General features: G+C 52.5%; 39 protein-coding genes (1 of these 39 only partly in view). 27 read left to right on the top strand and 12 right to left on the bottom strand.

The window, feature by feature from the left end:
• From dgt to cdaR, 3 genes are all read left to right on the top strand, one after another.
• Nucleotides 1-1,063: the 3' portion of a dGTPase gene (dgt, locus tag FDX04_RS03695; protein WP_042312189.1), read on the top strand. Its footprint begins 455 nt before the window's first position; only the last 1,063 of its 1,518 coding nucleotides appear in the window; the start codon falls outside the window, past its left edge; it ends in the stop codon at nucleotides 1,061-1,063.
• A gap of 129 nt (nucleotides 1,064-1,192) precedes the next feature.
• On the top strand, nucleotides 1,193-2,626 hold the full coding sequence (degP, locus tag FDX04_RS03700) for a serine endoprotease DegP (RefSeq protein WP_005132129.1): 1,434 nt from the start codon (nucleotides 1,193-1,195) through the stop codon (nucleotides 2,624-2,626).
• Nucleotides 2,627-2,773: 147 nt separating this feature from the next.
• Nucleotides 2,774-3,931 carry a DNA-binding transcriptional regulator CdaR gene (gene cdaR / locus FDX04_RS03705; RefSeq protein WP_137360286.1) on the top strand — a complete coding sequence of 386 codons (1,158 nt, stop codon included), beginning with the start codon at nucleotides 2,774-2,776 and terminating at the stop codon, nucleotides 3,929-3,931.
• 62 nt (nucleotides 3,932-3,993) lie between these two features.
• Here cdaR and FDX04_RS03710 read toward each other — a convergent pair whose 3' ends face one another.
• The 4 genes from FDX04_RS03710 to map form a co-directional block, all read right to left on the bottom strand.
• Nucleotides 3,994-4,380 carry a DUF3461 family protein gene (locus FDX04_RS03710; RefSeq protein ID WP_003018562.1) on the bottom strand — a complete coding sequence of 129 codons (387 nt, stop codon included), beginning with the start codon at nucleotides 4,378-4,380 and terminating at the stop codon, nucleotides 3,994-3,996.
• Between the two features lie 109 nt (nucleotides 4,381-4,489).
• A complete protein-coding gene (gene dapD, locus FDX04_RS03715) occupies nucleotides 4,490-5,314 on the bottom strand; it encodes a 2,3,4,5-tetrahydropyridine-2,6-dicarboxylate N-succinyltransferase (RefSeq protein ID WP_006686779.1) in 825 nt (274 codons plus the stop codon).
• A gap of 31 nt (nucleotides 5,315-5,345) precedes the next feature.
• Nucleotides 5,346-8,018, bottom strand: coding sequence for a bifunctional uridylyltransferase/uridylyl-removing protein GlnD (gene glnD / locus FDX04_RS03720; protein WP_137360287.1), 2,673 nt, complete (start codon nucleotides 8,016-8,018; stop codon nucleotides 5,346-5,348).
• A 113-nt stretch (nucleotides 8,019-8,131) separates the two neighbouring features.
• Entirely contained in the window at nucleotides 8,132-8,926 is a 795-nt protein-coding gene (gene map / locus FDX04_RS03725) for a type I methionyl aminopeptidase (RefSeq protein ID WP_038637400.1), read from the bottom strand.
• A gap of 325 nt (nucleotides 8,927-9,251) precedes the next feature.
• Between map and rpsB the strand changes: the two genes are divergently transcribed.
• The 20 genes from rpsB (at nucleotide 9,252) to tilS (ending at nucleotide 32,711) form a co-directional block, all read left to right on the top strand.
• A complete protein-coding gene (rpsB, locus tag FDX04_RS03730) occupies nucleotides 9,252-9,977 on the top strand; it encodes a 30S ribosomal protein S2 (protein WP_003018553.1) in 726 nt (241 codons plus the stop codon).
• Nucleotides 9,978-10,113: 136 nt separating this feature from the next.
• A complete protein-coding gene (gene tsf / locus FDX04_RS03735; RefSeq protein WP_006686782.1) occupies nucleotides 10,114-10,965 on the top strand; it encodes a translation elongation factor Ts in 852 nt (283 codons plus the stop codon).
• 145 nt (nucleotides 10,966-11,110) lie between these two features.
• Nucleotides 11,111-11,836 carry a UMP kinase gene (gene pyrH / locus FDX04_RS03740; protein ID WP_003018549.1) on the top strand — a complete coding sequence of 242 codons (726 nt, stop codon included), beginning with the start codon at nucleotides 11,111-11,113 and terminating at the stop codon, nucleotides 11,834-11,836.
• Nucleotides 11,837-11,975: 139 nt separating this feature from the next.
• A complete protein-coding gene (gene frr, locus FDX04_RS03745) occupies nucleotides 11,976-12,533 on the top strand; it encodes a ribosome recycling factor (RefSeq protein ID WP_006686783.1) in 558 nt (185 codons plus the stop codon).
• A gap of 97 nt (nucleotides 12,534-12,630) precedes the next feature.
• The gene (gene ispC, locus FDX04_RS03750) at nucleotides 12,631-13,827 is read left to right on the top strand and encodes a 1-deoxy-D-xylulose-5-phosphate reductoisomerase (RefSeq protein WP_137370453.1); all 1,197 of its coding nucleotides are present in this window, start codon (nucleotides 12,631-12,633) and stop codon (nucleotides 13,825-13,827) included.
• A gap of 187 nt (nucleotides 13,828-14,014) precedes the next feature.
• Nucleotides 14,015-14,773: a (2E,6E)-farnesyl-diphosphate-specific ditrans,polycis-undecaprenyl-diphosphate synthase gene (ispU, locus tag FDX04_RS03755; protein WP_137348921.1), complete on the top strand. Its 759-nt coding sequence runs from the start codon at nucleotides 14,015-14,017 to the stop codon at nucleotides 14,771-14,773.
• Between the two features lie 12 nt (nucleotides 14,774-14,785).
• Nucleotides 14,786-15,643, top strand: coding sequence for a phosphatidate cytidylyltransferase (gene cdsA / locus FDX04_RS03760; RefSeq protein ID WP_038637406.1), 858 nt, complete (start codon nucleotides 14,786-14,788; stop codon nucleotides 15,641-15,643).
• An 11-nt stretch (nucleotides 15,644-15,654) separates the two neighbouring features.
• Entirely contained in the window at nucleotides 15,655-17,007 is a 1,353-nt protein-coding gene (gene rseP / locus FDX04_RS03765; protein WP_137360289.1) for a sigma E protease regulator RseP, read from the top strand.
• Between the two features lie 29 nt (nucleotides 17,008-17,036).
• Nucleotides 17,037-19,454, top strand: coding sequence for an outer membrane protein assembly factor BamA (gene bamA, locus FDX04_RS03770; RefSeq protein ID WP_137370454.1), 2,418 nt, complete (start codon nucleotides 17,037-17,039; stop codon nucleotides 19,452-19,454).
• Between the two features lie 122 nt (nucleotides 19,455-19,576).
• Nucleotides 19,577-20,062, top strand: coding sequence for a molecular chaperone Skp (skp, locus tag FDX04_RS03775; protein WP_016151765.1), 486 nt, complete (start codon nucleotides 19,577-19,579; stop codon nucleotides 20,060-20,062).
• A 3-nt stretch (nucleotides 20,063-20,065) separates the two neighbouring features.
• On the top strand, nucleotides 20,066-21,091 hold the full coding sequence (gene lpxD, locus FDX04_RS03780; RefSeq protein WP_137370455.1) for a UDP-3-O-(3-hydroxymyristoyl)glucosamine N-acyltransferase: 1,026 nt from the start codon (nucleotides 20,066-20,068) through the stop codon (nucleotides 21,089-21,091).
• Nucleotides 21,092-21,194: 103 nt separating this feature from the next.
• Nucleotides 21,195-21,650: a 3-hydroxyacyl-ACP dehydratase FabZ gene (fabZ, locus tag FDX04_RS03785; RefSeq protein WP_003018528.1), complete on the top strand. Its 456-nt coding sequence runs from the start codon at nucleotides 21,195-21,197 to the stop codon at nucleotides 21,648-21,650.
• A gap of 3 nt (nucleotides 21,651-21,653) precedes the next feature.
• Nucleotides 21,654-22,442, top strand: a complete 789-nt coding sequence (lpxA, locus tag FDX04_RS03790) for an acyl-ACP--UDP-N-acetylglucosamine O-acyltransferase (protein ID WP_003018525.1) — start codon at nucleotides 21,654-21,656, stop codon at nucleotides 22,440-22,442.
• On the top strand, nucleotides 22,442-23,590 hold the full coding sequence (lpxB, locus tag FDX04_RS03795) for a lipid-A-disaccharide synthase (RefSeq protein ID WP_137370456.1): 1,149 nt from the start codon (nucleotides 22,442-22,444) through the stop codon (nucleotides 23,588-23,590). Before lpxA ends, lpxB begins: the two co-directional genes overlap by 1 nt.
• Nucleotides 23,587-24,183 carry a ribonuclease HII gene (rnhB, locus tag FDX04_RS03800; RefSeq protein ID WP_038637421.1) on the top strand — a complete coding sequence of 199 codons (597 nt, stop codon included), beginning with the start codon at nucleotides 23,587-23,589 and terminating at the stop codon, nucleotides 24,181-24,183. The genes lpxB and rnhB overlap by 4 nt, the downstream gene beginning before the upstream one ends.
• Nucleotides 24,184-24,207: 24 nt before the next feature.
• Complete coding sequence (gene dnaE, locus FDX04_RS03805; protein WP_137370457.1) at nucleotides 24,208-27,690, top strand: DNA polymerase III subunit alpha; 3,483 nt, start codon at nucleotides 24,208-24,210, stop codon at nucleotides 27,688-27,690.
• Nucleotides 27,691-27,702: 12 nt separating this feature from the next.
• Nucleotides 27,703-28,662: an acetyl-CoA carboxylase carboxyl transferase subunit alpha gene (gene accA / locus FDX04_RS03810; protein WP_038637427.1), complete on the top strand. Its 960-nt coding sequence runs from the start codon at nucleotides 27,703-27,705 to the stop codon at nucleotides 28,660-28,662.
• A 99-nt stretch (nucleotides 28,663-28,761) separates the two neighbouring features.
• Nucleotides 28,762-30,900: a lysine decarboxylase LdcC gene (gene ldcC, locus FDX04_RS03815; RefSeq protein WP_042312156.1), complete on the top strand. Its 2,139-nt coding sequence runs from the start codon at nucleotides 28,762-28,764 to the stop codon at nucleotides 30,898-30,900.
• Between the two features lie 67 nt (nucleotides 30,901-30,967).
• Nucleotides 30,968-31,357, top strand: coding sequence for a VOC family protein (locus tag FDX04_RS03820; protein WP_137360293.1), 390 nt, complete (start codon nucleotides 30,968-30,970; stop codon nucleotides 31,355-31,357).
• A 61-nt stretch (nucleotides 31,358-31,418) separates the two neighbouring features.
• Nucleotides 31,419-32,711 carry a tRNA lysidine(34) synthetase TilS gene (gene tilS, locus FDX04_RS03825; protein ID WP_137360294.1) on the top strand — a complete coding sequence of 431 codons (1,293 nt, stop codon included), beginning with the start codon at nucleotides 31,419-31,421 and terminating at the stop codon, nucleotides 32,709-32,711.
• 83 nt (nucleotides 32,712-32,794) lie between these two features.
• Here tilS and rof read toward each other — a convergent pair whose 3' ends face one another.
• Together rof and FDX04_RS03835 are read right to left on the bottom strand one after the other, a co-directional pair.
• Nucleotides 32,795-33,055 carry a Rho-binding antiterminator gene (rof, locus tag FDX04_RS03830; RefSeq protein WP_032940409.1) on the bottom strand — a complete coding sequence of 87 codons (261 nt, stop codon included), beginning with the start codon at nucleotides 33,053-33,055 and terminating at the stop codon, nucleotides 32,795-32,797.
• Entirely contained in the window at nucleotides 33,042-33,242 is a 201-nt protein-coding gene (locus tag FDX04_RS03835) for a YaeP family protein (RefSeq protein WP_005132083.1), read from the bottom strand. The genes rof and FDX04_RS03835 overlap by 14 nt, the downstream gene beginning before the upstream one ends.
• Nucleotides 33,243-33,430: 188 nt before the next feature.
• Here FDX04_RS03835 and FDX04_RS03840 point away from each other — a divergent pair, with 188 nt between their 5' ends.
• Genes FDX04_RS03840 through nlpE form a run of 3 tightly spaced genes read left to right on the top strand, consistent with a single transcriptional unit; the run spans nucleotide 33,431 to nucleotide 35,124 of the window.
• The gene (locus FDX04_RS03840) at nucleotides 33,431-33,976 is read left to right on the top strand and encodes a YaeQ family protein (protein ID WP_042312149.1); all 546 of its coding nucleotides are present in this window, start codon (nucleotides 33,431-33,433) and stop codon (nucleotides 33,974-33,976) included.
• Nucleotides 33,973-34,395 (top strand): alternative ribosome rescue aminoacyl-tRNA hydrolase ArfB, encoded by a 423-nt coding sequence (gene arfB, locus FDX04_RS03845; protein ID WP_042312146.1) that lies wholly within the window; start codon nucleotides 33,973-33,975, stop codon nucleotides 34,393-34,395. Before FDX04_RS03840 ends, arfB begins: the two co-directional genes overlap by 4 nt.
• A 30-nt stretch (nucleotides 34,396-34,425) precedes the next feature.
• Nucleotides 34,426-35,124, top strand: coding sequence for an envelope stress response activation lipoprotein NlpE (gene nlpE, locus FDX04_RS03850; protein ID WP_094300986.1), 699 nt, complete (start codon nucleotides 34,426-34,428; stop codon nucleotides 35,122-35,124).
• A 41-nt stretch (nucleotides 35,125-35,165) separates the two neighbouring features.
• On the opposite strand, the gene proS is transcribed toward nlpE, so the two are convergent.
• From proS to metN, 6 genes are all read right to left on the bottom strand, one after another.
• Nucleotides 35,166-36,884 carry a proline--tRNA ligase gene (proS, locus tag FDX04_RS03855; protein ID WP_061380836.1) on the bottom strand — a complete coding sequence of 573 codons (1,719 nt, stop codon included), beginning with the start codon at nucleotides 36,882-36,884 and terminating at the stop codon, nucleotides 35,166-35,168.
• Between the two features lie 113 nt (nucleotides 36,885-36,997).
• Nucleotides 36,998-37,705 (bottom strand): tRNA (N6-threonylcarbamoyladenosine(37)-N6)-methyltransferase TrmO, encoded by a 708-nt coding sequence (gene tsaA / locus FDX04_RS03860; protein WP_137360295.1) that lies wholly within the window; start codon nucleotides 37,703-37,705, stop codon nucleotides 36,998-37,000.
• Nucleotides 37,702-38,106: an Rcs stress response system protein RcsF gene (rcsF, locus tag FDX04_RS03865; RefSeq protein ID WP_016151780.1), complete on the bottom strand. Its 405-nt coding sequence runs from the start codon at nucleotides 38,104-38,106 to the stop codon at nucleotides 37,702-37,704. The genes tsaA and rcsF overlap by 4 nt, the downstream gene beginning before the upstream one ends.
• 116 nt (nucleotides 38,107-38,222) lie before the next feature.
• Entirely contained in the window at nucleotides 38,223-39,038 is an 816-nt protein-coding gene (gene metQ, locus FDX04_RS03870) for a methionine ABC transporter substrate-binding lipoprotein MetQ (RefSeq protein WP_006686809.1), read from the bottom strand.
• Nucleotides 39,039-39,081: 43 nt separating this feature from the next.
• Nucleotides 39,082-39,735 carry a methionine ABC transporter permease MetI gene (locus FDX04_RS03875; RefSeq protein WP_006686810.1) on the bottom strand — a complete coding sequence of 218 codons (654 nt, stop codon included), beginning with the start codon at nucleotides 39,733-39,735 and terminating at the stop codon, nucleotides 39,082-39,084.
• Nucleotides 39,728-40,759, bottom strand: coding sequence for a methionine ABC transporter ATP-binding protein MetN (gene metN / locus FDX04_RS03880; protein ID WP_137360296.1), 1,032 nt, complete (start codon nucleotides 40,757-40,759; stop codon nucleotides 39,728-39,730). Before metN ends, FDX04_RS03875 begins: the two co-directional genes overlap by 8 nt.
• Before the next feature lie 189 nt (nucleotides 40,760-40,948).
• Between metN and gmhB the strand changes: the two genes are divergently transcribed.
• Complete coding sequence (gene gmhB, locus FDX04_RS03885) at nucleotides 40,949-41,515, top strand: D-glycero-beta-D-manno-heptose 1,7-bisphosphate 7-phosphatase (RefSeq protein ID WP_042312133.1); 567 nt, start codon at nucleotides 40,949-40,951, stop codon at nucleotides 41,513-41,515.
• The last annotated feature ends 94 nt before the right edge of the window (nucleotides 41,516-41,609 follow it).

Consider the following 41,609-nt stretch of genomic DNA (forward strand, 5'->3'; position numbering starts at 1 on the left):
TGACCGCTGTCTGGTGGCGGCATTACGTTTGCGCGAAGGCGAAGAGTCGCTGAATGATATTCGCCGTAAGGTGCGACAAGATTTGTGTCATTTTGAAGGTAATGCGCAAGGGATTCGTCTGGTACATACCCTGATGCGCATGAATCTTACCTGGGCGCAGGTTGGCGGTATTTTGAAATATACCCGTCCGGCGTGGTGGCGTGGTAATGCGCCCGCAACACACAACTATTTAATGAAGAAACCAGGCTATTATCTTTCTGAAGAACTGTATATTGAGAGGTTACGTAAAGAATTATCATTAGCGCCTTACAGTCGCTTTCCATTAACCTGGATTATGGAAGCTGCCGATGATATCTCTTATTGCGTGGCCGATCTGGAAGATGCCGTTGAGAAAAGAATCTTTAGCGTCGAGCAACTTTATCACCATCTGCATGAGGCGTGGGGACACCACGAAAAAGGTTCCCTGTTCAGTCTGGTGGTAGAGAACGCCTGGGAGAAATCACGTTCAAATACATTAAGCCGGAGTACCGAAGATCAGTTCTTTATGTATTTACGCGTTAATACATTGAATAAACTGGTGCCGTACGCTGCTCAGCGATTTATCGATAACTTGCCGCAGATTTTTGAGGGATGTTTTAATCACGCGCTGTTAGAAGATGCCAGTAGCTTCAGCCAGTTGCTGGGTGTCTATAAAAATGTGGCGATAAAACATGTGTTTAGCCACCCAGACGTTGAGCAACTGGAGTTACAGGGCTATCGGGTGATCAGCGGGCTGCTGGAAATCTATCAACCGTTATTAAAAATGACTCAGTCAGATTTTACTGAACTGGTCGAAAATGAAAGAGTAAAACGTTTTCCTATCGAGTCCCGGTTATTTCAGAAGCTGTCCACTCGCCATCGCCTTGCTTATGTTGAGGCGGTCAGTAAAATATCGGTTGGCTGCGCTGAGTTTTCTGTTCTGGAATATTATTATCGCTGTCGTTTGATTCAGGATTATATCAGCGGGATGACAGATTTATACGCCTGGGATGAATATCGCCGGTTGATGGCAGTAGAGCAATAAATAATCATTTGTAAAGGCCGACAATAAAATTTTACTTTTTCCTTAAACTTAAATCTGGAACTTAGCGCTATAAAACGACTCTGACGTATACAGCAATTTTGCGTTACCTGTTAATCGAGAACGAAACACATGAAAAAAACCACATTAGCAATGAGTGCACTGGCTCTGAGTTTAGGTTTGGCGTTGTCCCCCTTGTCTGCAACAGCGGCTGAAACGGCGTCTTCAGCAACGACCGCCCAACAGATGCCAAGCCTGGCCCCGATGCTTGAAAAAGTGATGCCATCGGTGGTGAGTATTAACGTCGAGGGGAGCACGACGGTGAATACGCCGCGCATGCCGCGTAATTTCCAGCAGTTCTTCGGTGATAATTCCCCATTCTGCCAGGACGGTTCTCCGTTCCAGAGTTCCCCGTTCTGCCAGGGCGGCGCACCGGGCGCTGACAACGGCGGTGGCCAGCAGCAAAAATTTATGGCGCTGGGCTCCGGCGTAATTATTGATGCCGCGAAAGGGTATGTTGTGACCAACAACCACGTGGTGGATAACGCCACGGTGATTAAAGTTCAACTGAGCGATGGACGTAAATTTGACGCGAAGATCGTGGGTAAAGATCCGCGCTCCGATATCGCGCTGATCCAGATTCAGGATCCGAAAAACCTGACAGCAATTAAGCTGGCAGATTCTGACGCGCTGCGCGTGGGTGATTACACCGTGGCAATTGGTAACCCGTTTGGCCTCGGCGAGACCGTTACCTCCGGTATCGTTTCTGCGCTGGGCCGTAGCGGCCTGAATGCGGAAAACTACGAGAACTTTATCCAGACCGATGCTGCGATCAACCGGGGTAACTCCGGTGGCGCCCTGGTCAACCTGAACGGTGAGCTGATCGGGATTAATACCGCGATCCTCGCACCGGACGGCGGTAATATCGGGATCGGCTTTGCAATCCCAAGCAACATGGTGAAAAACCTGACCTCGCAGATGGTTGAGTTCGGCCAGGTTAAACGTGGCGAGCTGGGCATTATGGGTACCGAGCTGAGCTCTGAGCTGGCGAAAGCGATGAAAGTTGACGCCCAGCGTGGCGCATTCGTCAGCCAGGTCATGCCGAACTCTTCCGCAGCGAAAGCGGGTATTAAAGCCGGGGATGTGATTACCTCCCTGAACGGTAAACCTATCAGCAGCTTTGCCGCACTGCGTGCGCAGGTGGGAACTATGCCGGTAGGCAGCAAAATTAACCTTGGCCTGCTGCGCGACGGTAAGCCTGTTACTGTGAATCTGGAACTGCAGCAGAGCAGCCAGACCCAGGTTGATTCCAGCTCTATCTTCAAAGGCATTGAAGGTGCCGATATGAGCAACAAGGGCCAGGACAAAGGGGTCGTGGTAAGCGACGTGAAACCGAATTCTCCGGCTGCACAGATTGGCCTGAAGAAAGGGGATGTGATTATCGGTGCTAACCAGCAACCGGTGAAAAATATCGCCGAACTGCGCAAAATTCTCGACAGCAAACCCGCTGTACTGGCGCTGAACATTCAGCGTGGCGACAGCTCCATCTATCTGTTGATGCAGTAATCTCCCTCAACCCCTTCCTGCACAGGAAGGGGTTTCTTTTTGTGATACCTCCCACAACTCCATACTTCTCTCTTGCGCTTTGTGCATTTGCACAATGTTGTCGCTTGTTATCTTCCTTATGCTTGAGCTCTGCTCACAGGAGGGTTTATGGCTGGCTGGCATCTTGATACCAAAATGGCGCAGGATATCGTGTCGCGTACCATGCGCATCATTGATACCAATATCAACGTAATGGATGCCCGTGGGCGGATAATCGGCAGCGGCGATCGCGAACGAATTGGTGAATTGCACGAAGGCGCGCTGCTGGTGCTTTCTCAGGGGCGGGTGGTCGATATTGACGATGCGGTCGCACGGCATTTACACGGTGTGCGACAGGGGATCAATCTGCCGCTGCGTCTTGACGGCGAAATCGTTGGTGTTATCGGTCTTACCGGCGAACCGGAACATCTGCGCAAATACGGCGAATTGGTGTGTATGACCGCCGAAATGATGCTGGAACAGTCTCGTCTGATGCATCTTTTAGCCCAGGACAGCCGTCTGCGCGAAGAGCTGGTGATGAACCTGATCCAGGCGGAAGAAAATACCCCGGCGCTAATGGAATGGGCGCAGCGTTTAGGCATCGATTTGAACCAGCCGCGCGTGGTAGCGGTAGTCGAAGTCGACAGCGGTCAGCTTGGTGTTGACAGCGCGATGGCTGAACTACAGCAATTACAGAATGCGTTGACCACGCCAGAGCGTAATAATCTGATTGCGATTGTTTCCCTGACTGAGATGGTGGTGCTGAAACCCGCGCTCAATCAGTTTGGCCGCTGGGATGCCGAAGATCATCGCAAGCGCGTTGAACAGCTTATTACCCGGATGAAAGAGAACGGACAGCTGCGTTTTCGCGTCTCACTCGGCAACTATTTTACCGGGCCTGGCAGCATTGCCCGTTCGTATCGTACGGCGCGTACCACCATGATGGTCGGTAAGCAGCGGATGCCGGAAAGCCGAAGCTATTTCTATCAGGATCTGATGCTGCCGGTACTGCTGGACAGCCTGCGCGGCGGCTGGCAGGCCAATGAGTTGGCACGTCCGTTGGTACGGTTAAAAGCAATGGATAATAACGGCTTGCTGCGTCGGACATTGGCGGCATGGTTTCGGCATAACGTTCAGCCGCTGGCGACCTCAAAGGCATTGTTTATTCATCGTAATACGCTGGAATATCGCCTGAATCGTATTTCAGAACTGACCGGGCTGGATTTGGGGAATTTTGACGACAGGCTGCTGCTGTATGTGGCGTTGCAGTTAGATGAGCAGCATTGATTCAGGCAAAATGCCGGGTGGCGGCTTCGCCTTACCCGGCCTACGAATACATCCACTCGCGGTTATTTACGCGTCAGTTTTTCCAGATCGGCTTCAATTTCGCTGATCTTGTTGGTCACGACGCTTTCCAGATGACGTAAATCATCGAGGATCTTACGTTTAAGATCGACTTCGCTGCGATCGCGCTGGCAGATCTGATCCAGTTCATCGATCACGTAGCGCAGGTTGGGGCTGATCTCCTGCACTTCTTTATAACCCTGGCCGACGCCATCGGCGACAACCGTTTTACGCTGACGGGGATATTTGAACTTCACGCTCTTGGCAAAAAACTCGCCTTTATCCTTCTGGAAATAGATTTTCAGGATATCGTTGTTGGCTTCTTGCCGCAGGCTGTAACGATCGATCTCTTCAGGATTAGTAATGCCCAGACTTTTCAGATTGTCATACATAGCGGTACCCTTAAGCTCACTATAACCATTGAATAATTAACGAAAAGCCTTGTTTACGCCACTCGCAGATGTAAAAAAAGCGGGCTAAGCCCGCTTTTTCAAATTGCTGTTAGTCGATGGTGCGTAACAGTTCGTTGATTCCCACTTTGCCACGCGTTTTGGCATCAACCTTTTTCACTATCACCGCGCAGTACAGGCTGTATTTGCCATCTTTCGACGGCAGGTTGCCGGAAACGACAACGGAGCCCGCCGGAACGCGGCCATAATGCACTTCGCCAGTTTCGCGATCATAAATACGGGTGCTCTGGCCGATGTATACGCCCATGGAGATAACGGAGCCTTCTTCGACGATCACGCCTTCTACTACTTCAGAACGCGCACCGATGAAGCAGTTATCTTCAATGATGGTCGGGTTAGCCTGTAACGGCTCCAGTACGCCGCCAATGCCAACGCCGCCGGACAGGTGTACGTTTTTACCGATTTGCGCACAGGACCCGACAGTCGCCCAGGTATCAACCATCGTACCTTCATCAACATAAGCGCCGATGTTTACGTAAGATGGCATCAGCACGGTGTTACGGGCGATAAACGCGCCCTGACGCACGGCCGCAGGCGGAACCACGCGGAAACCTTCCTTCTGAAAGCGCGCTTCGTCATAGTCGGCGAATTTCATCGGCACTTTATCGAAGTAACGGCTTTCCGCACCATCGATAACCTGATTATCGTTAATACGAAAAGAGAGCAGGACCGCTTTTTTCAGCCACTGATGCGTGACCCACTGACCCTCAATCTTTTCTGCGACGCGCAGAGCACCGGAATCCAGTAAAGAAATAACCTGATTCACCGCTTCGCGGGTTACGGTATCCACATTTGCCGGAGTAATGTCGGCACGGCGCTCGAAAGCGGATTCAATAACGTTCTGTAACTGCTGCATTGTTAAACTCTTTCCATAATAAATAAAAACATCACCCTTTATCGTTTGGATTGAGGGCCTCTGTCAACCGTTGATGCACTTCCTGCTGCAGCTCATTATTAAGGGCGCGCCGGTCGGCGGTGGCGATTATGAATAAATCTTCTACTCGCTCGCCAATAGTTGTAATTCGGGCGCCATGCAGCGAAATTCCCAGATCGGCAAAAATCTGCCCGACCCGCGCCAGCAGTCCTGGCTGGTCGAGAGCGATAAGCTCGAGGAATGATTTTCGATCGGTATGAGTTGGTAGAAAAGTCACTTCGGTATCGACGGTGAAATGACGTAATTTTGCCGGCTGGCGACGCGGTTGCGGCGGTTGCCAGCTACGCTGAGTGATCGCCTGTTCCAGCCCAAAACGGATCGCTTCGTGTCGGTCTGACGACAGCGGGCTGCCGTCCGGCTCCAGCACAATGAACGTATCCATCGCCATCCCATCACGGGTGGTGAAAATCTGCGCATCGTGGACGCTCAGATTACGCCGGTCCAGTTCGGCGCAAACGGCGGCAAACAGATACGGGCGATCCGGACTCCAGATAAAGATTTCCGTTCCTCCACGCGTTGCCTGCGGGCTAAGCAGAATGAGCGGCTCTTTGAGGTCATGTTGTAAGAGATGACGCGCATGCCAGGCCAGTTGATTTGGACTGTGGCGTACGAAATAGTTCGCCCGACAGCGTGACCAGATATGGTGCAGCGCTTCTTCATCAATGTTATCCATCCGCAATAACGCCAACGCCTGAAGCTGATGGTGACGCACGCGCTCACGCATATCCGGCGTGTTTTGCATCCCACGGCGTAGCTGTTTTTCCGTGGCAAAGTACAGCTCGCGCAGCAGGCTTTGCTTCCAGCTATTCCACAGCGTTTCGTTGGTGGCGCAAATATCCGCAACGGTCAGGCACACTAAAAAGCGCAGGCGGTGTTCCGTTTGCACTTCTTCGGCGAATTGCTTAATCACTTCGGGATCCTGAATATCGCGACGTTGAGCGGTGACTGACATCAGTAAATGCTGGCGCACCATCCACACGATCAGCTGCGTTTCGCGGGAGTTCAGGCCGTGCAATTCGGCGAATTTGAGGACGTCCTGCGCCCCGAGGACTGAGTGATCGCCGCCGCGGCCTTTGGCGATATCATGGAACAAAGCGGCAATCAGAATTAGCTCCGGCTGCCGCAGGCGCGGCCACAGATCCACACACAGCGGATGGCGCTGGCGGGTATCTTCATTGGCAAAACTTTCCAGCTTGAGCATTACGCGAATGGTGTGTTCGTCCACCGTATAGGCATGAAACAGGTCAAACTGCATTTGGCCGACGATATGCGACCATTGCGGCATATAGGCCCACAACACGCTGTGACGATGCATCGGCAGCAGGCCGCGGCTCACCGCGCCCGGATGGCGCAACATGCTGAGAAACAGCGAGCGCGCTTCCGGGATGTAGCATAGCGGCTGCGTTAAATGACGGCGGGCATGGCGCAAATGGCGCAGGGTGGTGGAGTAAATTCCGCTTATCGCGCTGTTACGCACCATGATGTAAAACATCCGCAATATCGCTTCAGGTTTGCGGATAAACAGGTCATCGTTGCGCAGATCAATCAAGGAGCCGCGCAGTTGAAAGTCGTCATCAATCGGACGCGGCTTTTCGTCGGCGGGCATGGCGAGGATCGCCTCGTCGAACAGCTGCAACAGCATGTGGTTCAGTTCGCTGACCCGTCGTGTGACGCGGAAGTAGTCTTTCATCATCCGCTCGATTGGCTCATTGCCCTCGCCGCCGTAGTTTAGCCGTTGGGCTACGCTAAGCTGACGATCAAACAGCAGGCGGTTATCATAACGACTCACGATCAGGTGCAGAGCAAAGCGTATGCGCCACAGGATATGCAAGCATTCATTCAGCTCGGCACGCTCCGCCAGCGTCAAAAAACCGAAACCAACCATCTCATCCAGTGAGGTTGCACCAAAATGGCGGCGGGCGACCCATTGTAGAGTGTGGATGTCGCGCAGGCCGCCGGGGCTGCTTTTGATATCGGGTTCCAGATTGTAGCTGGTGCCGTGATAACGCTGGTGGCGTTGATTTTGCTCTTCCACTTTGGCGGCGTAAAACTTATCGGACGGCCAGAAACCTTCGCTAAAAATATGCTTTTGTAGCTCAAGAAACAGCGCCACGTCGCCAATCAGCAGGCGTGTTTCTATCAGATTGGTGGCGACGGTTAAATCTGATAAACCTTCCAGCAGACACTCTTCCAGCGTACGCACGCTGTGGCCCACCTCCAGCCTCACGTCCCACAACAGCGTTAACAGCTCACCCACTTTTTCGGCCTGCGCGTCAGGGAGCTTTTTACGGCTGAGGACCAACAGGTCGATATCGGAAAGCGGGTGCAGTTCGCCGCGCCCGTAACCACCAACGGCAACCAGCGCCAGGTCGGCAATTTGGCCAAAACCGGCTTCAATCCACAGGCGCTGTAGCAACTGGTCAATAAATTCGGTACGGGCCTCAATGAGCTGTTCAGCGGAAATTCCGCTGTCAAACGCTTCGCCTAACCAGCGCTGGAACGTGTCGATATGCGCTTTAATGCCGGCGCAGTTGAGATCGTGCTGTGGCCAGGTTCCGGGGTTTTGCGGTTGGCCAGGCAGGGTGGGGAGGGCCGTATTTGCGTGCTGTTCAGGAAGAGTATTCATTATGCGCCACCCATTAAAAAGCCGGATGGCAGCGCGAGCGCCTTATCCGGCCTACGAAGTAGTACAATTTGTAGGCCTGATAAGATGCGAATGCATCGCCATCAGGCAAAACATTATTCGTCGTGTGTGATGATCGCCGGGATGGTGTCATCCTTGCGTAACGTCAGGATCTCACAGCCGTTTTCTGTTACCACAATAGTATGCTCGTACTGAGCAGACAAGCTGCGGTCTTTGGTTTTCACCGTCCAGCCGTCTTTCATAGTGCGGATGCGGTAATCGCCGGCATTCAGCATTGGTTCTACGGTGAAGGTCATGCCCGGCTGCAGTACCACGCCGCCGTCGTCCGCATCGTAGTGCAGAACCTGAGGCTCCTCGTGGAAGCCGCGACCGATACCGTGACCGCAGTATTCACGTACTACAGAGAAGCCTTCGCCTTCCGCGTATTTCTGAATCGCAGCGCCCAACGTGCGCAGGCGAATGCCCGGTTTAACCATCCGCAGCGCCAGATACAGGCTTTCCTGCGTTACACGGCACAGACGTTCGCCCAGAATGGTGGGTTTGCCGACGATAAACATTTTGGAGGTATCGCCGTGGAATTCGTCTTTAATGACGGTCACGTCGATGTTAACGATATCCCCATCTTTCAGGTGCTTCGCGTCGTCCGGGATCCCGTGGCACACCACTTCGTTAATCGAGATACACACGGATTTAGGGTAACCGTGGTAGCCCAGGCACGCGGAAATGGCCTGCTGCTCATTAACTATATAGTCATTACAAATGCGATCCAGTTCGCCGGTGCTGACGCCCGGTTTGATAAACGGTTCGATCATCTCCAGTACTTCCGCCGCCAGACGGCCAGCGACGCGCATTTTTTCGATTTCTTCAGGGGTCTTGATTGAGATAGCCATGAATTCTGTCCATCAGTGCCGATTATTTTCGGCAATAATTGTGTAAGTGCTGACAATGGTATCAGTCAGGGGTGTACCCTGCCAAATTGAGAATCATTAACAGCACAGACCGCCAACAATTATTGGTGTCGGTGGCGTATTTGTGGTATAAAGCGCGCCGGACTTCCGATCCACTCGAAGACTACACACGATGGACGGGAGCGACAAATCTCACTTTGTGTAACAACACACACGTATCGGCACATATTCCGGGGTGCCCTTTGGGGTCGGTAATATGGGATGCGTGGAGGCTTAACCCCAACTTTTATATATAGAGGTTTTAATCATGGCAACTGTTTCCATGCGCGACATGCTCAAGGCTGGTGTTCACTTTGGTCACCAGACCCGTTACTGGAACCCGAAAATGAAGCCGTTCATCTTCGGTGCGCGTAACAAAGTTCACATCATCAACCTTGAGAAAACTGTACCGATGTTCAACGAAGCTCTGGCTGAACTGAACAAGATCTCTGCTCGTAAAGGTAAAATCCTTTTCGTTGGTACTAAACGCGCTGCAAGCGAAGCGGTGAAAGAAGCTGCTAACAGCTGCGACCAGTTCTTCGTGAACCATCGCTGGCTGGGCGGTATGCTGACTAACTGGAAAACCGTTCGTCAGTCCATCAAACGTCTGAAAGATCTGGAAACTCAGTCTCAGGACGGTACTTTCGAAAAGCTGACCAAGAAAGAAGCGCTGATGCGTACTCGTGAGCTTGAGAAACTGGAAAACAGCCTGGGCGGTATCAAAGACATGGGCGGTCTGCCGGACGCTCTGTTCGTAATCGATGCTGACCACGAGCACATTGCTATCAAAGAAGCAAACAACCTGGGTATCCCGGTATTTGCTATCGTTGATACCAACTCTGATCCGGACGGTGTTGACTTCGTTATCCCGGGTAACGACGACGCAATCCGTGCTGTGACCCTGTACCTGGGCGCTGTAGCTACTACCGTTCGTGAAGGCCGTTCTCAGGATCTGGCTTCCCAGGCGGAAGAAAGCTTCGTAGAAGCTGAATAATAAGGCACGCTCGTTAGAGCCCTTATAGACCAGGTAGTATCACGTTTGGTTAGGGGGCCTGTATATGGCCCCCTTTTTCACTTTTAAATCTGTGCGGTTTCATGCCGGGCAGATCAAATCTTCCGAGGATTTTAGAATGGCTGAAATTACCGCATCCCTGGTAAAAGAGCTGCGTGAGCGTACTGGCGCAGGCATGATGGATTGCAAAAAAGCACTGACTGAAGCTAATGGCGACATCGAGCTGGCAATCGAAAACATGCGTAAGTCCGGCGCAATCAAAGCGGCGAAAAAAGCAGGCAACGTTGCTGCTGACGGCGTAATCAAAACCAAAATCGACGGCAACATCGCTTTCATTCTGGAAGTTAACTGCCAGACTGACTTCGTTGCTAAAGATGCTGGTTTCCAGGCATTTGCTGACAAAGTACTGGACGCTGCCGTTGCTGGCAAAATCACTGACGTTGAAGTTCTGAAAGCACAGTTCGAAGAAGAACGTGTTGCGCTGGTTGCTAAAATCGGTGAGAACATCAACATTCGTCGCGTGGCTTCCCTGGAAGGCGACGTTCTGGGTAACTACCAGCACGGTGCGCGTATCGGTGTTCTGGTTGCTGCAACTGGCGCTGACGAAGAACTGGTTAAACAGCTGGCAATGCACGTTGCTGCAAGCAAACCAGAATTCGTTAAGCCGGAAGACGTTTCTGCTGAAGTGGTAGAGAAAGAATACCAGGTTCAGCTGGACATCGCCATGCAGTCTGGCAAGCCGAAAGAAATCGCAGAGAAAATGGTTGAAGGCCGCATGAAGAAATTCACCGGCGAAGTTTCTCTGACTGGCCAGCCTTTCGTTATGGAACCGAGCAAATCTGTTGGTCAGCTGCTGAAAGAGCACAACGCTGACGTAACGGGTTTCATCCGCTTCGAAGTGGGTGAAGGCATCGAGAAAGTTGAGACTGACTTTGCAGCAGAAGTTGCTGCGATGTCCAAGCAGTCTTAATTTTTAAAGGAGCCGCCTGAGGGCGGCTTCTTTTTGTGTCTGGCTTGTAAATTCAGCGAACCGCTATAGTGGTCATGCTGAAAAGCGACATACAATGTCGCCGGAATTAACTCATCTCATTCGTTGACAGTCTCAGGAAAGAAACATGGCTACCAATGCAAAACCCGTCTACAAACGTATTCTGCTTAAGTTAAGTGGCGAAGCTCTGCAAGGTTCAGAAGGCTTCGGTATTGATGCAAGCATACTTGACCGTATGGCTCAGGAAATCAAAGAGCTGGTCGAGCTGGGTATTCAGGTTGGCGTAGTGATTGGTGGCGGTAACCTGTTCCGTGGCGCTGGTCTGGCGAAAGCTGGGATGAACCGCGTTGTGGGCGACCACATGGGCATGCTGGCTACGGTAATGAACGGCCTGGCAATGCGTGACGCACTGCATCGCGCCTATGTGAACGCTCGCTTGATGTCCGCCATTCCTCTGAACGGCGTGTGTGATAACTACAGCTGGGCGGAAGCGATCAGTCTGCTGCGTAACAATCGCGTTGTTATTTTGTCTGCGGGTACCGGCAATCCGTTCTTCACTACCGATTCAGCAGCCTGTCTGCGCGGTATTGAAATTGAAGCGGATGTAGTACTGAAAGCCACCAAAGTGGACGGCGTATTTACTGCCGACCCGGCTAAAGATCCTACGGCGACCATGTACGAACAGTTGACCTACACTGAAGTACTGGATAAAGAGCTGAAAGTGATGGATCTGGCTGCGTTCACGCTGGCTCGTGACCACAAATTACCGATTCGTGTCTTTAACATGAACAAACCGGGTGCGCTGCGCCGTGTTGTTATGGGTGAAAAAGAAGGCACGTTAATCACGGAATAATTCCCGTTGCGGCTAAATGCAGGTAATATTCCGCTTTAATGTCGCGGGATACGTCCCTCAAAATTAATCAAGACTATACTTGTCACACCTTGCGTAGTGGGTATGGTCTGACTGAAACGAGCTTTCAAGGATTCGTAACGTGATCAACGATATCAGAAAAGATGCTGAAGTACGCATGGACAAATGCGTCGAAGCGTTCAAAAATCAAATCAGCAAAATTCGTACGGGCCGTGCTTCTCCTAGCCTGCTGGATGGTATTGTCGTGGAATATTACGGCACGCCGACTCCGCTGCGCCAACTGGCAAGCGTAACGGTTGAAGATTCCCGTACCCTGAAAATCAACGTGTTTGACCGCTCAATGGGACCTGCCGTTGAAAAAGCAATTATGGCTTCCGACCTTGGTCTGAATCCAAGTTCAGCGGGTTCCGACATCCGCGTTCCGCTGCCTCCGCTGACCGAAGAACGTCGTAAAGATCTGACCAAGATCGTGCGTGGCGAAGCGGAAGGCGCGCGTGTTGCCGTACGTAACGTACGCCGCGATGCAAACGACAAAGTGAAAGCGCTGTTGAAAGATAAAGAGATCAGCGAAGATGACGATCGCCGTTCTCAGGACGAAGTACAGAAACTGACTGACGCAGCGATCAAGAAAGTTGATGCGGCGCTGGCAGAGAAAGAAACGGAACTGATGCAGTTCTGATTCATCTGTACGCTAAAAACGCCGCTTAGAAGGCCTGCAAGGGCTGGATGGCGGCGTTTTGCTTTTTCTGCCTATACCCTATTTTTCTGGATGTCTCATGAAGCAATTAACCATCCTGGGATCAACCGGTTCCATTGGTTGCAGTACGCTGGATGTAGTACGCCATAACCCGGAAAAATTTCGTGTTGCTGCGTTGGTTGCGGGTAAGAATGTTGCCCGTATGGTGGAGCAATGCCTGGAATTTTCTCCTCGCTATGCGGTAATGGACGATGAAAAAAGCGCGGCATTGCTAAAATCGGCTCTGCTGGAGCAGGGTAGCCGCACTGAAGTTATGAGTGGACAGCAGGCTGCCTGTGATATGGCCGCGCTGGATGATGTTGATCAGGTTATGGCGGCGATTGTCGGCGCAGCGGGCTTGCTGCCGACGCTTTCGGCAATCCGCGCGGGCAAAAGCATTTTGCTGGCGAACAAAGAGTCTCTGGTAACCTGCGGACGTCTGTTTATGGACGACGTGAAACGCCACAAAGCGCAGCTTTTGCCGGTTGATAGCGAGCATAACGCGATTTTTCAGAGTTTACCGCAACCGATCCAACTCAATCTGGGATACGCTGACCTTGAGCAAAACGGCGTCGTGTCCGTGCTGCTTACCGGGTCTGGTGGCCCTTTCCGTGAAACGCCATTGCGCGATCTGGTTGCTATGACCCCCGATCAGGCATGTCGTCATCCGAATTGGTCGATGGGACGAAAAATTTCTGTCGATTCAGCCACCATGATGAATAAAGGTCTGGAATACATTGAAGCGCGTTGGTTATTTAATGCCAGCGCAAGCCAGATGGAAGTGCTGATTCATCCGCAGTCGGTTATTCATTCGATGGTTCGTTATCAGGATGGCAGCGTTCTGGCGCAGTTAGGGGAACCTGACATGCGTACACCTATTGCCCATACGATGGCATGGCCGGAACGTGTGAAGTCTGGCGTTACGCCTGTCGACTTTTGCCAACTCAGTGCGTTGACGTTTTCCGCACCTGACTACCAGCGCTATCCGTGCCTGAAACTGGCGATGGACGCGTTTGAGCAAGGGCAGGCGGCGACGACCGCCCTGAACGCCGCGAATGAAATTACCGTTGCCGCATTTCTGGCGCAGCAGATTCGATTTACCGATATTGCCGATCTTAATTTATCCGTACTGGATAAGATGGATTTGCAGGAGCCGCAGAGCGTTGATGACGTACTGAAGGTTGATGCCATCGCGCGGGAAGTTGCCAGAAAAGCAGTGATGCGACTCTCAAGCTGATGATAATCCCTCTACGGAAGATCGTGCTATTTGTTAGCGTTGGGCTTCAGTGATATAGTCTGCGCCACTCGATCGCGGGTAGTTGCTTTTTGTCGGTCGGGTAAGCCGTGGTTTGACACGGCTTTTTTGTGTGAGGGCTTCAGTATTCCTGAGTACCGTAAATCCTTTCAGGGACTAAAAACGCGTTATGTTGTCTGCAACTAAACCATTAAGCGAAAGTTTGCCAGCACATGGTTGCCGCCATGTAGCAATCATCATGGATGGCAATGGCCGCTGGGCGAAAAAGCAAGGGAAGATTCGCGCCTTTGGGCATAAGGCCGGAGCAAAATCCGTCCGCCGGGCTGTCTCTTTTGCTGCCAATAACGGTATTGATGCGTTAACGCTGTATGCCTTTAGCAGTGAGAACTGGAACCGACCTGCGCAGGAAGTGAGCGCGTTAATGGAACTGTTTGTGTGGGCGCTTGATAGCGAAGTGAAAAACCTGCATCGCCATAACGTACGTCTGCGTATTATCGGGGATATCAGTCGATTTAACTCACGTTTGCAAGAACGGATTCGCAAATCAGAAGCGCTTACCGCCCAGAATACCGGGTTGACGCTGAATATTGCAGCGAATTACGGTGGACGGTGGGATATTGTCCAGGGAGTCAGGCAACTGGCACAACAGGTGCAGGAAGGTCTGCTGCGTCCAGAGCAAATCGATGAAGAGATGCTTGGGCAGCAAATTTGTATGCATGAACTGGCCCCTGTGGATTTAGTGATAAGGACTGGGGGAGAGCATCGAATTAGTAATTTTCTGTTATGGCAAATTGCCTATGCCGAACTTTACTTTACGGATGTTCTCTGGCCCGATTTCGATGAACAAGACTTTGAAGGTGCGCTGCATGCCTTTGCTAATCGTGAGCGTCGTTTCGGCGGCACCGAGCCCGGTGATGAAAAAGCCTGATGGGGGTCGCTTTTGCTGAAGTATCGCCTGATTTCTGCTTTTGTTTTAATACCCGTTGTCATCGCGGCGCTGTTTTTGCTGCCGCCGGTGGGGTTCGCCATTGTTACGCTGGTCGTCTGTATGCTGGCCGCCTGGGAATGGGGACAGTTAAGCGGTTTTACCACGCGTACACAGCGAGTCTGGCTGGCGGTTTTGTGCGGGCTATTGCTGGCGCTAATGCTATTTTTACTGCCAGAATACCATCGCAATATTCATCAGCCGCTGGTTGAAGTATCGCTATGGGCGTCGCTGGGCTGGTGGATCGTCGCGCTGTTACTGGTACTGTTTTACCCAGGTTCGGCGTCGGTCTGGCGTAATTCCAAAACATTACGCATAATTTTCGGCGTACTAACCATTGTTCCTTTCTTTTGGGGAATGCTGGCGCTACGGGCATGGCACTATGATGAGAATCATTATAGTGGCGCGCTATGGCTGCTGTATGTCATGATCCTCGTCTGGGGAGCGGACTCTGGTGCGTATATGTTTGGTAAGCTGTTTGGCAAACATAAACTGGCGCCGAAGGTTTCTCCTGGTAAAACCTGGCAGGGTTTTATTGGCGGACTCGCTACTGCGGCCGTGATCTCATGGGGTTATGGCATGTGGGCGAATCTTGAAGTTGCGCCTGTCACCTTGCTTATTTGCTCCATCGTTGCAGCCCTGGCCTCCGTGCTGGGTGACCTGACTGAGAGTATGTTTAAGCGTGAAGCAGGTATTAAGGACAGTGGTCACTTAATTCCAGGACACGGCGGTATTCTGGATCGTATTGATAGCCTGACGGCTGCGGTACCGGTCTTTGCCTGCCTGTTGTTACTGGTATTCAGGACGCTCTAACGGATGGTCTTATGCTGAGTATTCTCTGGAATCTGGCTGCATTCATCGTCGCACTCGGTGTGCTTATCACCGTGCATGAATTTGGTCATTTCTGGGTTGCACGGCGCTGCGGAGTCCGCGTTGAGCGCTTTTCCATTGGCTTTGGAAAAGCGCTTTGGCGTCGTACCGATAAACTGGGTACAGAATACGTCATCGCACTAATCCCCCTCGGCGGTTACGTCAAAATGCTGGATGAGCGCGCTGAACCGGTGGTACCGGAGCTGCGCCATTACGCTTTCAACAATAAAACGGTTGGGCAACGCGCAGCCATTATTGCCGCAGGTCCGATTGCAAACTTCCTTTTTGCTATTTTCGCTTATTGGCTGGTGTTTATCATCGGTGTCCCTGGTGTTCGTCCGGTTGTTGGTGAAATAACGCCCAACTCGATTGCTGCGCAGGCGCAAATTCAACCAGGTACGGAACTAAAAGCGGTTGATGGTATCGAAACCCCAGATTGGGATGCCGTGAGACTGCAGTTGGTTGCCAAAATTGGCGATGAGCATACGACGCTCAGCGTGGCGCAGTTTGGCAGTGACCAGCGGCAGGACAAAACGCTGGATTTACGCCATTGGGCATTTGAGCCAGACAAACAGGATCCCGTCTCCAGTTTAGGGATTCGCCCACGCGGTCCACAGATTGAACCAGTGCTGTCAGAAGTGCAGGTTAACTCGGCTGCAAGTAAGGCGGGTTTGCAAGCTGGCGACAGGATCGTTAAAGTCAATGGTCAGTCGCTGACGCAATGGATGACGTTCGTGACGCTGGTGCGCGATAATCCGGATGAGCCGTTAGCGCTAGATATTGAAAGACAAGGAAGTTCCTTGTCTTTAACGTTAACCCCAGATTCAAAACAGGTTAACGGGAAGGCAGAAGGTTTTGCGGGCGTGGTGCCTAAAATTATTCCTCTGCCTGATGAGTATAAGACTGTACGCCAGTATGGGCCCTTCAGCGCCATCCTCGAAGCCTCGGATAAAACGTGGCAGTTGATGAAGCTGACGGTCAGTATGCTGGGAAAATTGATTACCGGTGATGTAAAACTGAACAACCTCAGTGGGCCGATTTCTATCGCCCAGGGGGCTGGGATGTCAGCGGAGTTCGGGGTGATTTATTACCTGATGTTCCTTGCGCTTATCAGCGTGAACTTAGGGATAATTAACCTGTTTCCGTTGCCCGTTCTTGACGGGGGGCATCTGCTGTTCCTGGCGATTGAAAAGCTGAAGGGCGGTCCGGTATCCGAGCGGGTTCAAGACTTTAGTTATCGCATTGGCTCTATCTTGCTGGTGTTGTTAATGGGGCTTGCACTTTTCAATGATTTCTCTCGGTTGTAAGAGAGTGTTAGGAAGAACGCATAATAACGATGGCGATGAAAAAGTTGCTCATAGCGTCGCTGCTGTTTAGCAGCGCCACCGTATACGGTGCTGAAGGGTTCGTAGTGAAGGACATTCATTTCGAAGGCCTACAGCGAGTCGCCGTTGGTGCGGCTCTCCTCAGTATGCCGGTGCGCACAGGCGACACGGTTAATGATGAAGACATCAGTAATACCATTCGTGCTCTGTTCGCCACCGGTAACTTTGAGGATGTCCGCGTCCTGCGCGATGGTGATACCCTTCTGGTTCAGGTAAAAGAACGTCCGACGATTGCCAGCATCACTTTCTCCGGTAACAAATCGGTGAAAGACGACATGCTGAAGCAAAACCTCGAGGCGTCTGGCGTACGTGTTGGCGAGTCTCTGGATCGCACCACGCTTGCCGATATCGAAAAAGGCCTGGAAGATTTCTACTATAGCGTCGGTAAGTACAGCGCCAGTGTGAAAGCGGTGGTAACGCCGTTGCCGCGTAACCGCGTTGACCTCAAACTGGTCTTCCAGGAAGGTGTTTCGGCGAAGATCCAACAGATCAATATCGTCGGCAACCATGCTTTCTCGACTGACGAACTTATCTCTCACTTCCAACTGCGTGATGAAGTGCCGTGGTGGAACGTGGTGGGCGATCGTAAATACCAGAAACAGAAACTCGCGGGCGATCTTGAAACCCTGCGCAGCTACTATCTGGATCGCGGTTATGCTCGTTTCAATATCGATTCTACCCAGGTCAGCCTGACGCCGGATAAAAAAGGTATCTACATAACCGTTAACATTACTGAAGGCGATCAGTACAAGCTTTCTGGAGTCGAGGTGAGCGGTAACCTGGCCGGACACTCCGCCGAAATTGAGAGCCTGACCAAAATCGAGCCAGGCGAACTCTATAACGGCACCAAAGTGACCAAAATGGAAGATGATATCAAGAAGCTTCTGGGTCGCTATGGCTATGCCTATCCGCGCGTTCAGTCGCAGCCTGAAATCAATGATGCCGACAAAACCGTTAAATTACGCGTAAATGTGGATGCGGGTAACCGTTTCTACGTGCGTAAGATTCGCTTTGAAGGGAACGACACGTCTAAAGACTCCGTTCTGCGTCGCGAAATGCGTCAGATGGAAGGCGCATGGTTGGGCAGCGATCTGGTCGACCAGGGTAAAGAACGTCTGAACCGTCTGGGTTACTTTGAAACCGTCGATACCGATACTCAGCGTGTTCCGGGTCGTCTGGATCAGGTTGATGTGGTCTATAAGGTGAAAGAGCGTAACACCGGTAGCTTTAACTTCGGTGTCGGTTACGGTACCGAGAGCGGCGTGAGCTTCCAGGCGGGCGTTCAGCAAGATAACTGGTTAGGTACCGGTTATTCCGTCGGTATTAACGGCACCAAAAACGACTACCAGACCTATACTGAGTTGTCTGTCACCAACCCGTACTTCACCGTTGACGGTGTGAGCCTTGGCGGCCGCGTCTTCTATAACGACTTTGAAGCGGATGATGCAGATCTGTCCGACTATACCAACAAAAGTTATGGTACTGATGTAACGCTCGGCTTCCCGGTTAACGAATACAATACGCTGCGTGCGGGTCTGGGTTATGTACATAACAAACTGTCCAACATGCAGCCGCAGGTTGCGATGGATCGTTATCTTGAGTCAATGGGTGAGACCAATACCAACAGCTTTGCTGCTGATGACTTCACCTTTAACTATGGTTGGACATATAACAAGCTTGACCGTGGCTACTTCCCGACAGACGGTACGCGCGTCAACCTGAACGGTAAAGTGACCATTCCGGGTTCTGATAACGAATACTACAAATTGTCGATGGATACCGCGACCTACGTGCCGATTGATGACGATCACAAATGGGTTGTCCTGGGCCGTACCAAGGTAGGTTATGGAGACGGTATTGGCAGTAAAGAAATGCCGTTCTATGAGAACTTCTATGCCGGTGGTTCCAGCACCGTACGTGGTTTCCAGTCGAATACTATCGGTCCGAAAGCAGTTTATAAATCAGGGGCTTATGCAGGGGATCCTGACGACTACGAAGAGTGCACGAACAAGGACGGTAAAGACTGTAAATCAGATGATGCAGTCGGTGGTAACGCCATGGCTGTCGCCAGCCTGGAGTTTATTACCCCAACACCGTTTATTAGTGATAAATATGCCAACTCGGTTCGTACCTCCTTCTTCTGGGATATGGGTACCGTTTGGGATACTAATTGGCAGGATAGCGCAGAAACACGAGCTGTCGGTGTGCCAGATTACAGCGATCCGAGCAATATCCGTATGTCAGCGGGTATCGCTTTACAATGGATGTCCCCATTGGGGCCGTTGGTTTTCTCCTACGCCCAACCGTTCAAGAAGTACGATGGAGACAAAGCGGAACAGTTCCAGTTTAACATTGGTAAAACCTGGTAATTGTTCTTCGCAAAGGAATGTAGTGGTAGTGTAGCGCTGACTTTAGGCGATCTTGCATGGGATCGCCTGGCCACGCAAAGAACTGTACCTTCGGGTGCAAATGGGATGGTAAGGAGTTAATTGTGAAAAAGTGGTTATTAGCTGCAGGTCTCGGTTTAGCGATGGCAACGTCCGCACAGGCTGCTGACAAAATTGCAATCGTCAACATGGGTAGCCTGTTCCAACAGGTTGCACAGAAGACAGGTGTTTCCGCGACGCTGGAAAACGAGTTCAAAGGCCGTGCCAGCGAACTGCAGCGCATGGAATCCGATCTGCAATCTAAAATGCAGCGTCTGCAATCTATGAAAGCGGGTAGCGATCGTACCAAGCTGGAAAAAGACGTTATGGCTCAGCGCCAGACTTTCTCTCAGAAAGCTCAGGCTTTTGAGCAGGATCGTGCGCGTCGTTCCAACGAAGAACGTGGCAAACTGGTTACTCGTATCCAGACAGCTGTGAAATCTGTTGCTAACAGCCAGAGCATCGATCTGGTCGTTGACGCAAACACCGTTGCATACAATAGCAGCGATGTAAAAGACATCACCGCTGACGTACTGAAACAGGTTAAATAAGTAATGCCTTCAATTCGACTGGCTGATTTAGCAGAGCAGTTGGATGCAGAATTACACGGTGATGGCGATATCGTCATCACCGGCGTAGCGTCCATGCAATCTGCGCAAACTGGCAATATCACATTTATGGTGAATCCTAAGTACCGTGAACACTTAGGCGTATGCCAGGCTTCTGCCGTTGTGATGACGCAGGACGATCTTCCTTTTGCTAAGAGTGCGGCGCTGGTAGTGAAGAATCCCTACCTGACCTATGCTCGTATGGCGCAAATTTTAGATACCACGCCTCAGCCCGCACAGAACATTGCACCGAGTGCAGCGATCGATGCGACGGCGAAGCTGGGTAAAAATGTCTCTGTGGGCGCAAATGCGGTCATTGAGTCTGGCGTAGAGCTGGGCGATAACGTGGTTATCGGCGCAGGCTGCTTCGTCGGAAAAAATACAAAAATCGGTGCAGGTTCGCGTTTGTGGGCGAATGTGACGATTTACCACGACATTCAGATCGGTGAGAACTGCCTGATCCAGTCCAGCACTGTCGTCGGATCGGATGGATTTGGTTACGCGAACGATCGTGGTAACTGGGTGAAGATCCCGCAGCTTGGTCGTGTGATTATCGGCGATCGCGTCGAGATCGGCGCTTGTACCACCATTGACCGTGGTGCTCTGGACGATACTGTGATCGGTAATGGTGTTATCATTGATAATCAATGCCAGATTGCACATAACGTTGTGATTGGCGACAATACGGCGGTAGCCGGTGGCGTCATTATGGCGGGTAGCCTGAAGATTGGCCGTTACTGCATGATTGGCGGCGCCAGTGTGATCAATGGGCATATGGAAATATGCGACAAAGTCACGGTAACTGGCATGGGTATGGTGATGCGTCCTATCACTGAACCTGGCGTCTACTCCTCAGGCATTCCGCTACAACCCAATAAGGTATGGCGTAAAACAGCTGCACTGGTGATGAATATTGATGATATGAGCAAGCGCCTCAAAGTGATTGAGCGCAAGGTTAATCAACAAGACTAAAGCACCTTTTTTGCATGTCTGACTTTTCGGCCTGTCCCATTCATACGATTGCGACAGGCCGTGTTATTATTGCCTTTTAGTATATTTTGACAGGAAGAGTATTTTGACTACTAACACTCATACTCTGCATATTGAAGAGATTTTAGAACTTCTGCCGCACCGTTTTCCGTTTCTGCTGGTTGACCGTGTGCTGGATTTTGAAGAAGGTCGTTTTCTGCGCGCAGTGAAAAATGTATCCGTTAATGAGCCTTTCTTCCAGGGCCACTTCCCGGGCAAACCTATTTTCCCTGGCGTACTGATTCTGGAAGCGATGGCGCAGGCCACCGGAATCCTTGCGTTTAAAAGCGTAGGAAAACTGGAACCAGGCGAACTGTACTATTTCGCGGGTATTGACGAAGCGCGCTTTAAGCGTCCTGTCGTGCCAGGCGATCAGATGATCATGGAAGTGACTTTCGAGAAAACGCGCCGTGGCCTGACCCGTTTTAAAGGGGTTGCGCTGGTCGACGGTAAAGTTGTGTGCGAAGCAACGATGATGTGTGCCCGTAGCCGGGAGGCCTGATACGTGATTGATAAATCCGCCTTTATTCACCCTACCGCCATTGTGGAAGAGGGCGCCAGTATTGGCGCTAACGCTCACATTGGCCCATTTTGTATTGTTGGACCCCATGTTGAAATTGGTGAGGGTACCGTACTGAAGTCTCACGTTGTCGTGAATGGCCATACAAAAATTGGTCGCGATAACGAGATCTATCAGTTTGCCTCCATCGGCGAAGTTAACCAGGATCTGAAATATGCTGGCGAACCGACCCGCGTGGAAATTGGCGATCGCAACCGCATCCGCGAAAGCGTCACCATTCATCGTGGCACAGTGCAGGGCGGTGGAGTGACGAAGGTGGGCAGCGATAACTTACTGATGATTAATGCGCACGTCGCGCATGATTGTACGGTAGGCAACCGCTGTATTCTGGCGAATAACGCCACGCTTGCCGGACATGTTTCGCTGGATGATTTTGTTATCATCGGCGGCATGACTGCGGTGCATCAATTCTGCATCATCGGCGCGCATGTAATGGTTGGCGGCTGTTCTGGCGTTGCTCAGGATGTGCCCCCGTACGTTATCGCCCAGGGCAACCACGCGACGCCGTTTGGCGTCAACATCGAAGGTCTGAAGCGTCGTGGGTTCACCCGCGAAGCGATTACCGCGATTCGTAATGCCTACAAAGCGTTGTACCGTAGCGGTAAAACTCTGGAAGAAGTGAAGCCGGAAATCGCCGAACTGGCGAAACAGTACCCCGAAGTCCAGGCTTTCAGCGACTTCTTTGAGCGCTCAACGCGTGGTCTGATTCGTTAATGACTGAGCAGCGTCCTTTAACGATTGCCCTCGTCGCCGGAGAAACCTCCGGCGATATTCTTGGTGCAGGGCTAATTCGCGCACTCAAAGCTCGTGTTCCCAATGCGCGTTTTGTTGGCGTGGCGGGGCCGCTAATGCAGGCCGAAGGCTGTGAAGCCTGGTACGAAATGGAAGAACTGGCGGTGATGGGCATTGTTGAAGTGCTCGGACGTCTGCGCCGTTTACTGCATATTCGTGCCGATCTCACTCGTCGATTCACCGATCTCAAGCCGGATGTTTTCGTTGGTATTGATGCGCCTGATTTCAATATTACCCTTGAAGGGAACTTGAAAAAGCAGGGCATAAAAACCATTCATTATGTCAGTCCGTCCGTCTGGGCGTGGCGACAGAAACGCGTTTTCAAAATAGGCAGATCCACCAATATGGTGCTGGCCTTTCTGCCTTTCGAAAAAGCGTTTTATGACAAATTTAACGTCCCGTGCCGCTTTATCGGCCACACCATGGCGGATGCCATGCCGTTGGATCCGGATAAAAACGCGGCACGTGATATTCTGGGTATTCCCCACGATGCTCACTGCCTGGCGCTGCTGCCTGGAAGCCGTGGCGCTGAAGTGGAGATGCTCAGCGCCGATTTTCTGAAAACGGCGCAGCTGTTACGTCAGCATTACCCGGATCTCGAAGTGGTGGTGCCGCTGGTCAATGCCAAACGCCGGGAGCAGTTTGAGCGTATCAAGGCTGAGGTTGCGCCGGAGCTTTCCGTGCATCTGCTTAATGGCATGGGACGTGAAGCGATGGTGGCCAGCGACGCCGCACTGCTGGCTTCAGGCACCGCTGCGCTGGAGTGTATGCTGGCAAAGTGTCCGATGGTGGTCGGCTACCGCATGAAACCCTTCACCTTCTGGCTGGCGAAGCGTCTGGTGAAAACGGATTACGTTTCGCTACCTAACCTGTTAGCGGGAAGAGAACTGGTTAAAGAGCTGTTGCAGGAAGAGTGTGAGCCGCATGCGCTGGCGCAAGCGCTGTTGCCGTTACTGGCGAATGGCAAAACCAGCCATGCGATGCACGACACATTCCGTGAACTGCACCAGCAGATCCGTTGCAATGCCGATGAGCAGGCAGCGGATGCAGTCCTGGAGTTAACGCTATGATTGAATTTGTTTATCCGCATACGCATTTAGTGGCGGGTGTGGATGAAGTCGGGCGTGGTCCTTTGGTCGGTGCGGTTGTTACTGCTGCCGTTATTCTGGATCCGGCTCGCCCGATTATCGGTCTTAACGACTCAAAAAAACTGTCAGAAAAACGTCGCCTGGCGCTGTTTGATGAAATCAAAGAAAAAGCGTTAAGCTGGAGCGTAGGCCGTGCAGAACCGCATGAAATCGACGATCTGAATATTTTGCATGCCACCATGCTGGCGATGCAGCGTGCGGTCGCGGGTCTGCATATTGCGCCAGAATACGTACTGATTGACGGCAATCGTTGCCCGGCATTACCGGTACCGTCGATGGCGGTAGTCAAAGGTGATAGCCGCGTTGCGGAGATTAGCGCAGCGTCAATACTGGCAAAAGTGACCCGCGATGCTGAAATGGCTGCGCTGGATACGGTTTTTCCGCAGTATGGTTTTGCACAGCACAAAGGCTATCCAACTGCTTTTCATCTGGAAAAATTGGCACTGTATGGCGCGACAGAGCACCATCGCCGCAGTTTTGGCCCCGTCAAACGCGCACTGGGACTCACGTCCTGATTCTTGTGTCGAAGGAATCTGAAGATGTCTGAACCACGTTTCGTCCACCTCCGGGTGCACAGCGACTACTCCATGATCGATGGGCTGGCGAAAACCGGGCCGCTGGTGAAGAAGGCGGCCGCGTTAGGCATGCCCGCGCTGGCGATCACCGATTTTACCAACCTCTGTGGTCTGGTGAAGTTTTACGGAGCGGGTCACGGCGCCGGCATTAAACCGATTGTTGGTGCAGATTTTCATGTCCGCAGTGAGCTATTGGGTGATGAACTCACGCAACTCACCGTGCTGGCCGCTAACAATACCGGTTATCAGAATCTGACGTTGTTGATATCAAAAGCCTATCAGCGCGGGTATGGCGCAGAAGGGCCGGTCATCGACAGGGACTGGCTGGTCGAGCTAAAAGAAGGTTTGATTTTGCTCTCCGGCGGCCGGATGGGCGACGTCGGACGTAGCTTGTTGCGCGGTAATAGCGCCCTGGTTGACGAATGCGTGGCGTTTTACGAAGCGCATTTTCCGGATAGCTACTTCCTTGAGCTGATCCGTACCGGCAGACAAGATGAAGAAAACTATCTGCATGCCGCGGTAGAACTGGCCGAAAGGCGTGGTTTGCCGGTGGTGGCGACCAACGATGTTCGCTTCCTGGAAACCGGTGATTTCGACGCGCATGAAATCCGTGTGGCGATCCACGACGGATTCACTCTTGACGATCCCAAACGTCCGCGTAACTACTCCGCGCAGCAGTATATGCGCAGCGAAGACGAGATGTGCGAGCTGTTCTCCGATATCCCGGAGGCGCTGCAAAACACCGTCGAAATCGCCAAACGCTGTAACGTCACGGTGCGCCTTGGCGAATATTTCCTGCCGCAGTTCCCGACCGGCGATATGACCACCGAGGACTTCCTCGTGGCCAAGTCGAAAGAGGGTCTGGAAGAGCGTCTTGAATTCCTGTTCCCGGATCCGGAAGTGCGCGCCAAGCGTCGTCCGGAGTATGACGAGCGTCTGGATGTGGAACTACAGGTTATCAACCAGATGGGATTCCCAGGCTACTTCCTGATCGTTATGGAATTTATCCAGTGGTCGAAGGATAACGGTGTACCAGTCGGCCCGGGACGTGGTTCCGGCGCAGGTTCGCTGGTGGCCTATGCGCTAAAAATTACCGACCTGGATCCGCTGGAATTTGACCTGCTGTTCGAACGTTTCCTCAACCCGGAACGTGTCTCAATGCCCGACTTCGACGTTGACTTCTGTATGGAGAAACGCGACCAGGTTATTGAACACGTGGCGGAAATGTACGGTCGTGATGCGGTTTCACAGATTATTACTTTCGGTACGATGGCGGCAAAAGCGGTTATCCGTGACGTGGGCCGCGTGCTGGGGCACCCGTACGGCTTCGTGGAGCGTATTTCGAAACTGGTGCCGCCCGATCCGGGCATGACGTTGGCGAAAGCCTTCGAAGCTGAACCCCAACTGCCGGAAATCTATGAGGCGGATGAAGAGGTTAAAGCGCTGATCGATATGGCGCGTAAGCTGGAAGGCGTCACGCGTAACGCCGGTAAGCACGCCGGTGGCGTGGTTATCGCTCCGACCAAAATTACCGATTTTGCGCCGCTATACTGCGATGAACAGGGGCTACACCCGGTTACTCAGTTTGATAAGAACGACGTGGAATACGCCGGCCTGGTGAAGTTCGACTTCCTGGGTCTGCGCACACTGACTATCATCAACTGGGCGCTGGAGATGATCAACGCCCGCCGTGAAAAGAACGGCGAGCCGCCGCTGGATATCGCAGCCATTCCGCTTGACGATAAGAAAAGCTTCGACATGCTGCAACGCTCGGAGACCACCGCGGTATTCCAGCTTGAATCCCGCGGCATGAAGGATCTGATCAAACGTCTGCAGCCTGACTGCTTCGAAGATATGATCGCTCTGGTGGCCCTGTTCCGCCCTGGCCCGCTACAGTCGGGGATGGTAGATAACTTTATCGACCGTAAGCATGGGCGCGAAGAGATTTCCTACCCGGACGTACAATGGCAGCATGAGTGTCTGAAGCCGGTACTGGAGCCAACCTACGGCATTATCCTGTATCAGGAACAGGTTATGCAGATTGCCCAGGAGCTGTCCGGTTATACGCTTGGCGGCGCGGATATGCTGCGTCGTGCGATGGGTAAGAAAAAGCCGGAAGAGATGGCCAAGCAGCGCGGCACCTTTGAAGAAGGGGCGAAAAAGCGCGGCGTCGACGGCGAACTGGCGATGAAAATCTTTGACCTGGTGGAGAAATTCGCCGGTTACGGATTTAACAAATCGCACTCCGCAGCCTATGCGCTCGTCTCTTACCAGACGCTGTGGCTGAAGGCACATTACCCAGCCGAGTTTATGGCAGCGGTAATGACGGCCGATATGGATAACACCGAGAAAGTGGTCGGGCTGGTGGATGAATGCTGGCGCATGGGGCTAAAAATCCTGCCGCCGGACATTAACTCCGGGCTTTACCATTTCCACGTTAACGATGATGGCGAGATTGTTTACGGCATCGGCGCGATAAAAGGCGTGGGTGAAGGGCCAATTGAAGCTATTATTGAGGCGCGCAACGAAGGCGGTTACTTCCGCGAGCTGTTTGATCTCTGTGCGCGTACGGATATCAAAAAACTTAATCGCCGGGTGCTGGAAAAACTGATTATGTCCGGGGCGTTTGACCGCCTTGGCCCACACCGCGCGGCGTTGATGAATTCGCTGAATGATGCGCTAAAAGCCGCCGATCAGCATGCGAAAGCCGAGGCTATTGGCCAGGCTGATATGTTTGGCGTGCTGGCGGAAGAGCCGGAACAAATTGAACAGTCTTATGCCAACTGTACACCGTGGCCTGAGCAGGTAGTATTAGACGGTGAGCGTGAAACGTTAGGGCTTTACCTGACGGGACACCCCATCAACCAGTATTTAAAAGAAATTGAGCGCTATGTTGGAGGCCACAGGCTGAAAGACATGCATCCGACAGAACGTGGTAAAGTCACCACGGCTGCGGGGCTCGTCATTGCCGCGCGGGTAATGGTCACCAAGCGCGGCAATCGTATCGGCATCTGTACCCTGGATGACCGTTCCGGGCGTCTGGAAGTTATGTTGTTTACCGATGCCCTGGATAAATACCAGCAATTGCTGGAAAAAGACCGCATACTTATCGTCAGCGGACAGGTCAGCTTTGATGACTTCAGCGGCGGGCTTAAAATGATGGCCCGTGAAGTCATGGATATTGACGAAGCCCGGGAAAAATATGCTCGCGGGCTTGCTATCTCGCTGACGGACAGGCAAATTGATGACCAGCTTTTAAACCGACTCCGTCAGTCTCTGGAACCCCACCGCTCGGGGACAATTCCAGTACATCTCTACTATCAGAGGGCGGATGCACGTGCGCGGTTGCGTTTTGGCGCGACGTGGCGTGTCTCTCCGAGCGATCGTTTGCTAAACGATCTCCGCGGCCTTATTGGTTCGGAGCAGGTGGAACTGGAGTTTGACTAATACAGGAATACTATGAGTCTGAATTTCCTTGATTTTGAACAGCCGATTGCAGAGCTGGAAGCAAAAATCGATTCTCTGACTGCGGTTAGCCGTCAGGATGAGAAACTGGATATTAACATCGATGAAGAAGTGCATCGTCTGCGTGAAAAAAGCGTAGAACTGACGCGTAAAATCTTCGCCGATCTTGGCGCATGGCAGGTAGCCCAACTGGCGCGCCATCCACAGCGTCCGTACACCCTGGATTATGTCCGCCTGGCGTTTGATGAATTTGATGAGCTGGCGGGCGATCGTGCCTATGCGGATGACAAAGCTATCGTCGGCGGTATCGCGCGTCTGGATGGCCGTCCGGTGATGATCATTGGTCATCAGAAAGGCCGTGAGACCAAAGAAAAAATTCGTCGTAATTTCGGCATGCCAGCGCCGGAAGGCTATCGCAAAGCGCTGCGTCTGATGGAAATGGCTGAACGTTTCAACATGCCGATCATTACCTTCATTGACACCCCTGGGGCTTACCCGGGCGTGGGCGCTGAAGAACGTGGTCAGTCTGAAGCGATCGCGCGCAACCTGCGTGAAATGTCGCGTCTGAGCGTACCGGTCATCTGCACCGTTATCGGTGAAGGTGGTTCCGGCGGCGCGCTGGCGATCGGCGTAGGCGATAAAGTGAATATGCTGCAATACAGCACCTATTCCGTTATCTCCCCGGAAGGCTGCGCGTCTATTCTGTGGAAAAGCGCCGATAAAGCGCCGCTGGCCGCAGAAGCGATGGGGATTATCGCGCCGCGTTTGAAAGAGCTGAAGCTTATCGACTCTATCATTCCTGAACCGCTGGGTGGCGCGCACCGCAACCCGGAAGCCATGGCGGCGTCGCTGAAAGCGCAACTGCTGGCCGATCTCGCCGATCTTGATGTGTTAGGTAAAGAAGATCTGAAAAACCGTCGTTACCAGCGTCTGATGAGCTACGGCTACGCGTAAACTGCATTCATTCTGAAAAGGGCCACAATGCTGTGGCCCTTTTTTTTACCTGCTGTTTGACCAGGCTATGCTTAACTAAGGTTTTTCCAGGAGGAACGCATGAATATCATTGCCATCATGGGACCGCATGGCGTCTTTTATAAAGATGAGCCCATCAAGGAACTTGAGCGTGCGCTACAACAGCAGGGGTTTCAGATTATCTGGCCGCAGAATAGCGTTGACCTGCTGAAGTTTATCGAACATAACCCGCGAATTTGCGGCGTCATTTTTGACTGGGATGAATACAGTCTGGATCTGTGCAGTGAGATCAACCAGCTAAACGAATATCTTCCGCTCTACGCCTTTATTAATACCCATTCGACGATGGATGTCAGCGCCCATGATCTGCGTATGGCGCTGTGGTTTTTTGAGTATGCGCTGGGCCAGTCTGAAGACATTGCCACCCGCATCCGCCAGTACACCAGTGAATATCTGGATAACATCACGCCGCCTTTTACCAAAGCGCTATTTACCTATGTGAAGGAAGGAAAGTATACCTTCTGCACGCCCGGTCATATGGCGGGAACGGCGTACCAGAAAAGCCCGGTCGGCTGCCTGTTCTATGATTTCTTTGGCGGCAATACGCTGAAAGCCGATGTGTCCATTTCTGTGACCGAGCTGGGTTCGCTGCTGGATCATACCGGCCCGCACCTGGAAGCGGAGGAGTATATCGCGCGCACTTTTGGCGCCGAGCAGAGCTATATGGTGACCAACGGCACGTCCACCTCCAATAAAATTGTTGGTATGTATGCCGCACCAACGGGCAGTACGCTGTTGATTGACCGCAACTGTCATAAGTCGTTGGCGCATTTGCTGATGATGAGCGATGTGGTGCCAATCTGGTTGAAGCCGACGCGTAATGCGTTGGGTATTCTGGGTGGTATCCCCCGAAGGGAATTTACCCGTGCAAGCATTGAAAGCAAGATAGAGGAGACCCCCCAGGCGCAATGGCCGGTGCATGCGGTGATCACCAACTCTACCTATGACGGCCTGCTGTATAACACCAACTGGATCAAGCAAACGCTGGATGTGCCCTCTATCCATTTTGATTCAGCCTGGGTGCCATATACCCATTTTCATCCGATCTATCAGGGGAAAAGCGGGATGAGCGGTGAGCGCGTGCCGGGGAAGGTGATTTTTGAAACCCAGTCCACCCACAAGATGCTGGCGGCGTTGTCACAGGCTTCTTTGATCCACATTAAGGGTGACTACGACGAAGACACCTTCAACGAAGCCTTTATGATGCACACATCCACTTCGCCGAGTTACCCGATTGTTGCCTCGATAGAAACCGCAGCGGCCATGCTGCGAGGCAATTCAGGCAAGCGGTTAATCAATCGTTCGGTGGAGCGGGCGCTGCATTTTCGTAAAGAAGTGCAGCGGTTGCGTGAAGAGTCGGATGGCTGGTTTTTTGATATCTGGCAGCCGGAAAGGGTGGATGAAGCAGAATGCTGGCCGGTAGCGCCTGGTGAAGACTGGCACGGATTTGTCGATGCTGACGCCGACCACATGTTCCTCGACCCGGTGAAAGTCACTATTCTGACGCCGGGGATGGATGAACAAGGAAATATGAGTGAAGAGGGGATCCCCGCCGCGTTGGTGGCGAAATTCCTTGATGAACGCGGCGTGGTTGTCGAGAAAACGGGACCGTATAATCTGTTGTTCCTGTTCAGCATCGGTATTGATAAAACCCGGGCGATGGGCCTGCTGCGCGGCCTGACGGAATTTAAGCGTTCGTACGATCTGAATTTACGCGTGAAAAACATGCTGCCGGATCTGTATGCCGAGGATCCCGATTTTTATCGCAATATGCGTATTCAGGATCTGGCGCAGGGGATCCATAGGCTTATTCGCCAGCACGATCTCTCCGGGCTGATGCTGCGGGCATTTGATACCTTACCGGAAATGAAAATGACGCCGCATCAGGCCTGGCAGCGGCAGATCAAAGGTGAGGTTGAAACGGTGGCGCTTGATCAACTGGTGGGGCGCGTTTCCGCCAATATGATCCTGCCTTATCCGCCCGGAGTACCGCTCTTGATGCCTGGTGAAATGATCACGGAAAAAAGCCGGGCTGTACTCGATTTCCTGCTGATGCTGTGTTCAGTGGGCCATCATTATCCTGGATTTGAAACCGATATCCATGGCGCTAAACTGGGTGAGGATGGCGTGTATCGTGTGAGAGTCTTAAAAATGGCATAACGACTTGCCTGAACCCATTACGCACGAGTAACGTGCTGAAAGAACAAACGAAAGAGGCGATGACGCTATGCTGGAATTAAAACAGGTTCACCATATTGCCATTATTGCGACGGACTACGCGGTGAGTAAGGCATTTTACTGCGATGTGCTGGGCTTCACCCTGATGAGCGAAGCCTACCGGGAAGAGCGTGACTCCTGGAAAGGCGATCTGGCATTGAACGGTCAGTATGTGATTGAGCTCTTTTCTTTCCCATTTCCACCTTGCCGCCCTAGTCGACCGGAAGCCTGTGGTTTACGTCATCTGGCGTTCAGTGTGGATGATGTAGAGAAAGCGATCGCGCATCTAGAGGCTCGCGATGTGAAGTGTGAGGCGGTACGCATCGATCCTTTTACCGGCAAACGCTTTACGTTTTTTAACGATCCCGACGGATTACCGCTCGAACTGTATGAGCTGTAAGGCTTGTTATTGTGGCGTTAGCCCGGTAACGTGCCGGGCAATGCCATTGTAAGTAACCATCATGACAACACTCACGCTGAATACTTCACTGCTGAATTCTCAATCGATTCTGGTCGCCTTTAGCGGCGGGCTGGACTCCACCGTGCTGCTGCATCAGTTAGTGCTGTGGCGAGCACAGCACCCTGACGTTACGTTGCGCGCAATCCATATTCATCATGGACTAAGTCCCCATGCGGACAGCTGGGTGCAGCACTGTGAATCGATATGCGCGCAGTGGCAGGTGCCGTTGGCGGTTGAACGGGTCCGTCTGGAGGATGATGGCCTGGGTATAGAAGCTCAGGCGCGGCGGGCGCGCTATCACGCATTTGCACAGACGTTACTGCCGGGCGAGGTACTGATGACCGCCCAGCATTTGGATGACCAGTGCGAAACCTTTCTGCTGGCACTTAAGCGCGGCAGTGGTCCTGCCGGGCTTTCCGCCATGGGGGAAAGCTCACCGTTCGCCGGGACCCGGCTGATCCGACCGCTGCTGGCGCAAACACGAGAGGCGCTGGAAGGGTGGGCGCGACAGCACCAATTATGCTGGATCGAAGATGAAAGTAATCAGGATGATACCTACGATCGCAATTTCCTCAGATTGCGCGTTACTCCCTTGCTGCAACAGCGTTGGCCACACTTCGCGCAAGCTACAGCCCGCAGCGCCGCGCTGTGCGCCGAGCAGGAGAGCTTGCTGGATGAATTGCTTGCCAGCGATCTAGCCGACTGTGTCACGGCCCAGGGAACACTGTTGCTGGCGCCGCTTATGATGATGAGCGATGTGCGGCGTGCTGCGCTGCTTCGCCGCTGGCTGGCGGGATTACATGCGCCAATGCCTTCCCGTGACGCTCTGGAACGTATCTGGCAGGAAGTCGCGCTGGCACGAGAGGATGCTTCCCCCTGTTTTCGCCTTGGAGGGTTCGACATTCGTCGCTACCAGTCGCAACTGTGGTGGGTGAAACCGGTCGACGGGCACAGCGAAACCGTCATTCCTTGGCCATGCTGGCAAACGCCGCTGACGCTGCCCGTTGGGCTGGGATCGGTGCAGTTAATCTCCGCAGGCGAATTGCGCGTGCCTAAAGCGGACGAGCTGGTCAGTATTCGTTTTAAAGCGCCAGGCGTATTACATATTGTCGGGCGTAACGGTGGACGTAAATTAAAGAAAATCTGGCAGGAGCAGGGGATTCCACCCTGGCGACGAGATACCACGCCGCTGCTGTTTTATGGTGAAACGTTGATTGCGGCTGCGGGTGTTTTTGTGACGCGTGAGGGAATAGCAGAAGATGAAGAAGGTGTGAGTCTGATTTGGTATGCCTGATGGCACTGCGCTTATCCGGCCTACGTATTGCATGGACCGTAGGCCGGATAAGGTGCTTGCACCGCCATCCGGCAACAAAATAATCAGGATTCGCTGACGACCACGGTACCGATTTGTGGGTGGCTGAAGCTGGCAATTTTGTCGAGGCGAAGCTCACGTGTTTCACCTGCGACCTCTGCGACCAGATATTCCACGTTTTTGCGGGAAACCAGATCGTTTGCCTTCGCTTGCAAAACTTCGCCATCTTTTAACGCCAACGTCAGTAACAAATGGTGCTGGCAGGCGAGTTCAAGATTGTCGTAATCATCACAGTTGATGGGTTGATACGTTTCATTCATTGACATAATCGCTCACCAGTAAGTTCGCGGCAGCATAGGCCGCTTTTTCCCTGACCGACTCTGAAAGGGCGCTGTCTGCCGCCACTTCATTAAGCACCTTCAATACGCAGCCCAGCGCATCCGGGACATACCCTAAGTCTCCGCTGGCGATTTCCGCGTACCGCTTGCGTATTAACTCACAATATTTTTCCACATGCCCTCCTGTCAGCACTCTGACTTAACCGTGGATGCAAGTCTAAGCCTACGAAGATAAACTCTGTTTAGCAAGGTGACTATACCATACTCATTCAGGCAATATCAGCGCCTTGATAGAGGCGCTGTTAGCAGCCTTTTGCCGTGGTTTTCGCTACAATGTGCGCCTGATTCGAAAGGAGTTCTCAAATGGCGCTTAAAGCGACAATCTATAAAGCTGTAGTCAATGTGGCGGATCTTGACCGCAACCAATTCCTTGACGCAGCCTTGACGCTGGCGCGTCACCCTTCAGAAACCCAGGAGCGCATGATGCTGCGTCTGCTGGCGTGGATTAAATATGCCGATGAGCGCCTGCAGTTTACGCGGGGCTTGAGTGCGGAAGATGAACCGGAAGCATGGCTGCGAAACGACCATCTGGGCATTGATTTATGGATTGAACTCGGCCTGCCGGATGAGCGCCGTATTAAGAAAGCCTGCACTCAGTCTGCTGAGGTGGCCCTGTTTACCTACAACAGCCGTGCGGCCCAGATCTGGTGGCAACAAAACCAGAGTAAGTGCGCGCAGTTTAAAAATCTTACCGTGTGGTATCTGGATGACGAACAGCTGGCACAACTGAGTGAATTTGCTGGTCGCACCATGGCGCTGCAGGCGACGATCCAGGATGGCGCGATCTGGTTGTCCGATTCTCAGAACAATCTGGAAATTCATCTGACCGCGTGGCAGCCGCGTTCATGATTGTTATCTCCCGAAACGTCTCTATCCCTGATAATGAGCTGGAAATCACGGCGATTCGGGCGCAGGGCGCGGGCGGTCAGCACGTTAACAAGACCTCGACGGCTATCCATTTGCGCTTTGACATTCGGGCCTCTGGCCTGCCAGAGTATTATAAGGAACGACTGCTTGCCGCCAGCCATCATCTGATTAGCAGCGATGGCATTATTATCATTAAGGCGCAGGAATACCGTAGCCAGGAGCTTAATCGGGAAGCGGCAATCTCGCGGCTGGTGGCGGTGATCAAAGAATTAACCGCAGTGCAAAAAAGCCGACAGGCAACGCGTCCTACGCGCGCTTCGAAAGAGCGTAGGTTGTCGTCGAAGGCGCAAAAATCCACAGTGAAAGCACTGCGCGGGAGAGTTCGTCGAACGCAAGACTGACGAGCAGGAATAAAAATTTATAAGGAATTGATAGTGAAAACAGCAATATTGTCCGTAGTCGCTGCATGCACGCTTTTTTCCTTGATCGGCTGTAACAATCGTACTGAAGTCGAAGTACTACAGCCGACACGGGCGGCAGAATTAAAACCGATGCAGCAGAGCTGGCGTGGCATCCTGCCTTGCGCAGACTGCGAAGGGATTGAAACTTCTCTGTTCCTTGAAAAAGACGGAACATGGGTGATGAACGAACGCTATCAGGGGGTGAGGGATGAACCGTCGTCCTTTGCCTCTTATGGTACATGGGCGCGCACTGCTGACAAGCTGGTGCTGACCGACAGCAAAGGTGAAAAGTCGTACTACCGGGTAAAAGGTGAAGCGCTGGAAATGCTCGATCGTGAAGGTAATCCGATTGAGTCGCAGTTCAACTACACGCTCCAGCCGGTTTCCGCCAGCTTACCAGTGACGCCAATGCCGATGCGGGGGATGTACTTCTATATGGCTGATGCAGCTATCTTTACCGACTGCGCAACGGGTAAACGGATGCCGGTGGCGAATAACGCCCAGCTTGAGCGTGACTATTTAGCCGCTCGCGCGGAAAACGGGCAGTCCGTACTGCTGACGCTGGAAGCGCATTTCACGCTGGAGGCGAACCCGGACACCGGCGAAAAAGTGAAAACGCTGATGGCGGATAAAGATGCGAAGTTTATCCCTGGTAAAGCGTGTAATTAATCGATAAAAAAGGCCCTGATAATCAGGGCCTTTTGCTGGTATTAGCCTTTAATGGCTTTTACCAGGTAGTCGACGATGTCGCCTGTTTTAATCAACTGCTTCTCGCCGTTACGACGGTATTTGTATTCGATATCGTCGTTGTCGAGGTTACGGTCGCCCAGCACGATGGTGTGCGGAATACCGATCAGTTCCATATCGGCAAACATCACGCCCGGACGCTCTTTACGGTCGTCCATCAGCACTTCAATGCCCTGCGCGCGCAACTCAGCGTACAGTTTTTCAGCCAGTTCCTGCACGCGATAGGACTTATGCATGTTCATCGGCAGAATTGCCACCTGGAACGGGGCAATGGCGTCTGGCCAGACGATACCGCGATCGTCATAGTTCTGTTCGATAGCGGCAGCAACCACGCGAGTTACCCCGATACCGTAGCAACCCATGGTCAGGATCTGGTTACGACCGTCTTCGCCCTGAACGGCGGCTTTCATCGCTTCAGAGTACTTGGTGCCCAACTGGAAGATGTGACCCACTTCGATGCCGCGTTTAATCAGCAACGTACCCTTGCCATCCGGACTCGGGTCGCCAGCGACCACGTTACGGATGTCCGCAACTTCCGGGGTGGCAACGTCGCGATCCCAGTTGATACCGAAATAGTGCTTACCGTCGATGTTCGCGCCCGCAGCGAAATCGCTCATCACGGCAACGGTACGGTCGATAACAACCGGAATTGGCATGTTCACCGGACCCAGAGATCCCGGACCCGCTTTCACCAACGCGCGAATTTCTTCTTCAGTGGCGAAGGTCAGCGGGCTGGCAACCTGCGGCAGTTTTTCCGCTTTGACTTCGTTCAGCTCGTGATCGCCGCGAACCAGCAGCGCAATCAGCGGAGACTTGCTGCCTTCAACCGCTTTCACCAGCAGGGTTTTTACGGTTTTTTCGATCGGCAGGTTGAACTGTTCAACCAGCTCGGCGATGGTTTTCGCGTTCGGCGTATCAACCAGCGTCATCTCCTGCGTTGCTGCCGCACGCGGCTCTTTCGGGGCCACGGCTTCGGCGAATTCGATGTTTGCTGCATAGTCGGAGGAGTCGGAGAAGATCACATCGTCTTCGCCGCTCTGCGCCAGCACCTGGAATTCGTGAGAGGCGCTACCGCCGATTGAACCGGTGTCCGCCTGGACCGCACGGAAATCGAGACCCATACGGCTGAAGATCTTGCTGTACGCCGCATACATCGCGTCGTAGGTCTCCTGCAGGGATTCCTGAGAAGTATGGAAAGAATAAGCATCTTTCATCAGGAATTCGCGGGAACGCATCACGCCGAAGCGCGGACGGACTTCGTCACGGAATTTAGTCTGGATCTGGTAAAAGTTCAGCGGCAGCTGTTTGTAAGAGCTCAGCTCATTACGAATCAGGTCGGTGATCACTTCTTCATGCGTTGGGCCAAGGACGAACGGGCGATCGCCACGGTCAGCAATACGCAGCAGTTCCGGGCCGTATTGTTCCCAACGGCCACTCTCTTGCCACAGCTCAGAGGGCTGAACGACCGGCATCAACACCTCGATCGCACCGGCGTTGTTCATCTCTTCACGCACGATGTTTTCGACTTTTTTCAGGACGCGCACGCCGGTCGGCAGCCAGGTATATAACCCGGAGGCCAGCTTGCGGATCATCCCGGCGCGCAGCATCAGCTGGTGGCTGATGACTTCGGCGTCGGCAGGTGTCTCCTTCAGAGTGGAGAGCAGATATTGGCTAGTACGCATGTTGTTACGGTTCCAGTTGAACGATCGAACAGGCTCAAAACGAGCCTGGCACAAAACAAAAGTGGTTTAGTTTACCAGCGAGAAAGGGATGTCAAAAGAGTACGCGACGCAAATTAGCGGGCTTCCAGAGCAAAGACCTCAAATCCTGACGGCGTAACGCGCCAGCGGACGTTAAAGCCCAGCAGCCAAACGGCATAGGTTTTGCCTTCTTCCTCGTTTTTACGGTAGGCAGGACGGGGATCCTGCGCCAGCACTTCGGCAATAAACTGGCGAAGATGCGGATAACGTTTTTCCAGCCCAGCCAGTTGCCCAGCGATCTCTTCACTGAACGTCACATCTATGCTGGCCTGCGGTGCATCCTGAGCATAGCTGGCGCGAGCAGCGGGCAGCGATTCGGCAAATGGCAGATACGGCTTAATATCCACTACCGGCGTACCATCGACAAGATCCAGTCCGCCGAGCTCAAGGATAACGTGCTCTTTATGGCAGCGGATGCCCCGCAGCTCAACCAAAGACATGCCAACAGGGTTAGGACGAAACGTTGAACGCGTGGCGAAGACACCCATTCTGGCGTTGCCGCCAAGACGGGGAGGGCGCACGGTTGGACGCCATCCTCCTTCCATTGTCTGATGAAAAACAAAAATCACCCACAAATGGCTGAAGGCTTCCAGGCCGCGAACAGCTTCGGCCTGGTTATAGGGAGCGAGCAAATGCAGTTCGCCGCTGGCGCTTTTCACCAGACCTGGCTGGCGTGGAACAGCGAACTTTTCTTTATAAGGTGAGCGGATAACGCCTATTTGCTCGAACTGAAAATGGCTCATTTCGCCGAAATGTTCAGTGCAGAACCAATGCAAACCGCCTGACGATAGCAACCTGGGGTCCCGCTGGTTACTTCGCAACTGTGCAGCAATACCGCATTCGCTTTCATTTTAGAGGCGTTAATCTGCATGCGTTTACGTGCGGTTGGGATGCTAGGAGGGGAATCCTGGTTTGATGCCTGGCAGGATTCGCCGCTGACTTCGCCGAGATCGCGGAACGGTTTACCCACTAAATCTTCGGCGTTAGTAATGATTCTTACCGGCGCCGCGCGCGGTGCTTTTGGTTTTTCCGGCTCCGCTTTTGGCGGGGTAGCGGTGCTTTGAACGGGTTCAACAGGGGATCTGCTTAACATAGAACAGCCGCTCAGCATGAGTGCTACTAAACAGATCGGTAAAGCACGCATAATATTTCCTCAATGAATGATCTAAACGTCAGATATTGAATCAGGTGCTTGCATAAATGACAAGACGGGCAAGCGCCCGTCCTGATGATATTACAGATTCTGGAAACAGCCTAAAATTACCAGCCCTTAACCGCACCGCCGTTGAAGACTTTGTTTGCCGCTTCGTACACTTCGTCAGACTGGTAGGCCTGCACGAATTTCTTCACGTTCTCAGCATCTTTGTTGTCTTCACGGGTCACGATCAGGTTTACGTACGGAGAATCTTTATCTTCAACAAAGATACCGTCTTTTGCCGGGGTCAGGCCAATCTGGCTGGCGTAGGTGGTGTTGATGACCGCCAGGGCGATTTGCGCATCGTCCAGTGAACGCGGCAGCTGCGGCGCTTCCAGTTCAACCAGCTTCAGGTTTTTCGGGTTTTCAATCACGTCCAGCGCGGTCGGCAGCAGGCCAACACCGTCTTTCAGTTTGATTAAGCCCACTTTTTGCAGCAGCAGCAGCGAGCGGCCGAGGTTAGTCGGGTCGTTTGGAATCGCGACCTGAGAACCTTCCTGCAGCTCATCCAGTGATTTGATTTTTTTGGAATAGCCCGCAATCGGGTAAACAAAAGTATTGCCCGCGGCAACCAGCTTGTAACCACGATCTTTAATCTGCTGATCCAGGTACGGTTTGTGCTGGAAGGCGTTAGCATCAATGTCGCCTTTGCTCAGCGCTTCGTTAGGCAGGACGTAATCGTTAAACGTGACCAGCTCAACGTCCAGACCGTATTTTTCTTTTGCCACTTTCTGCGCGACTTCTGCAACCTGTTGCTCTGCGCCAACAATAACGCCCACTTTGATGTGGTTAGGATCTTTTTCATCCTGACCGCAACCCACAAGTGCCAGAGAACCGATCAGGGCTCCAACTGCCGCAAAGGTTTTGAATTTGAACGCCATGCTTATTTCCTTTCTTAATGAGTTTTTAGTGTTGTGTGCAACGTTATTTGTGCGTGACAACCCGGACGATGCGATCGCCGGATAACTGAATTAAATAAACCAGAACGACGAGCAATACCAGTACTGTATTCATCACGGTAGCGTTGTAGCCAATATAACCGTACTGGTAACCAATCTGTCCCAGACCACCTGCGCCGACGGCACCGCCCATCGCGGAATAGCCAACCAACGTGATGAGCGTGATGGTGGCGGCATTGACCAGACCCGGCAGCGCTTCTGGCAGCAATACCTTACGTACAATCTGCAACGGCGTGGCGCCCATCGCACGGGAGGCTTCAATCAGCCCGGTCGGGATTTCCAGCAGCGCGTTTTCCACCATACGGGCGATAAACGGCGCGGCGCCGACGGTCAGCGGGACGATAGCGGCCTGCAGCCCAATAGAGGTACCCACAATCATGCGGGTGAATGGAATCATCCACACCAGCAAAATAATGAATGGGATGGAACGGAAAATATTTACCAGCGCAGAGAGCGTACGGTAAAGCTTAGCGTTCTCAATGATTTGCCCAGGACGCGTAACGTACAGCAATACGCCAACCGGCAGGCCAATGACAAAACCAAAAAAACCGGACACAAAGGTCATTGCCAGCGTTTCCCATACGCCGCGAACCAGCAGCCACATCATCGGCTCAGACATAACCCAGTACCTCTACTTTTACATGGTGTTCCTGCAGCCAGTTAATGGCTGCTTGTGTATCTTCCTGTGTGCCGTGCATTTCAGTCAGCATGATGCCGAACTTCACGCCGCCGGCGTAATCCATCTGCGCGCTAATAATGTTGTTATTTACATTAAAGCGACGGGCCGTCTCAGAGAGTAATGGCGCATCGACCGAATGACCGGTGAACTCCATGCGCAGCATTGGCACGCTGTCGGCCTGCGGCTCTGCTTTTAAACGTTCCAGATAATCTTCCGGGATATCCAGATGCAGAGTGGACTGGATAAACTTCTGTGCCAGCGGCGTTTTCGGATGAGAGAAAACTTCGCTGACGGTGTCTTGCTCAATCAGTTCACCATTACTGATGACCGCCACGCAGTCACAAATGCGTTTTACAACGTCCATCTCATGGGTAATCAGCAGAATGGTGAGACCCAGACGACGGTTAATGTCTTTCAGCAGCTCCAGAATCGAACGCGTGGTTGCAGGGTCGAGTGCGCTGGTGGCTTCATCGCACAGCAACACTTTGGGATTACTTGCCAGCGCACGAGCGATCGCCACTCGCTGTTTTTGTCCACCGGAAAGGTTGGCCGGATAGCTATCGTGCTTGTCGCCAAGACCGACTAAATCCAGCAGTTCTGTTACACGGCGTTTGATCTCGTCTTTTGGTGTGTTATCCAGTTCCAGCGGCAGCGCGACGTTGCCAAATACGGTACGGGAAGAGAGCAGGTTAAAGTGCTGGAAAATCATGCCGATTTGACGGCGAGCTTTGGTCAACTCGGACTCTGAAAGCGAGGTCAGTTCCTGACCGCCGACCTGAACGCTGCCTTCGGTTGGGCGTTCAAGTAAGTTAACGCAGCGGATAAGCGTACTTTTACCGGCACCGGAGGCGCCAATGACGCCATAAATCTGCCCGGCAGGAACGTGCAGGCTGACATTATTTAGCGCCTGAATGGTGCGAGTCCCCTGCTGGAACACTTTGGTGATATTCGAAAGTTTAATCATTGGTTATTTATTATCGTAATTAAGTTAGCCGTGGCATTTTCGTCTGTCTGGGACGGTCAAGGCCGTCAACAAGATGGATGTTAAGGCATCCAGACGTCTAAATCAATCTAGCTTTGCACGATGAGCACTTTCTTGCCCGCCGAAACATGCGATACTAGAGCCACATGCCTTATTCAGGAGCTATAAAAGGTGGCAAAGTCTGTACCTGCAATTTTTCTCGACCGTGATGGCACCATTAATGTGGACCACGGTTACGTACATGAGATTGACGAGTTCGAGTTTATCGACGGTGTTATTGATGCCATGCGTGAACTTAAAAATATGGGTTACGCGCTAATTGTGGTGACGAACCAGTCTGGTATCGCGCGCGGTAAATTTACCGAGGCTCAGTTTGAAACGTTGACCGAATGGATGGACTGGTCGCTGGCCGATCGCGACGTTGATCTGGATGGTATCTACTATTGCCCGCATCATCCGCAGGGTACCGTAGAAGAGTATCGTCAGGTCTGCGATTGCCGTAAACCGCATCCCGGGATGCTGATTTCCGCCCGCGACTTCCTGCACATCGATATGGCTGCTTCTTATATGGTAGGCGACAAAATAGAAGATATGCAGGCGGCGGCAGCTGCGAATGTTGGAACCAAGGTACTGGTGCGCACGGGCAAACCCGTCACGCCGGAAGCAGAAAATGCGGCAGATTTGGTTATAAATAGTCTGGCAGACCTGCCAATGGCGATAAAAAAGCAGCAAAAGTAAGCGTTGTGGGTAAAAGGTGAGCGGTTGAAACAAAAAAGCATTTTTCCGCTTGTCTTCCTGAGTCGACTCCCTATAATGCGCCTCCATCGACACG

Origin of the sequence: Citrobacter sp. wls615 (genome assembly GCF_005281355.1) — a bacterium.
GTDB lineage: Bacteria > Pseudomonadota > Gammaproteobacteria > Enterobacterales > Enterobacteriaceae > Citrobacter > Citrobacter werkmanii.

Bases quoted from the DNA above. Each gene is read 5' to 3' on its own strand.
- ispC (WP_137370453.1), top strand. From the start codon at position 12,631: ATGAAGCAATTAACCATCCTGGGATCAACCGGTTCCATTGGTTGCAGT.
- rof (WP_032940409.1), bottom strand. From the start codon at position 33,055: ATGTCAATGAATGAAACGTATCAACCCATCAACTGTGATGATTACGAC.
- lpxD (WP_137370455.1), top strand. From the start codon at position 20,066: ATGCCTTCAATTCGACTGGCTGATTTAGCAGAGCAGTTGGATGCAGAA.
- rseP (WP_137360289.1), top strand. From the start codon at position 15,655: ATGCTGAGTATTCTCTGGAATCTGGCTGCATTCATCGTCGCACTCGGT.
- ldcC (WP_042312156.1), top strand. From the start codon at position 28,762: ATGAATATCATTGCCATCATGGGACCGCATGGCGTCTTTTATAAAGAT.
- FDX04_RS03710 (WP_003018562.1), bottom strand. From the start codon at position 4,380: ATGTATGACAATCTGAAAAGTCTGGGCATTACTAATCCTGAAGAGATC.
- pyrH (WP_003018549.1), top strand. From the start codon at position 11,111: ATGGCTACCAATGCAAAACCCGTCTACAAACGTATTCTGCTTAAGTTA.
- lpxB (WP_137370456.1), top strand. From the start codon at position 22,442: ATGACTGAGCAGCGTCCTTTAACGATTGCCCTCGTCGCCGGAGAAACC.
- tsf (WP_006686782.1), top strand. From the start codon at position 10,114: ATGGCTGAAATTACCGCATCCCTGGTAAAAGAGCTGCGTGAGCGTACT.
- metN (WP_137360296.1), bottom strand. From the start codon at position 40,759: ATGATTAAACTTTCGAATATCACCAAAGTGTTCCAGCAGGGGACTCGC.
- metQ (WP_006686809.1), bottom strand. From the start codon at position 39,038: ATGGCGTTCAAATTCAAAACCTTTGCGGCAGTTGGAGCCCTGATCGGT.
- FDX04_RS03875 (WP_006686810.1), bottom strand. From the start codon at position 39,735: ATGTCTGAGCCGATGATGTGGCTGCTGGTTCGCGGCGTATGGGAAACG.
- degP (WP_005132129.1), top strand. From the start codon at position 1,193: ATGAAAAAAACCACATTAGCAATGAGTGCACTGGCTCTGAGTTTAGGT.
- glnD (WP_137360287.1), bottom strand. From the start codon at position 8,018: ATGAATACTCTTCCTGAACAGCACGCAAATACGGCCCTCCCCACCCTG.
- dnaE (WP_137370457.1), top strand. From the start codon at position 24,208: ATGTCTGAACCACGTTTCGTCCACCTCCGGGTGCACAGCGACTACTCC.
- proS (WP_061380836.1), bottom strand. From the start codon at position 36,884: ATGCGTACTAGCCAATATCTGCTCTCCACTCTGAAGGAGACACCTGCC.
- tilS (WP_137360294.1), top strand. From the start codon at position 31,419: ATGACAACACTCACGCTGAATACTTCACTGCTGAATTCTCAATCGATT.
- rcsF (WP_016151780.1), bottom strand. From the start codon at position 38,106: ATGCGTGCTTTACCGATCTGTTTAGTAGCACTCATGCTGAGCGGCTGT.
- cdaR (WP_137360286.1), top strand. From the start codon at position 2,774: ATGGCTGGCTGGCATCTTGATACCAAAATGGCGCAGGATATCGTGTCG.
- ispU (WP_137348921.1), top strand. From the start codon at position 14,015: ATGTTGTCTGCAACTAAACCATTAAGCGAAAGTTTGCCAGCACATGGT.
- map (WP_038637400.1), bottom strand. From the start codon at position 8,926: ATGGCTATCTCAATCAAGACCCCTGAAGAAATCGAAAAAATGCGCGTC.
- rpsB (WP_003018553.1), top strand. From the start codon at position 9,252: ATGGCAACTGTTTCCATGCGCGACATGCTCAAGGCTGGTGTTCACTTT.
- FDX04_RS03820 (WP_137360293.1), top strand. From the start codon at position 30,968: ATGCTGGAATTAAAACAGGTTCACCATATTGCCATTATTGCGACGGAC.
- accA (WP_038637427.1), top strand. From the start codon at position 27,703: ATGAGTCTGAATTTCCTTGATTTTGAACAGCCGATTGCAGAGCTGGAA.
- arfB (WP_042312146.1), top strand. From the start codon at position 33,973: ATGATTGTTATCTCCCGAAACGTCTCTATCCCTGATAATGAGCTGGAA.
- FDX04_RS03840 (WP_042312149.1), top strand. From the start codon at position 33,431: ATGGCGCTTAAAGCGACAATCTATAAAGCTGTAGTCAATGTGGCGGAT.
- tsaA (WP_137360295.1), bottom strand. From the start codon at position 37,705: ATGAGCCATTTTCAGTTCGAGCAAATAGGCGTTATCCGCTCACCTTAT.
- dapD (WP_006686779.1), bottom strand. From the start codon at position 5,314: ATGCAGCAGTTACAGAACGTTATTGAATCCGCTTTCGAGCGCCGTGCC.
- bamA (WP_137370454.1), top strand. From the start codon at position 17,037: ATGGCGATGAAAAAGTTGCTCATAGCGTCGCTGCTGTTTAGCAGCGCC.
- rnhB (WP_038637421.1), top strand. From the start codon at position 23,587: ATGATTGAATTTGTTTATCCGCATACGCATTTAGTGGCGGGTGTGGAT.